The organism is Mycobacterium sp. NGS17 (genome assembly GCF_059813205.1).
Genome location: NZ_JCALED010000004.1, coordinates 115,343 through 172,195 on the forward strand (window position 1 = coordinate 115,343; position 56,853 = coordinate 172,195).

The following is a 56,853-nucleotide window of genomic DNA, read 5'->3' on the forward strand; positions in this document are numbered from 1 at the left end:
TGCAGCATCTTCGCGCCGGTGTCCTGGTGCTGGTCTTCGCCGGCGAAGGCGACCGAGAGCACCTCGCCCTTGGCGTGCTCGCCGGTCATCCAGACCGCCGGATACTTCATGGTGACCTTCGACCCGATGTTGCCGTCGATCCACTCCATGGTGGCGCCGGCCTCGGCGCGGGCCCGCTTGGTGACCAGGTTGTAGACGTTGCCCGACCAGTTCTGGATCGTCGTGTAGCGAACGCGCGCATTGGGTTTCACGATGATCTCGACCACCGCCGAGTGCAGCGAGTCCGACTTGTAGATCGGCGCGGTGCAGCCTTCGACGTAGTGCACGTAGGAGCCCTCGTCGGCGATGATCAGCGTCCGCTCGAACTGGCCCATGTTCTCGGTGTTGATCCGGAAGTAGGCCTGCAGCGGGATGTCGACGTGCACGCCCTTGGGGACGTAGATGAACGAGCCGCCGCTCCACACCGCGGTGTTCAGCGCCGAGAACTTGTTGTCCCCGGCCGGGATCACGGTGCCGAAGTACTCCTGGAAGATCTCGGGGTGTTCGCGCAGACCGGTGTCGGTGTCGAGGAAGATGACGCCCTGGGCTTCGAGGTCCTCGCGGATCTGGTGGTAGACCACCTCGGACTCGTACTGGGCCGCGACGCCGGCCACCAGGCGCTGCTTCTCGGCCTCCGGGATGCCCAGCCGGTCATAGGTGTTGCGGATGTCCTCCGGCAGGTCTTCCCAACTGGCGGCCTGCTTTTCGGTGGAGCGCACGAAGTACTTGATGTTGTCGAAGTCGATGCCGCCCAGGTTCGAGCCCCAGTTCGGCATCGGCTTGCGGTCGAAGATGCGCAGCGCCTTCAGCCGCGTCTGCAGCATCCACTCGGGCTCGTTCTTCTTCGCCGAGATGTCGCGGACGACCGCCTCGGACAGGCCGCGCTGGGCGCTGGCACCGGCGACGTCGGAGTCCGACCAACCGTAGCCGTACCGCCCCAGAGAGGCGATCGCCTCCTCCTGAGTCAGCGGCGCGGTAGCCGTCTTGCTGGCCTCGGGTGTGAGTGTCATCGAGACGCTCCTTTGATGCTCGTGGTGTCGGTCATATGGCGCCGCTCCTCCTCATCGCTACGCTCTGCATCGTCGCCGGCGCGGCGCGGGCTGGGCGCCTGAGTCAGGGGTACGTGCGTGGTGCAGGCGCAGTCGCCGTTGACGATGGTCGCCAACCGCTGGACGTGGGTCCCAAGAACCTCGGCCATGGCCTGCTGCTCGGCCTCGCACAGCTCGGGGAATTCCTCGGCCACGTGCGACACCGGGCAGTGATGCTGGCAGATCTGCACGCCGTGGATCGGCCCGCCGACTTGCGTGGTGGTGGTGACGTAGCCGGCCTTGGTCAGGGCCGTGGCGATCCGGTCGGCCGCCGCCTCGACGTCGGTGTCCGCCGCGCTGTCGGCTGCGGCAACGTCGGCCAGGATGGTGTCGATGCGCTGCCGGGCGAACGCCTGCACCGCCTCTTCACCGCCGATCTCGCGGAGCTGCCGCATGGCCGCCGCCGCCAGGTCGTCGTAGGCGTGGTCGAGCTTGGCCCGCCCGGCCGGGGTCAACCGGTAGCGCTTGGCGGGACGCCCCCGTCCCACCTGCTGCCACGCCGCGGCCGCCGTGGACTCGGCATCGCCGGCCTCGATCAGGGCGTCGAGGTGGCGTCGCACGCCGGCGGCCGCCAGACCCAGCCGGTCACCGATCTCGCCCGCGGTGATCGATCCGGACTCAAGCAGCAGGCGCACGATCGCGCGGCGGGTGTGACCATCCGGCACCGGCGCGCCGACGTCCGCCAGGCCGGGAGCGACGTCGCCCCGCCCGGTGGCCCCATCGAGGCTGGTTCGGATTTTCACAACACCAGTGTGACGCAATTCCGGGGATCGGTCTAGCAAGGGTCCCCTGTCCTGGCGTTGCGATGGTCACACTAACGGCGACGCAATGACCCGTTGCATCCGGCGGTTACGCTGCTCTGATGGCAGCCCGCCACCACACGCTGAGCTCATCGATCGCGAGTCTGCACGGCGACGAGCAAGCAGTGGGCTCGCCGCTGAACAATACCGAGCTCACCGCGCTGCGCCGCACCCGGCTCTTCGGCGCGACCGGCACGGTGGTGATGGCGATCGGCGCGCTCGGCGCCGGCGCCCGGCCCGTCGTCCAGGACCCCACGTTCGGCGTCCGGCTGCTCAACCTGCCGTCGCGGATCCAGACCGTGTCGTTGACCATGACGACCACCGGCGCGGTGATGATGGCCCTGGCCTGGTTGATGCTCGGCCGGTTCGCGCTGGGGAACCGGCGGATGTCACGCGGCGACCTGGACCGCACCCTGCTGCTGTGGGTGCTGCCGCTGTTGATCGCCCCACCGATGTACAGCAAGGACGTCTACTCCTATCTGGCGCAGAGCCAGATCTCCTTGGAAGGCCTGGACCCGTACCGGGTGGGCCCGGCCTCGGGGCTCGGCCTGTCCCACATCTTCACGCTCTCGGTGCCGACGCTGTGGCGCGAGACGCCCGCACCGTACGGCCCGCTGTTCCTGTGGATCGGGCGCGGCATCTCGGCGATCACCGGGGAGAACATCGTCGCCGCCGTGCTGTGTCACCGGCTGGTCGAGCTGCTGGGCGTGGGGCTGATCGTCTGGGCGACGCCACGGCTGGCCCGGCGCTGCGGCGTCGCGGAGGTCAGCGCGCTGTGGCTGGGCGCGGCCAATCCGCTGCTGATCATGCATCTGGTGGCCGGCGTGCACAACGAGGCGCTGATGCTGGGCCTGATGCTGGCCGGGGCCGAATTCGCGTTGCGCGGCGTCGATGCACCGCGGTTGCTGCCCGTGTCGTGGTCGCGGCCGGGCCCGGATTGGGAGCCGCTGGGGATGCTGGTCGCCGGCGCCGTGCTGATCGTGTTGTCGTCGCAGGTGAAGCTGCCGTCGCTGCTGGCGCTGGGCTTCGTCACGATGGCGCTGGCCTACCGCTGCGGCGGAACCGTGCGCGCGCTGCTGCTGACAGGCGGCGGCATGGCGGCGCTGTCGCTGGCGGTGATGGCACTGGTGGGCTGGGCCAGCGGCCTCGGATTCGGCTGGATCTACACGCTGGGCACGGCCAACGTGGTGCGCAGCTGGATGTCACCGCCGACGCTGCTGGCGCTCGGCACCGGCCAGGTGGGCATCCTGCTGGGCCTGGGTGATCACACGACCGCGGTGCTGGGCCTGACCCGTGCGATCGGCGTGCTGATCATCACCGTGATGGTGGCCTGGTTGCTGCTGGCCGTCTTCCGCGGCCGGCTGCACCCGATCGGCGGGCTGGGCGTCGCGCTGGGCATCACGGTGCTGTTGTTCCCCGTCGTGCAGCCCTGGTACCTGCTGTGGGCGATCATCCCGCTGGCCGCCTGGGCGACGCGCACCGGCTTCCGGGTGGCGGCCATCGTCATCAGCCTCGTCGTCGGGATCTTCGGCCCGACCGCCAACGGCGACCGGTTCGCGCTGTTCCAGATCATCGACGCCACCCTGGCCAGCACGGTGATCGTCGTCGCGCTCATCGGGTTGACCTACACCCGCCTGCCGTGGCGCCGCCCACCGGCCCAGGGCGCCGGGGCCGGCGGCCGACCCGGCATCGACACGGCGGCGACGCCGCCCACACCGTCGCCCCCTCAGCCGGCGCCGGCGCACGACGCCTACGCTGATTCCACGTGAGCCGCGCCGACGACGATGCAGAGCGAAGCGATGAGGAGGAGCGGCGCTCGTGAGCTCGGCCCTTCCAGAATCGCGCGAATCCCCTGACGCCGTGATGCGGCTGCGCGGGGTCACCAAGACATACGGATCCGGCGCGACGGCTGTCGAGGCCGTCTGCAACCTCGATCTCGAGGTGCACGCCGCCGAGGTGCTGGCCCTGCTCGGCCCCAACGGCGCCGGGAAGACCACGACGGTCGAGATGTGCGAGGGCTTTGTGCGCCCGGACGCCGGCACCATCGAGGTGCTCGGCCTGGACCCGATCGCCGACAATGCGCGGCTGCGGGCCCGCATCGGGGTCATGCTGCAGGGCGGCGGCGGCTACCCCGCGGCCCGCGCGGGCGAGATGCTGAACCTGGTGGCGGCCTACGCCGCCGACCCGCTGGACCCGGCGTGGCTGCTGGACACGCTGGGGCTCACCGACGCCGCCCGCACCACCTACCGGCGGCTCTCCGGCGGCCAGCAGCAGCGGCTGGCGCTGGCGTGCGCCCTGGTCGGCCGCCCCGAACTGGTGTTTCTCGACGAGCCCACCGCGGGCATGGACGCGCACGCGCGGTTGCTGGTCTGGGAGCTGATCGACGCCCTGCGCCGCGACGGCGTGACGGTGGTGCTGACCACACACCAGCTCAAGGAGGCCGAGGAGCTCGCCGACCGGCTGGTGATCATCGATCACGGCGCCACGGTGGCCTCCGGTACGCCCGCGGAGCTGATGCGCAGCGGGGCCAAGGACCAGTTGCGATTCAGCGCGCCGCCGCGCCTCGATCTGTCGTTGCTGTCGTCCGCGCTGCCGGAGGACTACAAAGCAACCGAGGTGACGCCGGGCGAGTACCTGGTCGAGGGGCACGTCGACCCCCAAGTGCTGGCGACCGTCACCGCGTGGTGCGCGCGGATCGACGTTCTGGCCACCGACATGCGCGTCGAGCAACGCAGCCTCGAGGATGTGTTCCTTGACCTCACCGGCAGGAAGTTACGGCCTTGACGGACAACGAGACTGGATCGAGTGTGTTCCCCGTGGGCACCTTCGCCCCCGACCCGCGGCCCAGCGCCGTGCCGAAAATGCTTGCGGCGCAATTCAATCTGGAACTGAAGCTGCTGCTGCGCAACGGCGAACAGCTGCTGCTGACCATGTTCATCCCGATCACGCTGCTGGTCGGGCTCACGCTGCTGCCGCTGGGCTCGTTCGGCCAGCACCGCGCGGCGACCTTCACCCCGGTCATCATGGCGCTGGCGGTGATCTCGACGGCGTTCACCGGTCAGGCGATCGCGGTCGCCTTCGATCGGCGTTACGGCGCATTGAAACGGCTTGGCGCCACGCCACTTCCGGTGTGGGGCATCATCGCGGGCAAGTCTCTTGCGGTGGTCACGGTGGTGTTCCTGCAGGCAATCCTGTTGGGGGCCATCGGTTTCGCGCTGGGCTGGCGACCCGCGCCGGCGGCCCTGGCGTTGGGCGCGGCGGTCATCGCGCTGGGCACCGCGGTCTTCGCGGCGCTGGGTTTGCTGCTCGGGGGGACGCTGCGCGCCGAGATCGTGCTCGCGGTCGCCAACCTGATGTGGTTCGTCTTCGCGGGCCTCGGCGCGCTGACCCTGGAGACCGGGATAACGCCCACGGCAGTCAAGCTGGCCGCCCGGCTGACTCCGTCCGGCGCGCTGACCGAGGCGCTCTCCCAGGCGATGACCACGTCGGTGGACTGGTTCGGAGTGATCGTTCTGGTGGCGTGGGGAGCGGTGGGCGCGCTGAGCGCGCTGCGCTGGTTCCGCTTCACCTGACGTCCGGGGTTGCCGTGGAGGGCCGCCGCGGTGACACGACACTTAAACCACGCACACGACACGCCGAGACCGGGGTGCGTGGTTTAAGTCTCGCGAGCGGCCGGGCTTACTACGGACTGTAGTTTTTGTTCGCATACCATCGGGCAATGCTTGGACGGATGCTGTTGCGCTTGGTGGACCTGCTCCCCAACCCCAGCCCGGGCGTGCAGCGCCTGATCGCCGCGCTGGTCATCCTCACCCAGGGCGGCATCGCGATCACCGGCGCGATCGTCCGCGTCACCGCCTCCGGCCTGGGCTGCCCCACGTGGCCGCAGTGCTTTCCGGGCAGCTTCGTGCCGGTGGCACACGCCGAGGTGCCGCGCATCCATCAGGCCGTCGAATTCGGCAATCGGATGGTCACCTTCGCCGTGGTGATCACGGCGGCGCTGGCCGTGCTGGCCGTGACCCGCGCGCGGCGGCGGCGCGAGGTGCTGGTCTATGCCTGGCTGATGCCGGTGTCCACGGTCGTGCAGGCGGTCATCGGCGGTATCACCGTGCGCACCGGGCTGCTGTGGTGGACGGTAGCGATCCACCTGCTGACGTCGATGACTATGGTGTGGCTGGCAGTGCTGCTGTACGTGAAAGTCGGCGAACCGGACGACGGAGAGCTGCGCGAGCGAGTGGTCAGGCCGCTGCGCGGGCTGACCGCGCTGTCCGGCCTGAACCTGGCCGCGGTGCTGGTCACCGGCACGCTGGTGACGGCCGCGGGCCCGCACGCGGGCGATCGCAGCCCCACCCGCACGGTCCCGCGGCTGAAAGTCGAGGTCGACACCCTGGTGCACTTGCACTCGTCGCTGCTGATCGCCTACCTGTCGCTACTGGTCGGACTCGGCTTCGGGCTGCTGGCGGTGCGTGCCGCCCGTCCCGTGCTGCTGCGCCTCGGGGTGCTGGTGGCATTGGTGTTCGCCCAAGCCGCGGTCGGCACCGCGCAGTACTACACCGGAGTTCCGGCCGTGCTGGTCGCCCTGCACGTGGCCGGCGCTGCGGCCTGCACGGCGGCCACCGCGGCGCTATGGGCTTCGATGCGAGAGCGGGCCCAGCCCGAGCCGCTCGCAAGCTGACTCCAACGCCAGCGCGAATCGGCGCTGGGCGAGTTCGCGGGCCGCGGTGTCCAGCCGGCGCCAGCCCAACGAAGGCGCGACGAGGTCGAGCCCGACGAGCCGTTCACCGGCCACGTCGGCACGCGCGTAGAGCAGCTCGCGCGCCGTGATGCCGGCGCGCCCGACGGCCGCGGCCAGCGCGGCGTAGCCGACGTCCCACGACTCGAAGTCCGGCTCGACCGGCCAGGCGTGCGACTGCTCGCCCCCCAGAAAGATCAGCGCCGCCTCGGGGGCCGCGTCCGGCCCGGTCGTCGGCACCCCGTCGTCCTCGAGGTCGCGTAAATACCGCTCATCGAGGTTCCAAGCCACCGCGCGGGCCGGGTTGAGCAGGTGGCGCACGCGCCGCGCCCAGGACAGGAATTCGTCGCGGCGATCCGGGCTGCCCGGGGCCGCTCGCAGTACCACCAGATCTGCGCTGGCGGTTTCCGGATCGTCCCAGGGCAGCCGGCGCGCGTACAGCCCACGCCGCCGTAGCGCGGTTACCAGACCGGCGTCGTCGGCCGTCCTGTCCGCGTCGTCGCCCGGCCCCGCCAGCACGATGCGGGGATGGAAGACGTCCGGGCGAGCGAGTTTCATGCCCGGGCATGATAAGCAGATGTACGCAATCGAAGTCAGCGAGACCGGCGGCCCCGAGGTGCTGCGCTACGTCGATGCGCCCACGCCCACGCCGGCACCGGGTGAGGTGCTGATCAAGGCGGAGGCCATCGGCGTCAACTACATCGACACCTATTTCCGCTCCGGGCAGTACCCGCGGGAGCTACCGTTCATCCTCGGCTCGGAATTGGCGGGCACCGTCGAAGCCCTGGGCGACGGCGTCGACGGGTTCGACGTCGGCGACCGCGTGGTCAGTGCGGCGGCGTCCGGAGGGTACGCCGAATACGCAACGGCCCCAGCGCATTTGACCGCCGCGCTGCCGGACGGCGTGACCGCCGAGGTGGCGGCCTCGGCCCTGCTGAAGGGGCTGACCGCGCATTATCTACTGAGGTCGGTGTATCCGGTGCAGGCGGGCGACACGGTGCTGGTGCACGCCGGAGCGGGCGGCGTCGGCCTGATCCTGACGCAGTGGGCGCACCTGCTCGGTGTGCGGGTGATCACCACGGTCTCGACCCCGGAGAAGGAGCGGCTGTCCCGCCGGGCCGGTGCCGACGAGGTGCTCCCCTACCCCGACGATCCCGCGGCGTTCGGCGACCGGATCCGCTCGCTGACCGACGGCGCCGGGGTGGCCGCGGTGTACGACGGCGTGGGGGCCAGCACCTTCGACGCCAGCCTGGCCAGCCTCGCCATCCGGGGCACCCTGGCGCTGTTCGGAGCGGCCAGCGGACCCGTTCCCCCGTTCGACCCGCAACGCCTCAACGCGGCGGGCTCGGTGTTCTTGACCCGGCCGTCGCTGGCGCATTTCGTGCGCACCGGCCAGGAGTTCAGTTGGCGGGCAGAGGAACTGTTCGCCGCGATCGCCGGCGGCGACATCACCGTCGAGGTCGGGGGGCGCTACCCGCTGGCCGAGGCGGCGCGCGCCCACCAGGATCTGCAGGGCCGCAAGACCGCGGGCTCGATCGTGCTGCTGCCCTAGGTAATTCGAGCTTGCTATGCGTGCGGGCAGAATATTCCGAGAATCTGCTGGCAATTGTCCCTGTTGATGAGACCCGGCGGCGGTGGTGGCGGCGGCGCCGGCGGGTTGTCGCCGTCCCAGATGTTCTGCGCGACATTGCCCTGCCCGAACCAGACATAGTAGTAGGTGTGGCAGATGTTGTTGTCCCAGACGACGGGGTTGGTGACGTGGTTGCCGGTCGGCGGCAACGGTTGACCGGGGCACCAACGGCACGGCCCCTGCGGGTGATCGTTGGGACAGCCGGGCCAGGCGTCCAGCGGCATCGGCCCGGGGTGAGCCTCGGCGATACCCGTGGTGATGCCCACGTCGCAGCAGGACAGTCCGGCCGAGAGCAGCGCCCCGGCGATAAACGTCCTGACGATGCGGTGATTTGCCATGCCTGAAGTGTGATCCCGTGGGCCGGCTACCGATCCCATATCCGAAACACTTCTCGAAGTCGCAGGGCGACACTTTCGGCGCCGCCGCGGTTGAGGCGAGTCGGCGACCGGCTCAGAACAGGTGCGGCAGCCCGATGGCCGAGTCGACGGCCAGCGCGCAGAACACCACGGCCAGGTAGTTGTTCGATTGCAGGAACAACCGCAACGGCTTGACCGGCTCGCCGGCGCGGACCCCGGCGTACAGCTGGTGGGCCATCGCCAGGAACCACACCCCGGCCACCACGGCGACCGCCGCATACAGCCAGCCCGTCGCCAGCGCCAGCGCCAGCGTGGCCAGCACCGTGAGCCAGGTATAGATGAGGATCTGCTTGGTCACCTGGCGCTCGGTCGCCACGGCCGGCAGCATCGGCACACCCGCCGCTTTGTAATCGTCTTTGTAGCGCATTGCCAGCGCCCAGGTGTGTGGCGGCGTCCAGAAGAAGATGATCGCGAACATCACCAGCGCGGGCCATCCAATGGTGCCGGTGACGGCCGACCAGCCGATCATCACCGGCATGCAGCCGGCCGCGCCGCCCCACACCACGTTCTGCGACGTGCGGCGCTTGAGCAGCAGCGTGTAGACGAACACATAGAACGCGATCGTCGCCAGGGCCAGCAGCCCGGACAGCAGGTTCGTCGTCCACCACAGCCAAAAGAACGAGGCCACCGTCAGCACCAGGCCGAGCACCAGGGCGTTGCGGGTGGGCACCGCGGCACGGGCCAGCGGCCGGCGGGCCGTGCGCTTCATCACCTTGTCGATGTCCGCGTCGGCCACGCAGTTGAGGGTGTTCGCGCCCCCGGCGGCCAGCATGCCACCGATCAGGGTGTTGACGATCAGCAGCGGGTTCACGGTGCCGCGCTGGGCCAGCAGCATCGCCGGGATCGCGGTGACGAGCAGCAATTCGATGACCCGCGGCTTGGTCAGCGCCAGATAGGCGAGCACCGTGCCTTGTATCCGGCTTGGCAATCGGCTCGGCGCGACGCGCCCGCGAACGCTCACGCAATAACTCCTCGGGGTCGCAGCGGCGCGCAGCATCTACTACACACGATGGTAGACCGCGTTGTGACGATGGCCCGCCCGCGGGTCCATTCCGCAGATTTTTCCCAGATTTCCGAACTGAATGTTAAACGCTTTCCACGGCCGCGTAATTTTCACATCTGCCGGCCGTGGGTACCCGATTCCTGCGCTGCAAGAGCCGGCCCTCCCGCACTAGGGTGGAATTTGATCAGCTCGATGACCCAAGGACAGAGTCTGTGACGACACTCGAAGAGATCTCCACGCTGACCCAACCGCACCTGCCCGACGACTGGTCCGAGCTTGACTCGGCCGCCGTCGACACCATTCGGGTGCTGGCCGCCGATGCGGTCCAAAAGGTCGGCAACGGCCATCCCGGGACCGCGATGAGCCTGGCGCCCCTGGCCTACACCTTGTTCCAGCGGGCGATGCGCCACGACCCCAGCGACACCTACTGGCTGGGCCGCGACCGGTTCGTCCTGTCCTGCGGGCATAGCAGCCTGACGCTGTATCTGCAGCTGTACCTGGGTGGTTTCGGGCTGGAGCTGTCCGACATCGAGTCGCTGCGCACCTGGGGATCCAAGACGCCCGGGCACCCGGAGTTCCGGCACACCAAGGGAGTTGAGATCACCACCGGCCCGCTCGGGCAGGGTCTCGCCTCGGCGGTCGGCATGGCGATGGCCGCCCGCTACGAGCGCGGCCTGTTCGATCCCGACGCCGCCCCGGGCACCAGCCCGTTCGACCATTTCATCTACGTGATCGCCTCCGACGGCGACATCGAGGAGGGCGTCACCTCGGAAGCCTCGTCGCTGGCGGCCGTGCAGCAACTGGGCAACCTCATCGTCTTCTACGACCACAACGAGATTTCGATCGAGGACGACACCAACATTGCGCTGTGTGAGGACACCGCCGCCCGGTACCGGGCCTACGGCTGGCACGTGCAGGAGATCGAGGGCGGCGAGAACGTCGTCGCGATCGAGGAGGCCATCGCCAACGCCAAGGCGGCCACCGACCGGCCGTCGTTCATCTCGCTGCGCACCATCATCGGCTATCCCGCGCCCAAGTTGATGAACACCGGCAAGGCGCACGGCGCCGCCCTGGGCGACGAGGAAGTGGCCGCCGTCAAAAAGATCCTCGGCTTCGACCCGGACAAGAAGTTCGAGGTGCGCGACGAGGTGATCGCCCACACCCGCAAGCTGGTGGATCGGGGCAAGGAAGCGCACGAGAAGTGGCAGGCGGATTTCGACGCCTGGGCGGAGGGCCAACCCGAACGTAAGGCACTGCTGGACCGGCTGACGGCCGAGGAACTGCCGGACGGCTGGGACGCCGACCTGCCGAACTGGGAGCCCGGCTCCGACCCGATCGCCACCCGCAAGGCCTCCAACGAGGTGCTCAACGCGGTGGGACCGAAACTGCCGGAGCTGTGGGGCGGTTCGGCCGACCTGGCGGGCAGCAACAACACCACCATCAAGGGCGCCGATTCCTTTGGCCCGCCGTCCATTTCGACCAAGGACTACACGGCGCACTGGTACGGTCGCACGCTGCACTTCGGGGTTCGCGAACACGCGATGGGTGCCATCCTGTCCGGCATCGTGCTGCACGGCCCGACCCGGGCGTACGGTGGCACGTTCCTGCAGTTCTCCGACTACATGCGGCCCGCGGTGCGGCTGGCCTCGCTGATGGACATCGACACCATCTACGTGTGGACCCACGACTCCATCGGGCTCGGTGAGGACGGCCCGACCCATCAGCCGATCGAGCACTTCGCGGCGCTGCGGGCCATCCCGAACCTGTCGGTGGTGCGCCCGGCGGACGCGAATGAGACGGCCTACGCCTGGCGGACTGTCCTGGCCCGCGGCAACGGCAGCGGCCCCGTCGGCCTGATGCTGACCCGCCAGAACGTGCCGATCCTGCAGGGCACCAGCGCCGACGGCGTCGCCCGGGGCGGCTACATCCTGGGTTCGGACGGCGAGGACCCCGGCCAAGACCCAGACGTGGTGCTGATCGCGACCGGCTCGGAGGTCCAGCTCGCGGTCGAGGCGCAGAAGTTGTTGGCGGACAAGGACATCGTGGCGCGGGTGGTCTCCATGCCGTGCGTCGAATGGTTCGAGTCTCAGCCCGCCGACTACCGCGACAGCGTGCTGCCGCCGACCGTGTCGGCCAGGGTGGCCGTCGAGGCCGGCGTCGCGCAGAGCTGGCACAAGCTGGTCGGCGACACCGGCAAGATCGTCTCGATCGAGCACTACGGCGAATCCGCCGACTACGAAACCTTATTCCGTGAGTTCGGCTTCACGGCCGAAGCGGTCGCGGCTGCCGCGGAAGAAGTAGTGGACAACTGAGGAAAGGGTAATTCACATGACCGCTCAGAACCCGAATCTGGCGGCGCTGTCCGCCGCGGGCGTATCCGTCTGGCTTGACGACCTGTCGCGGCAGCGGCTGCAGTCGGGCAACCTGCAAGAGCTGATCGACACCAAAAGCGTTGTCGGCGTGACCACCAACCCGTCGATCTTCCAGAAAGCGTTGGCGGAGGGCGATTCCTACGACGGCCAGATCGCCGAGCTCGCCGAGCGCGGCGCCGACGTCGACGCCACCATCCGCACGGTCACCACCGACGACGTCCGCAACGCCTGCGATGTCTTGAAGCGTGAGTGGGAGGCGTCCGACGGCGTGGACGGCCGGGTGTCCATCGAGGTCGACCCGCGCCTGGCGGCCGAGACGGAGAAGACCGTGGCTCAGGCCGTCGAGCTGTGGAAGATCGTCGACCGCCCGAACCTGTTCATCAAGATCCCGGCCACCAAGGCCGGCATCCCGGCCATCACCGCCGTTCTGGCCGAGGGGATTTCGGTTAACGTGACCCTCATCTTCTCCGTCGAGCGGCACCGCCAGGTGATGGACGCCTACCTGGCCGGCCTGGAGAAGGCCCGCGAGGCCGGCCACGACCTGTCCAAGATCCACTCCGTCGCTTCGTTCTTCGTGTCGAGGGTGGACACCGAGGTCGACAAGCGACTGGAGAAGATCGGCTCGGAGGACGCGAAGGCGCTGGCGGGCCAGGCCGGTGTGGCCAACGCCCGACTGGCGTACGCGGCCTACCAGGAGGTGTTCGAGGGCGGCGATCGCTTCGAGGCGCTCAAGGGCGACGGGGCCCGGGTTCAGCGTCCGCTGTGGGCGTCGACGGGCGTCAAGAATCCCGACTACTCCGACACCCTCTACGTCACCGAGCTGGTGGCGCCGAACACGGTGAACACCATGCCGGAGAAGACGATTGACGCGGTCGCCGAGCACGGCGAAATCAAGGGTGACACGGTCACCGGCACCGCCGACGCCGCCCAGGAGGTGTTCGACAAGCTTTCGGAGGTCGGCATCGACCTCACCGACGTGTTCAAGGTGCTGGAGAACGAGGGCGTGGAGAAGTTCGTGGATTCCTGGACCGAGCTGCTGGACGAGACGCAGAAGCAGCTGGATTCCACCTCCAAATGAGCCCAGCCCGCACCGCGCGACAATGGCATAACCCGTTACGGGACAGGCGAGATAAGCGGCTGCCGCGCATCGCGGGGCCCTGCGGGATGGTGATCTTCGGCGTGACCGGCGACCTGGCCCGCAAGAAGGTCATGCCGGCGATTTACGACTTGGCCAACCGTGGCCTGCTGCCGCCCAGCTTCTCCCTGGTGGGCTTCGCCCGCCGGGATTGGAGCACCCAGGATTTCGGCAAGGTGGTGCACGAGGCCGTCAAGGAACACTGCCGCACGCCCTTCCGGCAGGAGAACTGGGATCGGCTGGCCGAGGGATTCCGTTTCGTGCCAGGCGCTTTCGACGACGACGAGGCGTTCGGCCGGCTGGCCGAGACCTTGGACAAGCTGGACGCCGAGCGCGGCACCGGCGGCAACCATGCCTTCTATCTGGCCATCCCACCCAAGTCCTTCCCGGTGGTGTGCGAGCAGTTGCACAAGTCGGGTTTGGCGCGCCCGCAGGGCGAGCGGTGGAGCCGGGTGGTCATCGAGAAACCGTTCGGCCACGACCTGGAAAGCGCACAGGCGCTGAACAAGTCTGTCAACGCGGTCTTTCCCGAGGAGTCGGTTTTCCGGATCGACCACTACCTGGGTAAGGAGACCGTCCGCAACATCTTGGCGCTGCGGTTCGCCAATCAGTTGTTCGACCCGATCTGGAACGCGCACTACGTCGACCACGTGCAGATCACCATGGCCGAGGACATCGGTCTGGGCGGCCGGGCCGGCTACTACGACGGCATCGGCGCGGCGCGCGACGTGATCCAGAACCATCTGATGCAGCTGCTGGCGCTCACCGCGATGGAGGAGCCGGTCAGCTTCAGCCCGTCGGCGCTGCAGGCCGAGAAGATCAAGGTGCTCTCGGCCACCCACCTCGCCGAGCCCCTCGACGAGACCACCAGCCGCGGCCAGTACGCCGCGGGCTGGCAGGGCGGCGAGAAGGTCGTCGGGCTGCTCGACGAGGAGGGATTCGCCAAAGACTCGACCACCGAGACGTTCGCCGCCATCACGCTCGAGGTGGACACCCGCCGCTGGGCCGGCGTCCCCTTCTACCTGCGCACCGGAAAACGTCTGGGCCGCAGGGTCACCGAAATCGCGCTGATCTTCAAGCGTGCGCCGCATCTGCCATTCGATGCGACCATGACCGACGAGCTGGGCACCAACGCCATGGTGATCCGCGTGCAGCCCGACGAAGGTGTCACGCTGCGCTTCGGGTCCAAGGTCCCGGGCACCGCGATGGAAGTCCGCGACGTCAACATGGACTTCTCCTACGGCTCGGCGTTCGCCGAGGAATCGCCGGAAGCCTACGAACAGCTGATCCTTGACGTGCTGCTGGGCGAGCCGTCCCTGTTTCCGGTCAACGAAGAGGTCGAATTGGCTTGGGAAATACTCGATCCCGTCCTCAACAATTGGGCGGCCAGTGGTAAACCCGAACCGTATGAATCGGGCACCTGGGGCCCGGACTCCGCCTTCGAGATGCTGCGCCGCACCGGCCGCGAATGGCGGCGGCCCTGATGATCCGCGTCACGACGATGCAGTGGGGGCACCCCCAGCCGCGCAGCGGCGAGGGGGACGCAGCGATGAGGTGGGGGCACCTCCCGCGTGCGGGGGAGAGTGGCGCAATTTGATCATCGATATGGAAGACACCACCACCACGGCGGTCAACAAGAAGCTCGACGAATTGCGTGAAAAGGTCGGCGCCGTCGCGATGGGCCGGGTGCTGACCTTGATCATCGCGCCGGACAGCGACGAGATCTTGGAGGCGTCGCTGGCAGCCGCCAACGACGCCAGCCATGAGCACCCCAGCCGGATCATCGTGACGATGAGGGGCAATCCGTATGCGGACAAACCGCGCCTGGACGCGCAGCTGCGCGCCGGTGGCGACACCGGCGCCAGCGAAGTCGTGGTGCTTTCGCTGTCCGGGCCACTGTCCGGCCACGCCGCCAGCGTGGTCACCCCCTTCCTGCTGCCTGACATCCCGGTGGTGGTCTGGTGGCCCGACGTCGCGCCGGCGGTCCCCGCGCAAGATCCGTTGGGGCGGTTGGCCATTCGACGCATCACCGACGCGACCAACGGGGTTGACCCGCTGGCGGCCATCAAGAGCCGGCTGCCCGGATACACCGCGGGCGACACCGACCTCGCCTGGGCCCGCATCACCTATTGGCGCGCGCTGCTCACCTCGGCCGTGGACCTGACGCCGCACGAGCCGATCGAGTCGGCGCTGGTGTCGGGCCTGGCAACCGAGCCCGCCCTGGACGTCCTGGCGGGGTGGCTGGCCAGCCGGATCGACGGCCCGGTGCGCCGGGCAGTCGGCGAGCTCAAGATCGAGCTGGTGCGCAAGAGCGAGACCATCGTCTTGAGCCGGCCGCAGGAAGGAAGGACGGCCACGTTGAGCCGGACGGCCCGGCCCGACGCCCTACTCCCCCTGGCGCGCAGGGAAACCGGTGAGTGCCTCGCCGAAGACCTGCGTCGCCTGGATCCCGACGAGATATACCAATCAGCACTCGAAGGCATTGAGAAAGTGCAGTACGCGTGAGCACCAGCATCGAAATTTTCCCGGACAGCCAGACCATGGTCGACGCCGCCGCCGCGCGCCTGACCGATACCATCGCGAACGCCGTGGCGGCGCGGGGGCGAGCGCTCATCGTGCTCACCGGCGGCGGCAACGGCATCGGACTGCTGCAGTCGTTGGTGGGACGAGAGATCGACTGGGCGTCCGTGCACCTGTTCTGGGGCGACGAACGCTACGTCCCCGAGGACGACGACGAGCGCAACGACAAGCAGGCCCGGGCCGCGCTGCTCTCCCACGTCGACATCCCGTCCAGCCAGGTGCATCCGATGCCGGCCAGCGATGGGGAATTCGGCAATGACCTCGCCGCGGCGGCGCTGGCCTACGAGCAGCTGCTGGCGGCCAACGCCGCGCCCGGCGAGCCGGTTCCGAACTTCGACGTGCACCTGCTGGGGATGGGCCCCGAGGGGCACATCAACTCGCTGTTCCCCGACACCCCGGCCGTGCTCGAAACCACCCGCATGGTGGTCTCGGTCGATGACTCCCCCAAACCGCCGCCGCAGCGAATCACCTTGACGCTGCCCGCCGTTGCCCATTCCCGCGAAGTCTGGCTGATGGTCTCCGGCGGCGGCAAGGCCGACGCGGTGGCCGCCGCGATCGGCGGGGCCGCACCAGTGTCGGTGCCGGCGGCCGGCGCGGTCGGTCAGGACACCACGCTGTGGCTGCTCGACGAGGCCGCCGCGGCCAAGCTGCCCCGCTAGACGCCGGCGCCGCGCGTCACGCTGGCGTGACGTTCGGCGTTGGAGGTCACGCTGGCGTGACGCTCGTGGCGCATAATGACCCACATGGCAGACAGAACCGTGCGCGGGGGGCAAGAGCGAAGCCGGATCAAAACGCTCACCCAGGCCGCGCTGAACGCCGACAAGACCGTGGAGCAGGTCGAGGACGTCCTCGACGGTTTGAGCACCACGATGAAGGAGCTCAGCAGTTCCCTGTCCAGCCTGAACGCCACCGTGGAACGGCTGGAAACCGGCCTGGATCACCTGGACGGCACCATGGCCAGCCTCGACGACCTGGCCAAGCGGTTGATCGCGCTGGTCGAACCGGTGGAGGCCATCGTCGCGCGGGTCGACGACATGGTGCGGGTGGGCGAGACCATGATTTCTCCGCTGGCGATCACCGAGCACGCGGTACGCGGCTTCGTGGACAGGCTGCGCAACCGGAGCGTGCAGTAGCCGAACAAATAAGGATTTTCGATGGCCACGTTGCTGCTGCACCACTCCGCCTTCGCCGCCCATCGGACCGCCCCCGGCCACCCGGAACGGCCGGACCGCTACCGTGCGGTGGAGGCTGCGCTGAGCCGGCCGCAGTTCGACGCCCTGGTGCGCGAGGAGGCCGAGCCCGCCGACCTCGCGACGACGCGCTACGTGCACTCCAATCGCTACGTCGACGCACTGGAAGCCGCGCGACCCGACGACGGGTACGTCTACCTCGACGGCGGCGACACCATGATGGAGCCCTCGTCGTGGGAGACGGCGCTGCGCGGCGTGGGCGCCACGCTGCAGGCCGTGGACAGGGTGCTGGCCGGCGACGCGCAGAACGCGTTCGTCGCCAGCCGCCCGCCGGGCCACCATGCCGAGACCGAGCGCGCCATGGGCTTCTGCCTGTTCAACAACATCAGCATCGGCGCGCGTCATGCACAGCTCAAGCATGGGCTGGCGCGGGTCGCGATCGTCGATTTCGACGTTCATCACGGCAACGGCACGCAGCAGATCTTCTACTCCGACCCGAGTGTGCTCTATGCGTCCACGCATCAGATGCCGCTGTTCCCCGGGACGGGTGCGGTGCGGGAAACCGGCGTCGGCAACATCTTCAATTCGCCGCTGGCGCCGGGTGATGGCGGAGCCGAACTGCGCGCGGCGTTTCAGGATCGAATCCTGCCTGCGCTGCAGGCGTTTTCGCCCGAGCTGATCATCGTGTCGGCCGGCTTTGACGCCCACGCACGTGACCCGCTCGGCTCACTGACCATGACGGCCGCCGACTTCGCCTGGGTCACAAGGGAATTGATGGCATCAGCCGAAACTCTGTGCGACGGCCGGTTGGTGGCGGTGCTCGAAGGCGGCTATGACCTGCAAGGCCTCACCGATTCGGTCACCGCGCACGTCGGCGAGCTGCTGAAGGGCTGAGGTAGCTCGCGAAGGCCCGCAACGTCGACGCTCAGCGCGGGAAGTAGCGGCTGTCGTTGTCGACCGAATCGAAGATGTCCAAGGCGTGCTGAAACGGCCCGGACGTAATCCGTTGATCGGTCGCATACGAGTGGTCGAGCTGGAACACGACGCACAGCAGCAGACCCAGCAGAACCGCAACGGTCCCCGACACGATCACGTGACCGACCGTGCTGCCGATCCGCAGCAGACCCGTAAACGCAACCAGCACAACCGCTCCGAAGATGAGGCCCGCCCACATCAGGGCGGGTATCCGGGGCTTGGTGCCCACGATCCGCTCGTTACGGTCGGACGCCAGCTCGCTGAGCTGGTTGAGAAATTGCTGATTGATCGGCTTGGCCGCGACGTTGGGCTGCTGGCGGCCGACGGTGCGATACATCCGGGTGATCGCGGCGCGCGCGCCGTCGTTGCGCTGTTTGTTCCACTCCGGGCCGGCCACCGCGCCGGCGTACTTGCGCAACAGCTGCTGAACTTCGGTGCGCTCGGGTTCGGGCATCGCGACGGTTTGCCGATACATCGTCGTCAGCGCCGACGCCTCGCCGGAAACGACGACCTGCGTCGACGAGAAGTGTTCCCAGGTGGCCACCACGGTGAAGCCCAGCAGGGCACCGTAGATGAATCCGACGACGGTGAGGAACGAGGCGATCGGCGGATTCGGCTGCTGCCCGTACCGCCGCGTCGGCAGGATGCGATTTCCCAGCCAGACGGTGCCAACCGCGATGGCAATCGCGACCGCGACAACCGAAACCAGAAGTAGCCACAGGGGTAGTCCGGATCCGCTCACTGGTCTCCTTGGTCGGCGTCGCGTCGATCCAGGGTATTCGTGAGCGGCCCGGCCCGGTGACCGAATCGCGGGTAATCAGCCGCTGTTTCGCAGCGCGCTGGCCAGCCCGTTCATCGTCAGCAAGATGCCGCGCTGCACCAACTCGTCGTCATCGCCGGACCGGTAGCGGCGAAGCAGCTCCACCTGCAGGTGATTGAGCGGCTCGAGGTACGGGAAGCGGTTGAACACCGAGCGTGCCAGCGCCGGGTTGTCGGCGAGCAGGTTGTCCTGGCGGGTGATGAGCTTGTGCATGGCGATGGTTCGCCGGTGCTCGTCGGCGATCTTGTCAAAGACGCGGTGCCGCAATTCCTCGTCGTCCACCAGTTCGGCGTAGCGCGCCGCCAGCCCGAGGTCGCTCTTGGCCAGCACCTGGGCCAGGTTCGACAGCACACTGCGGAAAAACGGCCAGCGCTGGTACAAGTCGTGCAGGATGTCCACCCGCTCGCTCTCGCCTTCCGGGCCCGCCGCGATCCACTGCTCGAACGCCGACCCGGTGCCGTACCAGCCGGGCAACATCACGCGCGACTGGCTCCAGGCGAGCACCCACGGGATCGCGCGCAGGTCCGAGATGGACTCGGTGGGTTTGCGCGAGGTGGGCCGGCTGCCGATGTTCAGCGACCCAATCTCGCTGACCGGCGTGGACGCCATGAAGTAGTCGACGAAACCCGGTGTCTCGTGCACCAATTCGGCATAGGCGCGCTGCGCGAGCCCGGCCACCTCGTCGAGCACCGCATACGCCGGTTCCGCGGCATCACCCAATCCCTCCACGTCCAGCAGCGTGGACTCCAGAGTGGCCGCCAGCAGAGTCTCCAGATTGCGTTGCGCCGCTTGCGGTTCGGCATATTTCGCGGCGATCACCTCGCCCTGTTCGGTGAGCCGCAGCGAACCGTTCACCGCCCCGGGGGGCTGGGCCAGGATGGCTTCGTAACTCGGCCCGCCACCGCGGCCGACGGTGCCGCCGCGACCGTGAAAGAGGCGCAACCGGATTCCGGTCTTGCGCGCCACCTCCACCAGGGCCAGCTCGGCTCGGTACACCGCCCAGCTGGAGGCCAGATACCCGCCGTCCTTGTTGGAGTCGGAATAGCCCAGCATCACTTCCTGGCTGTCGTCGCGCGCGGCCACCAGCGCGCGATAGATCGGGAGCTCGAGCATCTCGTGCAGGATCGTGGCGCCGTTGCGCAGATCGTCGATCGTCTCGAAGAGCGGCGAGATGCCCACCGGGCAGTACGGCGCGTCCCCGGAGGTGTCGATCAGGCCGGCCTCCTTGAGCAGGATCGCGGCCTCCAGGACGTCGGAGACCGACCGGCACATGGAGATCACGTAGTTCGGCACGGCGGACGGCCCGTAGCGCGCGATCGCGTGGGCGGCCGCGCGGACCACGCCCAGCTCTTTGCCGGCCAGCTCGGACAGTCCCCCGCAAGCGGGCGGTACCCCCACCCCGCGGTCGCCGACCAGCGGACGGCGGGTGGCCAGCTCCGCGGCCAACAGCTCGACCCGGTCGCCTTCGGACAGCGAACCGTAGTCGGGATGCACCCCAGCCCAGGCCAGCAGCTCCGCGACCACCTCCTCGTGCACGTCGGAGTTTTGCCGCATGTCCAGGCCGCACAGATGAAAACCGAAGACCCGCACGCCTTCTCGCAGCAACGCCAGGCGATCGTCGGCCAGCAGGGCGCTCCCGTGCGCGCGCAGCGACGCATCGATGGTGTCCAGATCGGCCTGCAACTCCCCCGGGGCGGCGTAAGGCGGCAACCCCAGGTCCAGCCCGTGCTGCGGTCGCCGGTCCAGGATCTCGGCGCCCGTCGCGGTGAGCCGGGCGCGGATCACCCGCACCGCGCGCCGGTAGGGCTCATCGGCGCGGGCTTTCTCCTCGCAGCCCTGCGCCAGCTCGCTCAATGCGGGGGTGACCGCCACCAGGCGCGCCGACATCGACAGCTCCTGTTCCAGGGCGGTCAGCTCGGCCAGGTAGTGCGCCAGCGCGGTGAACGCGGCGTTGCCGGTGGCCTGGCGCACCACGTCGGCCGTCACGTTCGGATTGCCGTCGCGGTCACCGCCGATCCAGGACCCGGGCTGCACGATCGGCTGGTTCAGTAGGTCGGGGCCGGGCCAGCGGGCCCGCAGCGCGTCGCGCACCTGCGCGTTGACCTGCGGGACCACGCGGAAGAACGCGGCGGCGTAATAGCGCAGCCCCACCTCGATCTCGTCGGTGATCTGCAGCCGCGACAACCGGATCAGCGCGGTCTGCCACAGCGTCAGGACTTGGCGGCGCAGCTCGAGTTCGATGTTGCGGCCCTCGTCGGTCTCCGTGTGGCCCTCGGCCCGCAGCCGCATCAGTTCGGTGATCCGGTGCTGGGTGACGAAGACGGTGCGCCGGCGGGTCTCGGTGGGGTGCGCGGTGATGACCGGGGCCACCACCGCGCCCTTCAGTGCACCGGCGACCGTGGCCGAATCCAGTTGCGCCCGATCGAGTTTGGCGTAGGTGGCGGCCAGGCTGCTGTCCTGCGGCGCTTCGCCGGCGGCGACGTGGATCGCCCGGCGGCGCTCGCGGTGGATGTCCTCGGCGACGTTGGCGAGCAACGCAAAGTGGCTGAACGCCCGGACGACCGGGATCGCCTGGTGGATGTCGATGCGAAAGAACATCCGCGCCAGCTCGGCGCGGTCGATCTCGGAGCGGCGCACCCGGAACGATTCCACCCGGGCCCGCTCGACGAGCTCGAACACCTCGTCCCCGTTCTGCTCGCGGACCGTGTCGCCCAGGATGGCGCCCAGCAACCTGATGTCGGCCCGCATGGGCTCCGTCGCCTCACGGCCCACCGGGGTGCGCTGCACTGCGCCGATCGGTTCCAGCGTGCCCTCGGATGCGTCAACCATGTGACCAAGTATCGATGCGGACGTCGGCGTCCGCCCGTCGGGGATCACCCGCAGCCGCGAATCACCATGGCGCCCAGCAGCTCAGATCACGGTGATTCGGCAGGAATGACCGGCCGATCGGCCGTGTTGGTTGCGGACATGTCCACCGGAATCATTCTCATGGCCCGTCCCGATGCCCCCAACCTGGTCGACGACGTCATCGCCCAAGCCCAACGAGCCCACGAGCTCGGGGTCGGGCAAGTGTGGCTGCCGCAGCAGCAGAATTACGACGCCATCGCGCTCGCCGCGCTCGTCGGGGCCGCCGTGCCGGGGCTGGGCGTGGGCACCTCGGTGGTGCCGATCAACCCTCGTCACCCGCTGATCGTCGCGTCGTTGGCGCAAACGGCGCAGGCCGCCGCGCACGGCACCTTCAGCCTGGGGCTGGGACTGGGCGCCCGCCAGGTGGAGCGCCCGGCCTTCGGCACCGACTTCCCCAACACCATCACCCGACTGCGCGAGCACCTGACGATCCTGGCCTCGGTGTTCAGCGCCGGCGGTGTCGACTTTCACGGCAGCGAGCTGCACGCCAGCCCGAGCTGGCCGGTGCAGGTGCCCGGCGGCACCCCGATTCCGGTGTACGTGGCGGCGATGGGCCCCAAGGCGTTGCGGGTCACCGGCGAGTTGGCCGACGGGACGCTGCCCTACCTGGCCGGGCCCCGCACGCTCGAAGAATTCATTGTCCCGGAAATCACCAGGGCGGCGGCCGAGGCGGGCCGGCCGGCGCCGCGCGTCATCGCCGCGGTGCCCGTGCTGCTGTCCGACGACATCGAGGGCGCTCGCAGCGCCGCCGCACAGCAACTGAACTTTTATGAGGCCATCCCGTCATACCGCAATGTGATCGCCCGCGAAGGTCTCACCAGCGTCGTCGACCTCGCCGCGGTCGGGCCCGAGGAGTCTGTGGCGCGCCAGTTGCGCCGCTACCGTGACGCCGGAGCCACCGATATCGTGCTCAGCCCGCTGGACCGGTCCGCCTCGGCAGACCGCGAAGCCCTGTGGAGGCTCGCCGCCGCGCTGTGACCGTGCGGGATCGGCGCAGTCAGCGGTACTTGATCATCAGCTCCATGCCGACGATGCACACCAGCCAGATGGCGGTGATGAAATACGTCAGCCGGTCCAGGTTCTTTTCCACCACCGTGGAGCCGGACAGGCTGGACTGCACGCCGCCACCGAACAGCGTGGACAGGCCGCCACCCTTGGCGCGGTGCAGCAGCACCAACAGCACCACCAGGATGCTGGTGACGACCAGGGTGATCTGCAAAGCCAACTGCATGACGGCCAGCCTACCGGGGCGGAGTCGTTCTCAGGGCACCCCCCTATGGAAGAGGCCCACCGGCGGCGATCGCCGCCAGCGTCGCGAACTGCTCGCCGTCCAGGGACGCGCCCCCGACCAGACCGCCGTCGATGTCGTCGCGGCCGATCAGTTCGCCGATGTTCTTGGCGTTCACGGATCCGCCGTAAAGCACCCGCACGCCGTCGGCGATCTCTGGCGACGCGAGGGACGCCAACTGCTTGCGGATCGCCGCGCACACCTCCTGGGCGTCGGCGGCGCTGGCCACCCGCCCGGTGCCGATGGCCCACACCGGTTCGTAGGCGATGACGACCTTGCCGATCTGCTCAGCGGACAGCCCGGCCAGCGAGCCGCGCAGCTGCTCCTCGCAGTGGCCGACGTGATCTCCCGCCTCGCGAACCTCGAGGTGTTCGCCGATGCACACGATCGGGGTCAATTCGTGCTTGAGCGCCGCGGCGGCCTTGGCGGCCACCACCGCGTCGTCCTCGTGGTGGTAGGTCCGCCGCTCCGAGTGCCCGACGACGACGAACGTGCAACCCAGCTTGGCCAGGAATGCGCCGCTGACGTCGCCGGTGTAGGCGCCCGAGTCGTGCTGGGACAGGTCCTGCCCGCCGTAGGTCAACCGCAGCTTGTCGCCGTCGACCAGGGTCTGCACGCTGCGCAGATCCGTGAACGGCGGCAGGACCGTGACGTCGACCTTGTCGTAATACTTGTCCGGCAGCGCGAAGGCGATCTTCTGCACCAGCGCGATCGCCTCGAAGTGGTTGAGGTTCATCTTCCAGTTGCCGGCGATCAGTGGCTTGCGGCTCACGCGTCTCCTTCGCTTGGCTGGGGCCGGCTCAGCACCTCGATGCCCGGCAGCGTCTTGCCCTCAAGGTATTCCAGCGACGCGCCACCCCCGGTGGAGATGTGGGAGAAATCGCCCTCCGGGATGCGCAGGGCGCGCACCGCGGCCGCGGAGTCGCCACCGCCGACCACGCTGAACGCGCCCTTGCCGGTCGCCTCCGCGATGGCCTCGGCGACACCCTTCGTGCCGGCGGCGAAGGCGGGAAACTCGAACACGCCCATCGGGCCGTTCCAGAACAGGGTCCTGGCGTTGCACAACAGCGCCGTAAACCGTTTGACCGAATCCGGCCCGATGTCCAGGCCGATCATGTCGTCCGGGATCGCGTCGGCCGACACGGTTTGCGGCGGTGAGTCGGCCGCGAACTTCTCCGCCACCACGATGTCCCTGGGCAGGCGCAGCACGTCGACGTAGGTGTCGAGGAGGTTCCGGCAGGTCTCCACCATGTCTTCTTCCAGCAGCGACTTGCCCACCGAAAACCCTTGCGCGGCAAGGAAGGTGAAGCACATACCGCCGCCGATGACGATGCTGTCGGCCTTGGTCGCCAGCGACTCGATGACGCCGAGCTTGTCGGAGACCTTGGACCCGCCGAGCACCACGGCGTAGGGCCGCTCCGTCGAGCTCGTCAACTGCTCCAGCACTTGGATCTCCTGGGCCACCAGCGTGCCGGCGTAGTGCGGCAGCAGGGTGGCTATGTCGTACACGGAGGCCTGCTTGCGGTGCACCACGCCGAAGCCGTCGGAGACGAAAGCGCCTGTCGGCCCGACCAATTCGGCCAGCTGTCGGGCCAGTGCCAGCCGTTCGCCGTCGTCCTTGCTGGTTTCCCGGGCGTCGAAGCGGATGTTCTCCAGCAGCAGGATGTCGCCGTCGGTCAGCCCCTCGGCGCGCGCCAGCGCGTCGGTGCCCACGACATCGCCGGCCAGCTGCACGTGCCGGCCGAGCTGCTCACCGAGCGCCGCGGCAACGGGTGCCAGTGACAGCTTCGGGTCGGCTCCACCCTTGGGCCGCCCCAGATGCGCGGTGACCACCACCTTGGCGCCGGCGTCGACCAACGCCCTCAGTGTCGGCACCGAGGCGGTGATGCGGCCGGCATCGGTGATCTTGCCGTCATCGAGTGGCACGTTCAGATCGGAGCGCACCAGCACGCCGCGCCCCGAAACCCCTTCGGCGAGCAGGTCTTTCAGATCGTGGACGGCCACGGTTTACAGCGACTTGCCGACCAGGGCGACCAGGTCGACGAGGCGGTTGGAGTAGCCCCATTCGTTGTCGTACCAGGACACCACCTTGGCCTGGTCGTCGATCACCTTGGTCAGGCCGGAGTCGAAGATCGAGCTGTGCGGGTCGGTGACGATGTCGCTGGACACGATCGGCGCGTCGTAGTACTTCAGGATGCCCTTCATGGGCCCCTCGGCGGCGGCCTTCATCGCGGCGTTGATCTCGTCGGCGGTGGCCGACTTGCGCAGCTCGGCGGTGAGGTCGGTGACCGAGCCGGTGGGGATCGGCACCCGCAGCGCGTACCCGTCCAGCTTGCCCTTCAGCTCCGGTAGCACCAGGCCGATGGCCTTGGCGGCGCCGGTGGAGGTCGGCACGATGTTCAGCGCGGCGGCACGCGCCCGGCGCAGGTCCTTGTGCGGGCCGTCCTGCAGGTTCTGGTCCTGGGTGTAGGCGTGGATGGTGGTCATCAGCCCCTTGACGATGCCGAACTCGTCGTTGAGGACCTTGGCGATCGGGCCGAGGCAGTTCGTGGTGCACGAAGCGTTGGAGATGATGTTCTGGCTGCCGTCGTACTTGTCGTCGTTGACGCCCAGCACGATGGTGATGTCCTCATCGGTGGCCGGCGCGGAGATGATCACCTTCTTGGCGCCCGCGTCCAGGTGGCCCTTGGCCTTGGCGGCGTTGGTGAAGATGCCGGTGGACTCGACGACGACGTCGACGCCCAGGTCGCCCCAGGGCAGCGCCGCCGGGCCTTCCTTGACCTCGAGCGCCTTGATCTTCTTGCTGCCGACGACGATGGTGTCGTCACCCTCGAGGCCGACGTCGTGGGGCAGGCGGCCCAGGATGGAGTCGAATTTCAGCAGGTGCGCCAGGCTGGCGTTGTCGGTGAGGTCGTTGACCGCGACCACCTCGATGTCAGCGGTGCCTTGCTCCTGTTGAGCCAATAAGGCCCGGTAGAAGTTCCGCCCGATTCGACCGAAGCCGTTGATACCTACTCGGACCGTCACTTGATTTCTCCCTGTCTTTCCTGAGTCGTCTTCGCTGTGCCTTCAGCATGTCCGCTGCGCAATGCCTCTGGTCAGCCTAGATCAGTAGCAACAACGCTCCTTGGGCCGGTAACAGTCCTGGGTCGTCGCCCTGCGCCGCCCGACCCGCGACGCGCTGTCGACGAGCGGCAAAACCCCAGTTGCCGGCCCCGGCCATCGGCGACTTCCCCGCAGCAATGCCACACTTGCGGCTGAGGTTTTGATAATTTGCCGCAATGGCATCGGCTTTTGTACCGATGAGAACGTTCGGTCAGGACCTGATGAGGGCGCCGGCGTGGGGTGCTGCCCGCTGGCAGCGAGTCCTTTCGGCGGCCATCGCCTCGTTCATTCTCTGGCCCCAATCGTCGGTAGACGCCGGCATCGGGCTAGATCAGTCGTGGGAAGCCGGCCTGGCCTTGGCCCGGATGCACCATCTCGCTTGGGGCCCCCAAATCGTGTACACGTACGGACCCCTTGGGTTTCTGCAGAGCACGGCCTACTACTCGTTCGATCAGTCGCTGCTCGCCTCCATCTACCAGCCACTCGTGCTCGCCGCCCTGTTCCTCGGCATCACAGCAGCGCTCCGCCAGCGCCACGCGCCGATGACGTCGCTCTTGGGCGCGTTCTTCACGACCGGCGTGACCGCCGTCCTCTACATCGAGTTCTGGCTGAATCCGGGACTGAAGTATCCAGAATTGCTCGTTCTCGCGGCATTCGTATGGGCGGCCGTGCCAATGCTGCAGCATGGCCCTACGCGTTCGACGGTGTTCACCACCTGCTGCGCGCTCGGCGCTGTGGCAGGGCTTCAGCTGCTCGTGAAGGTCAACACCGGCATCGCCATCGTGGCCATCGCGCTGGCCGCTTCGCTGTTACTCGGGTGGAAGGAGATCGGCCGCCACTGCGCAACGCTGGCCGCGTTCGCGATGTCCACCCTCGTCTGGTGGGTGCTCGCCGGCCAACGGCCGCAGGACCTGCCGACCTGGCTGAGGTATGGGGCGGCCATAGTGTCGGGCTACAGCGACGGGATGGCGCTGCCTCTCAGCGCATTCACCATCATCGCTGTTGTGATGAGCCTCGCGTGGATAGCGGCGCTGTGGGTGATGTACGCCCGCGCGCGAGCCGAGATTTCCCGCAGTTTCGTGGTGCTCGTGACGCTGGTGACGTTGATCACCGACCGCAGCGCCGTCGGGCGCCCAGCGCATCTTTTCCTCCTGCTTGGCCTGATCGTCGTCGGGATAGCGATCACCCCTCTCTCCAAAATTGCTCGCCGCGTCTTCGTAGTCCTCGCGGTAGCGGTAGTCGTCGTAGCGCTCGGCGCAGAACGCGCCGTCCTGTCCGCGACAGGGGATCACACTCATGACCGGATCGTCGCCGCAGTCCAAGCGCCCGGGCAAGCGGTCGACCGGCTGCTCACGCTCGCCACTCCGGGCAAGTTCGGCAAGCGCATCGACCAGGCCAAAGCACGCCAGCGGGCCCTCTATGCCGTGCCGGAACGGTTCGTCAAAACCATCGGGTCGGAAACGGTCCACATTGACCCAGACGAGGCCTCGGCCGCGTGGGCTTATGGCATGGCATGGCGCCCAGCACCCATATTCCAGGCCCACCAGGCCTACATGCCCAGCCTCGACGACCTGAACAGCCAAACAATGGCCGCCGGACCCCGGTTCGTCTTGTCCTGGCGATCGCCGACGTCCCCCGCAACCGGCACCATTGACGGCCGTCTCGGGGTGCAGCAATCTCCCCGATATTCACGCGCGTTGCTGTGCGACTACACGGTGAAAGACATCGAGAACCGCTGGGCACTCTTCGCCCACACGGGCTCGCGCTGTGCGCCACCCGCTCCCTTGTCCCAGGTGTCCATCCGCGGGAAGGAGGCGGTCACTATTCCTGCGCCGAGCGGACCGGACATGGCTGTGCTGGTGGGGATCGATCTGGCGCCGACAGTCATCGACCGGCTCTTCCAAGGAACCGTTGCTCCCCTGACCGTTCCCACCGTCGTGCTCGATGGGGCCGCCTACCGCCTCATCGCCGCCAACGCCGCCGAACCTTTTCTCGTCAATGTCCCTGCGTCGGTGGACAACACGAATTTGCAGATCCACGCACATACCCTCGGTATCGGCCGTGCTCCAGCGCTGGGTCAGGCTGACGTTGTTGCGCGACTGCGTTTTTACGAGATGCGCGTCCAACCCTAAGCGGCGATTGCGCCCAAGCAGTTCGGTGCGGAAAATGGCCGCGAAAGCTTAGTCCTGCGCATTGGCTGAGCGGCCTTCCGCTTTGCGGCAAAAGCCGCCGACAGCTGCTCGGGCCATTTACAATTCCCACGCATGAAGCGCCTCGCATTCACCGCTTCCGCGATACTGCTTGCGGGGTGCGGAAATGCCACGCACACCACGGCCTCGACCGCGATCACCAGCAGCCCGGCGAAGCCCGCCATCACTCAATCGGTGATTCGCACACCGCCGACATCGCCGGCCACCAAGACCGTTATCGGCGCTAATGGCACAAATTGGGCAGTCATCGACAATGACGGCACATACCTTGTCTGGGTCGATATCCCGGTGGGCAAGTATCACAACGCTGGTGGGACCGAGTGTTATTGGGCGCGGCTGCGCAGCCCTGATACGAGCGACGTTATCGATAGCAACAAGACCAGAAATCCGCAGGAAGTCACGATTCGGGCGAGTGACACCGCCTTCTTGACGCGGAATTGCGGGACCTGGCAGATGATTTCGCCCTTCTGAAGCCGAACGGCGACTTGTAGCCCATCACCGGGTGAGACGCGGCCGCCTCAGGGCCTGCAGCGCCGCCTCGGCGGCGTAGTACCCGCACAAGCCGTGAATGCCCGCCCCCGGCGGCGTGGATTGCGAACACAGGTAGACGCCCGGCACACCGGTCGCATACGGGTTCACGGAGATGCGCGGCCGCAGGATGACCTGCAGCCCGTCGTTGGCGCCGCCGATGATGTCGCCGCCGATGAAGTTGGGGTTGTAGGCCTCTAGATCCGCGGTGCCCTTGCTGACGGTTGCCACGACGCGGTCGCGGAATCCCGGGGCGAAGCGCTCGATCTGGTCGACGACGGCGGCGGTGGCGTCGCCGGTGTAGCCGAACGGCACGTGCGCATAGGCCCAGATCGGGTTGATGCCGCCGGCCGACCGGGAGGGGTCGGCCAGGTATTGCTGCCCGACGAGCACAAAGGGCCGCCGCACCATCTTGCCTTGCGCGCGTTGGCGTTCGGTGTCTGCGACCTCGGCGAACGTACCGCCCAGATGGACGGTGCCGGCGCGACCACAGTCGGGATTTTTCCACGGGATGTGGCCCTCGACGGCGAAGTCGACCTTGAACGCCGAGGAGCCCTGGCGGTAGCGCTCATAAGAGCGTTTTACGCGCCCCGGCATGGCGTCCCCATAGATTTTCAGCGCCGCGGCCGGAGTCAGGTCGAGCATGACGATGTCGGCGTCGGGGATGTCATTGCGGCGGGTCACCGTCACTCCGGTGGTCACGGCGCCGCCGTGCTCCTGGAGGGCGACGGTGAGCGCCTTGGTGATCGAACCCGATCCCCCCTCGGCGACCGGCCACCCGTATCGGTGGCCGCTGGCCAGAATCATCAGCCCGAGCGACGCGGTGAGGGGGCGGTCCAGGCGCGTATAGACGTGCGCGGCCGATCCGCCGAACAGCGCGCGCACCTGTTCGGTACGAAACCACCGGGCCATCGCGGTGGCCGGCAGCACCGCGCGCGGCCCGAAGGCGGCGAGGCGAACCGGGTGACGCGGAAGGTTGAGCACGGGGCGCAGCAGGTCTTCGGCCAGGGCGTCGAATCCGGCCGCAAGGTCCCCGACCGCACGGCGCCACCGGGCGGCGTCGGGTCCCATGCCTGCCGTCGTCGCGTCGAGCGACTGGTACAGCACCCCGGCGGTCCCGTCGTCGAGTGGGTGGGCGCAATCGATCTCCGGCCACTTCCACGCGAGCCCATAGCGCTGCAGGTCCAGCTGTTTCCAGAACGGTGAACCGATGCCCAGCGGATGAAACGCCGAGCAGTGGTCGTGGATGACGCCGGGCACCGTCAGCTCACCGGATCGCGCTCCGCCGCCGACGGTCTCGCGCGCCTCCAGCACGTGCACGTCGACGCCGTCGCGGGCCAGCCGGATCGCCGCGGCCAGACCGTTGGGTCCGGCACCGACGACCACCGCGGTCGTCACGACTCTCCGTGAAGGATCGGTTGCGTGGTGAGGTGAACCGGAAATTCGTCACCCGGCTCGGGCCACGGCTGACGCGACGCCATGTCCTCGATGGTCACGTAGCCCGCCTCGATCAATCCGGTCTCAGCGTCGAGGATGCGGTACCACTGCTTTTGGATATGGATCGGCTGACCCTCGAGGACGATCACGCGAAGGTCGCCGTCGGCGAAGTTGCAGCGCCGCTGTACCGCCTCGAGCAGCTGCTCGTTGTGCAAATGGCCTTCACCGAAGTTCCACCCGACCAGGGGCCCGGCCACCACCTCGCCCTCGCGCACCTTGTAGTCGGCCTCGTTGCCGATCGCCCGCGGCAACAGGCCATTGAGTGCCCGGCCGTGAATATGCATCGCGCGGAACGCCGCCACCTTGTCCGCCATGACCTCGGCGGTCTCCGGGCCGTAGAGCCGGGCCAGCTGATTGACCACGAGCGCGGAGCTTTTGACGACGTCGGCGTCGACCTTCTCCTCGGCACCCGCCCGGAAGCACCACAGGCTGGTGGCCCAGTTGCCCGCGTAGTAGCGCATGGCCGGCAGGAACGAAATCTTTTCGGGGAACATGTTTCCCGCGATCACGATGGCCACCAGGACCAGCACGAGCGCCAGCAGCAGCGGCGAGGAAAGATTGGTGGCACGAATCCCGCCGTAGTGCCCGAACAGGTAGAACAGCGAGAAGATAAAGAACACGTTCCACTCCAACGGCACTCCCATCGGGAGGTTGGAGATGATGTTGAGGTGGAAGACCACCATGAATCCGATCAGGAACCAGCGCCACGGTTGATCGCCGGCGACGAACACCAGAACCGTGGGAACGATGAATTCCGCTGTCGTGCCGCCGACATGAGCCATCAGCTTCGGCAACCAGGTGGGCCGTAGGTCGTTGACGTGGTCGCGGTAGAGCAGGTGCTTGATCGAGGTGAACAGCTTGGGCCGCAGCAGCGCGTTGTTGCTCGTCATCACCGCAACCACGTACGGGAAATGGTGGTTGAGCTTGGAAGTCGCTGCGCCCCACCACAAGCAGAGCATGATGATCTTGAAGGCCGCGATCTGATCGGTGTACGGGAAAAAGAAGACCAACAGCTTCAGCCAATAATGTTCGCCGCGGGCGGCCAAGAAGATCGTTTTGTCGCGCAGTCCCAACAGCGCCAGGGCGACGATCGTCGGGATGACCCGGACGGGGTCGATCAGGCCGACGTCGCCGGCGGCGGTCACCGGCCCGCCGTGACCGGGCGCCAGCAGCGCCCACACCCCGCCGATCAGAACGATCGCATACAGCGCGACGTCGACGACGGTGCGGTTGTCGCCACGGGTGAACGGAACCTTGCCGGGCCAGGCCGGTAGGCGAATCGTGTTGGGCCGCAACCAGTAAAGGATGCCTCCGATCGGTGGCATGAACCGCCCGGTCAGCGGCCCGGATCCGCAGCCGAGGCCCACGACCTCGAACAGCAGCGTGAAGACGACGACCTTCTGGTAGACGATGGGTTGCGTCCACCAGTCGCCGATGTGGCCCAGGCCGCCGAGCCCGGGCGTAACCGAGATGACCGCGGCCGGCACGACGATGTACAGGGCTATCTTGAGCAGGTACAGCAGATACACCGCGTACGGTGTCCCGAAGCCGTGCTCCGCCCAATGCCGCGTCACCACTTGCAGTCGGGTGGCCCGGGGCAAGGTCGGCCAGGTCGTGTGGTCGACGTCCGGAAGTTCCGGTGACATGAATCCCATGGGCGGCCTCGTTCCTGTCTAGAAACCAGCTGGCCCATCGAATGTATCGGCACCACCGTGCGGGCGGGCCGCGCATGCCCGGGGTGCCCCGGCGGACCACCGGTCGCGCCTCGGCCGGTGTCGGGCGGACGAATCGCCGGCGAAGCTTGTCGATCAGGACGTCCAGGGTGTCCCGATCCTGGTCGGCGATGCGCACGGGACGCCGTCACGACACCGGCCGACCCCGGCCGACGCCACGGCTCCGGATCTGCGAAGTCGCAAACACCATGACGGCGGCCGCGTGGAGGTCGCTACCATCGATTCGGCTCGGCGAAGCGGCCCCGCGCGAGCGTCAAGGGAGGAACGTGACCGACAACGGCAAACCCGACGGCGGGGACATCGGCAAATTCGACCCCGGCTTGACCCAGCGACTGATGGCGGTCATGCGCCCGGTCCTGAAGACCTACTTCCGGTCCGAGGTGCACGGCCTGGACACGTTCCCGCCCGGCGGGGCGCTGGTGGTCGGCAACCATTCCGGCGGCATGTTCCCCATGGACGTCCCGATCTTCAGCGTCCACTTCTACGACAAACTCGGCTACGACCGCCCGGTCTACACGCTGAGCCACGACATCCTCATGACCGGGCCCACCGGAGACCTTTTCCGGCGCACCGGATACATCCGCGCCAACCGGGAGAACGCGGCGCAGGCATTGCGATCCGGGGGCGTGGTGATCGTGTTTCCCGGCGGTGACTACGACGCCTACCGGCCGACCCTGTCGGAGAACGTCATCGACTTCAACGGCCGCAAGGGATACATCCGCACGGCGATCGAGGCCGGCGTCCCGATCGTGCCAGCGGTGTCGATCGGCGGGCAGGAGACCCAGCTCTATCTGACCCGGGGCACCTGGTTGGCCGAGCGGCTGGGCATCAAACGCTTGCTGCGCAGCGCGATTCTGCCGTTGTCGTTCGGCTTCCCCTTCGGCCTGAGCGCGGTGATCCCGCCGAACCTGCCGCTGCCCACCAAGATCGTGACTCAGGTGCTGAAGCCCATCGACATCGCCAAGCAGTTCGGCGACGACCCCGACGTCGACGAAGTCGACGAGTACGTGCGGTCGGTGATGCAGGAGGCCCTGAGCGAGTTGGCCGCCAAGCGTCGCTTCCCGATCCTGGGCTGAGCGATGCCGAATCCGTTGAGTGAGACCCTCGGGCTGATCACCACGCTGCGCCGCGCCCGCATGATCGCGCCGATGCGACCCGACCGCTACCTCAAGATGGCCGCGGCCATGCGCCGCGAGGGCATGGGCATGACGGTTGGATTCGCCGGTGCGGCGCAGCGCTGCCCCGACCGTGCCGGGCTGATCGACGAACTCGGCACGCTGACCTGGCGGGAGCTCGACGAACGGATCAACGCCTTCGGCGCCGCGCTGCAGCACCTGCCCGGCGGGCAGCCGAAGGTCGTGGGCATCATGTGCCGCAACCACCGCGGCTTCGTCGAGGCGGTGGTGGCCGTCAACCGGATCGGCTCCGACGTCGTGCTGCTCAACACCTCGTTCGCCGGGCCCGCGCTGGCCGAGGTGGTCAACCGCGAGGGCGTGGACGCCGTGGTGTACGACGAGGAGTTCGCCCCGACGGTGGACCGCGCGCTGGCCGACAAGCCAGACGCCAGCCGCATCGTGGCGTGGACGGACGGGCACCACGATCTCACCGTCGAGAAGATGATCGCCGATCACGCCGGGCAACAGCCGCGGCGCTCCGGCCGCAAGGGCAGGATGATCCTGCTCACCTCCGGTACCACCGGAACACCCAAGGGCGCCAACCAAACCGGCGGCAACGCCGGAATCGGCACGCTCAAGGCGATTCTGGATCGCACGCCGTGGCGGGCCGAGGAGAACATCGTGATCGTCGCGCCCATGTTCCACGCCTGGGGTTTCTCCCAGCTGATCTTCGCCGCGTCCATGGCCTGCACCGTGATCACCCGGCGCAAGTTCGACCCCGAGGCCACGCTGGATCTCATCGACCGCCACCAGGCCACCGGGCTTGCCGTGGTCCCGGTGATGTTCGACCGCATCATGGAATTGCCCGCCGAGGTGCGACGCCGCTATAGCGGCCGGTCCCTGAGATTCGCCGCGGCATCGGGATCGCGGATGCGACCCGACGTGGTCATCGCGTTCATGGACGCGTTCGGCGACGTGATCTACAACAACTACAACGCCACCGAGGCGGGCATGATCGCCACCGCCACCCCGGCCGACCTGCGGGCCGCACCCGATACCGCGGGCCGGCCCGCGGGGGGAACCGAAATCCGGATCCTGGACCCGGATTTCAACGAGCTGCCCATCGGGGAGGTCGGCAGCATCTACGTGCGCAACAACACCCAGTTCGACGGTTATACCTCGGGTAGTACCAAGGACTTTCACGCCGGCTTCATGTCATCGGGCGACGTGGGTTATCTGGACGAGGCGGGTCGCCTGTTCGTCGTCGGCCGCGACGACGAGATGATCGTGTCCGGCGGCGAGAACGTGTACCCCATCGAGGTGGAGAAGACCCTGGCGGCACACCCCGACGTGGCGGAGGCATCGGTGATCGGCGTGGACGACGAACAGTACGGGCAGCGGCTGGCGGCGTTCGTGGTGCTGGAGCCCGGCGCCACGCTCCAAGCGGCCGCCGCTCCCGAGGCGCTCAAAGCGCACGTGCGGGAGAACCTCGCCAACTACAAAATCCCTCGCGACATCACCGTGCTGGACGAGCTGCCCCGCAGCAGCACCGGCAAGATCCTGCGCGCCGACTTGCAAGCGCGGGTCAACGGCTGATGCGGCTGACTCGGGCCCTTCGCAAACCCCGGCCACTCGCGCGGGCCTTGGTCGAGTTGGCCAACGCCGCCAACGGATTACGCCCGCTGGCCCGCAAGGGCTACAGCACCGTGCTGGTCTTCTGGTTCGGCTGGCCGGCCTCCGAGGTGCCCGGCGTGTACTTCTCCGCCTCGCTGCTCGACGCGCTGCGGCGGGCGCGGCGCGGCGACTTCGCGGGGCGGCGCGGCAAGGCCGCCGCGGCCGTGACGGTGGCGTCCTGGGCCATCCTGGCCGTGATCAAGTATCGCGGCATCACCACGCCCGGCCCGGTGCTGGAGGCGGGGCTGCGCGACCAACTGGGCGACGACTACGAAGACGCGCTGAGCAAGCTGCCCCAGACGGAACCGAGGCGCAGCGGACGGCGCACCCTGCCGCTGGGAAACACCATCGCGCGCCGCCGCTACGTCGAGAAGACCAACGTGGTGTCCTACGGTCCGCACGGGCGTGCGAATCTCGCCGACATCTGGCGCCGCCACGATCTGCCGCGCGACGGTAAGGCGCCGGTGCTGCTGCAGGTGCCAGGCGGCGCCTGGGTGATCGGGATGCGCCGCCCCCAGGCCTATCCGCTGATGAGCCACCTGGCCGCCCGCGGCTGGGTGTGCGTGTCGATCGGCTACCGGGTGTCGCCGCGGCACACCTGGCCCGACCACATCGTCGACGTCAAACGAGCGCTGGCCTGGGTCAAGGAGAACATCTCCCGCTATGGCGGGGATCCGAATTTCGTAGCGATCACCGGCGGATCCGCAGGCGGCCACTTGTGTTCGCTCGCGGCGCTGACGCCCAACGACCCGAAATTCCAGCCCGGTTTCGAGGACGCCGACACCTCGGTGGTCGCCGCGGTGCCGGTGTACGGGCGCTACGACTGGTTCTCCACCGAGGGCGAAGGCCGTCGCGAATTCGTGGACCTACTCCAAAAGTTCGTTGTCAAAAAGAAATTCGCCACGCACCGCGACGTCTACGTCGACGCCTCGCCGATCCGGCGGCTGCGCGCCGACGCGCCGCCCTTCTTCGTCCTGCACGGCCACGACGATTCGCTCATCCCGGTCGGCGAGGCCGAAGATTTCGTCAAGGAACTGCGCGGGGTGTCCAAGAACCCGGTCGCATACGCCGAATTACCGCACGCCCAACACGCTTTCGACATCTTCAGTTCCCCGCGGGCGCATCGGTCCGCGGAGGCCGTGGCTCGATTCCTGTCGTGGGTGTACGCGACGAATCCGCCCGAGCGCGACTAGCGGCGACCCGATCCTACTTAGCTTCTGTAACCCCTTGTGTCACTTTGGTTTCGGTGGCCACAGAGCGGCCGATTTTGTCGGTGGGTGCGGTTAGTTTGACGGTGTGAGTTCAAGTGGCCAGCAGGATGTCGAGGCGGTATTCGACGCGCTCGATGCCGCCTGGGATCGAGCCTGCGCGCTGAACCTCGACGCGCTCGACCCGCAGCAACAGCTGGCGGTATTACAGCGCTGCGAAAAGCAGCGCCGGCGCATCCCGGCCGTCGAGCATCCACTGATCAATTCCCTTGCCCGCCAAGCCCCCTCCCTCGAACTCGGCGGCACAGTGGTCCAAGCCATCGCCGAGGCCACACTGATCAGCCGCACCGAAGCCTCCCGGCGCATCAAAGAGGCACGCGACCTAGGCCCGCGCCACGGCCTGACCGGCGAACCGATCCCACCCGCCCTGGCCGCCACCGCGGCCGCCCAACGCGACGGCACGCTGGGCGCCGGTCAGGTCGCGGTGATCCGCAAGTTCTACCACCAGCTCCCCGGCTGGGTGGACCTCACAACCCGCGAGCAGGCTGAGGCGCGGTTGGCCAAGGAGGGCAGCCGGTTTCGCCCCGAACAACTGGCCGGGCTGGCCAACGCGCTCGCCGACTGCCTCAATCCCGATGGCACCTTCACCGACGAGGACCGGGCGCGTCAGCGCGGCCTGACGCTGGGTAACCAACAGGCCGACGGCATGTCGGCGCTGCGCGGCTGGCTCACGCCCGAAGCGCGCGTCACGCTGGAAGCCGTCTTGGCCAAACTCGCCGCCCCCGGCATGTGCAACCCCCTCGACGACAGGCCCTGTGTGGATGACGCACCCACCCAGGACGCCATCGAGCACGATCCGCGGTCAGCGGGCCAGCGAAACCACGACGCACTCAACACCGCCCTGCGGGCTCTGCTCGCCTCCGGAGAACTGGGTCGGCACAACGGGTTACCGGCATCCATCGTGGTCACCACGACGCTGGCCGAGCTGGAATCCGCCGCCGGGCGCGGCCTGACCGGCGCGGGCACCATCCTGCCGATGAGCGACGTCATCCGTCTGGCCCGCCACGCCCATCACTATCTGGCGATCTTCGACAAAGGCAAGGCGCTGGCGCTCTATCACACCAAGCGCCTGGCCTCACCCGGCCAGCGAATTGTCTTGTACGCCAAGGACCGTGGTTGTAGCGCCCCGGGCTGCACCGTGCGCGGCTATTACTGCGAAGTTCACCACATCACCGACTACGCCAAGTGCCACACCACCGACGTCAACAACCTCACCTTCGCCTGCGGACCCCACCACCGCCTGCTACGCGCCGGCGGCTGGACCACCCGCAAGAACGCCCGGGGTCATAACGAATGGATCCCGCCACCGCGCCTGGACACAGGCCGCCCCCGCACCAATATCTTCCACCACCCGGAAAGATTGCTCCGCGGCGAGGACGACGACGAACCCGATTGACGCCTAGCCATTCTCCCGCGCGGCGGCCTTCTCGAGGTCGGTCAGCGCCGGCTCGATGCGATCGGCCATATCGTCGATGTCGTTGGCCACCTCGGGCGTCGTCACGAAACCGAAGTCCAGGTAGTCGGTGTAGGAGAAGCAGGTGATGTTCAGCGCAACGTCCATCACCGGCGGCCCGAGCGGCACCAGCGAATCGAGTTTGGCGCCGGCCATATACAGCGGGAACGGCGGGCCGGGGACGTTTGAGACGACCAGGTTGATGGGAGCCAGGTTTCGCGACAGCCCGCTGGCCGTGTAGGCCCGGGCGGCCAGCCCCAACAATCCGGGCGGGGTGGTCTCGGTCAGTCCCATGATCTGGTGCGCCGACAACGCCTTGGCCATCAGCTTGGCGCTCTGGGTGCTTTCGTGGATGGCCCGCAGCCGCTCCCCCGGGTCGTCGACATCGGTGGCCAACGAGACGGTCATCGAGCTGACCTTGTTGCCGACGTCGTCCTTGTCGTCGTCGGTGCGTGTCGAGACCGGGATCTGGGCGATGAGCGGTTTGGCCGGCAGCTCACCGCGCTTCTGTAGGTAGTCGCGCACGGCGCCTGCCACCAGTGCCAGCACGACGTCGTTGAGCTTGACGCCGTAGGCGTCCTTGATGACTTTGGCGCGGGCCAGCTCGACGCGGCAGCCGGTGATGCGCCGGTGCGGCGAGACCGGTGCATTGAAGCGGGTTTTGGGCGCCTCGAAATATCGCGGCGGCCTGCTGCGCACACCCAGGGTCGCGACCTGCTGGCGCACGGTCTGCTCCATCAGCCGCGCGATGCGGAACGGCGTCTTCACGCCGACGTTGATGAGCGCTCCGACGGCGCGCCGCTCCAATCCCGGCAGTTTGAAACCCACCAGCGATCCGACCGTTTCCTGTTGCGGCGCACGCGGTTCCGGCGTGACATCCAACAGAATCTCACCCAGACCGGCGCCCGAGACCCCGTCGACGATCGCGTGGTGCATCTTGGTCAGCGTGGCGATCCGGCCGCCCTCGACGCCCTCGATCACCCACATCTCCCACAGCGGCCGGGAGCGGTCCAGCTTGTAGGACATCAACCGACCCACGAGCTCCTCGACCTCGCGACGACCGCCCGGCGCGGGAACGCCGATGCGGCGGACGTGGAAGTCCACGTCCAGGTCTTCGTCTTCGACGAACCAGGGCCGGTCCAGGCCCAGCGGCGCGCCGGTGACCCGCCACCGCAATTGAGGCACCTCGGGCAGGCGCTCGATCAGCAATTGACGCAGGCGCTGAAAGCTGTACTCAGAGCACTCCCTCGGGTCGCAAATCGCCAACGCCCCCACGTGCATGTGCCAGCCCGCGGTTTCTGCCGACCAAAAAGCCGCATCGACACTCGAAAGCCGTTTCATCACCCGACCGTAGCCCCCCGAAGCCCGTCCTCACCAGCAAATGCCCAACAATGACGCGATCAGGCGTCCTCAAGCAAATCCGGCGTGACGGCCGACTCGGTGTCGGGAATACCCTCGACCTTCGCCTTACGATCGGCCATCGACAACAGCCGCCGAATACGGCCCGCCACAGCATCTTTCGTCATCGGCGGGTCGGCGAGCCGGCCGAGCTCTTCCAGCGATGCCTGCCGGTGCTCGACGCGCAGCTTCCCGGCCGAGGCCAGATGGTCTGGAACGGTGTCGCCCAGGATCTCCAGCGCCCGCTCCACCCGCGCCGCCGCCGCCACGGCCGCCCGCGCCGATCGGCGCAGGTTGGCGTCGTCGAAGTTGGCTAGCCGGTTGGCGGTGGCCCGAACCTCGCGCCGCATCCGGCGCTCCTCCCACACCAGCCGGGTGTCCTGGGCGCCCATCCGGGTCAGCAGCGCCCCGATCGCCTCACCGTCGCGCACCACCACCCGGTCGGCGCCACGCACCTCGCGGGCCTTCGCGCTGACGCCGAGCCGCCGCGCGGCGCCCACCAGTGCCAGCGCCGCCTCCGGGCCGGGGCAGCTGACTTCCAGCGCCGACGAACGTCCCGGCTCGGTCAGGGAACCATGCGCCAGGAAGGCTCCCCGCCATGCGGCTTCGGCATCGCCGACGCTGCCGCCCACCACCTGCGCCGGCAGGCCGCGAACCGGGCGGCCGCGATTGTCGAGCAGGCCGGTCTGGCGGGCGAGTGCCTCACCGTCATTGGCCACCCGCAAGACGTATCGGGTGCTCTTGCGAATCCCGCTGGCCGACAACACATGCACGACGGCGTTGTATCCGTAGAGTTCGAAGATGTCTTTGCGCAACCGTCGCGCGACGTTGCCCAGGTCTACCTCGGCCTCGACCACGACGCGACCGCCGACGATGTGCAGCCCGCCGGCGAACCTCAGCAGAGAGGTGACTTCCGCCCGGCGGGCGCTGACCGATTTCACGATGAGGCGGCTCAGTTCGTCCTTGACTTCGGTCGTCATCGCCACGCGTCGTCACCCCTTGGTCCACTGCCGGCCGGCCCGCCCCCGGCTTGTGGGCTTGCACCGTCCACCCGAATATCCGCGGTGGCCGTGACCGGAGACGCTCCCGGCGCTTTACGGGCCGCCCGGACCCCGTCCAGGGCCGCCGCGAGCTTGCCTGGATCATGTAAAGGTGTACCAGGTCTGGCCACGTCGGCGAAGTGGACCTCGGCCGAAAGCAGTGTGGCGGTGCGGCGCAGTTGCTCGCGTTCGCGCTCACTGGGCACCCGTTCGGCGTCGATGATGATGTCGTGCACGCTGAATTCCGGTGCGTGCTGGGCGAGCACGTGCAGATGACGCTCGACGGAGAAGCCGGCCGTCTCCCCGGGCTCGGCCACCAAATTGAGCACCAGGGCCCGCCGCGCGGTGGTCGCCCGTAACGCCGCCGCCAGCCCGGGCACCAGCACGTGCGGGATCACGCTGGTGAACCACGAGCCCGGGCCCAGCACCACCAGATCGGCGGCCATGATGGCGTCGACGGCCTGCCGTGTCGCCGGCGGGTTGTCGGGCAGCAGCCGCACGCGGCGCACTTTGCCCGGGGTGGTCGCGATCGCCACCTGGCCGCGGATCAGCCGGAACATCCGCGGGTCGCTTTCCAGGCCCGAAACGTCGGCCTCGATCTGCAGCGCGATCGGGCACATCGGCAACACCCGCCCCTTGACGCCGAGGATGCGCCCCAGCTCGTCGAGCGCGGCCACCGGATCGGCCAGCACCTCGGACAGGCCGGCCAGCAACAGGTTGCCGATCGGATGCCCAGCCAGGGCGCCGGTGCCGCCGAACCGGTGCTGCAGAATCGTCGCCCACAGCCGTCCGTGGGGGCTGTCAGATGCCAAGGCGGCCAACGCCATTCGCAGATCGCCCGGGGGCACGACGTCCAGTTCGCTGCGCAGCCGGCCGGAGGAACCACCATCGTCGGCGACGGTGACGACCGCGGTGACATGGGGAGTCAGCCGGCGGGCCGCCGACAGCGTGGCGTACAGGCCGTGTCCGCCGCCCATCGCGACGATGCCCCGGTTCATCGGCTCGGTCATTCGCGGCCCAGATCCCGGTGCAGCACCCGCACCGACAGTTGGGCTTCCCCCTTCTGGGCGTTCAGCAACTGCATCAAAGCCTCGGCGATCGCGACGCTGCGATGCTTGCCGCCGGTACAGCCGATGGCGACCGTCATATAGCGCTTGCCCTCCCGGCGGTAGCCGTCGACGACCAGAGATAGCAATCGATGGTAGGCGTCGAGGAACTCGGCCGCGCCGGGCTGGCTCAACACGTAATCGCGCACCGCCGGGTCCTGGCCGGTGCGTGGCCGCAATTCGTCGACCCAGTGCGGGTTGGGCAGGAACCGCACGTCCATCACCATGTCGGCGTCCATCGGCAGGCCGTACTTGAAGCCGAAGGACTCCACCGTGACGCTGGTGCTCGCGCTGGCGGCACCGCCGAATGCCCGCTCGATGGTCTCGCGCAAGCCGCGTACCGAGAGCGTCGAGGTGTCGATGATCAGGTCGGCGGTGGCGCGAACCGATGCCAGCATCCGGCGCTCGGCGGCGATCCCCTCGGCCAGGGTCTGATCGCCCTGCAGCGGGTGGCTGCGACGATTCTGTTCGTAGCGGCGCACCAACATGTCGTCGGATGCTTCCATGAACACGACGCGCGGGGCGATGTTTCGGGTGGCGAGCTCGGTGCGCACCGAGTCCAGATCGCCGGTGAAGCCACGCGATCGCACGTCCATCACCACCGCCAGCTGCGTGATCCGCGAGCCGGCGGCCAGACCGAAATCGACCATCCGGGTGATCAGCTGCGGGGGCAGGTTATCGGCCACATACCAGCCGAGGTCTTCGAGCACCTTGGCTGCCGTACCTCGACCCGCCCCGGACAATCCGGTCACCAGAACGACATCGATACCGGGCGGGGCGTCCACCGAGTGGCCGCCCGCGAACTCGCCCGGGCCCGTCATTGCGCCGCCTCGGACTGATCGGGTCGCAGCGCCTCCAGGACGGCCGTGGCGGTTGCCACACCGATGCCGGGAACGGCGGTGATCTGGTCGACGGTGGCCTCCTTGAGGCGGGCTATCGATCCGAAATGGCTTACCAACGCCTTACGGCGATGTTCTCCCAATCCTGGCACCGAATCGAGCACCGACGCCGTCATTCGCTTGGATCGCTTGCTGCGATGGTAGGTGATCGCGAACCGGTGCGCCTCGTCCCGGACGCGCTGCAGCAGATACAGCCCCTCGCTGTTGCGCGGCATGATGACCGGGTCGGGCTCCGAGGGCACCCACACCTCTTCCAGCCGCTTGGCCAGGCCGATCACCGCGACGTCGGTGATGCCGAGTTCCTCGAGCACCGCGCTGGCCGCGTTGACCTGTGGCGCACCGCCGTCGACGACATACAGATTCGGCGGGTAGGCGAAGCGGCGAGACTTTCCTTCCGGCGAAAGCATATTCGGGTCGTTTTGTTCACTCAGGTGCCGCGCGAAGCGCCGGCGGGTCACCTCGGCGATCGAGGCGACGTCGTCGGAGCGCCCCTGCCCGGCGGCTTCCCGGATGCCGAAGTGCCGGTAGTCCGATTTGCGCGGCAGACCGTCCTCGAACACCACCAGCGAGCCCACCACGTCGGTGCCCTGCACATGGCTGATGTCCACACATTCGATGCGCAGCGGCGCGTCGGACAAGCCGAGGGCCTCCTGGATGTTCTGCAGCGCAGCGGATCTGGCGGTGAAATCGCCCGCCCGCCTCAGCTTGTGTTGTTGCAGCGCATCTTTGGCGTTGCGCTGCACCGTTTCGGCCAGCGCTCGTTTGTCGCCGCGCTGCGGCACCCGCAGCGCCACCCGGGATCCGCGCAAACCGGACAGCCAGCTCGTCAGCTCGTCGGCGTTGGACGGCAGGCAGGGCACCAGCACCTCGCGCGGCACCGGGTTCGCCGATTCGTCTGCGGCACCGCCCAATTCGGCCTGCTCGCCGTAGAACTGGGTGAGGAACTGCTCGACCAGCTGCTCCTCACCGGAATCGCCGGGGTCGGCGGACTTTTCGACGATCCAGCCGCGCTGACCGCGGACCCGGCCGCCGCGGACGTGGAACACCTGCACCGCGGCCTCGAGCTCGTCGTCGGCGAACGCCACCACGTCGGCGTCGGTGCCGTCGCCCAGCACGACGGCCTGCTTTTCCATCGCCCTCTTCACCGCGCCCAGGTCGTCGCGCAGCCGGGCGGCCCGCTCGAAATCCAGCTGCTCGGCCGCGGCGTTCATCTGTTGTTCCAGCTCCCGCGCGAACCGGTCGGTCTTGCCGGACAGGAAGTCGCAGAAATCGTCCACGATCTGGCGGTGCTGCTCCGCGCTGACCCTGCCGATGCACGGCGCCGAGCACTTGTCGATGTAGCCGAGCAGGCAAGGTCGGTCGATCTGCTTGTGCCGCTTGAACACTCCCGCGGAGCAGGTGCGAGCCGGAAACACCCGGGTGAGCAGATCCAGCGTTTCCCGGATGGCCCACGCGTGCGAGTACGGTCCGAAATATCGCACCCCTTTGCGGCGGGGGCCGCGATAGACCATCAGCCGCGGGAATTCCTCGTTGAGGGTCACCGCCAGCACCGGATAGGTCTTGTCGTCGCGATAGCGGACGTTGAAACGTGGGTCGAACTCTTTGATCCAGTTGTATTCGAGCTGCAGCGCCTCGACTTCGGTGTTGACCACCGTCCACTCGACCTTGGCCGCGGTGGTCACCATCTGCCGGGTTCGCGGGTGCAGGCTGGAGATGTCGGCGAAGTATGACGTCAGCCGGCTGCGCAGGCTCTTGGCTTTGCCGACGTAGATGACTCGCCCGTGCGGATCCCGGAATCGGTAGACGCCGGGCTCGACCGGGATGGACCCGGGCGCGGGGCGGTAGGTGGCGGGATCGGGCACAGATCCAGGCTAATAGCCGCCGGTGCGGTGCCCAGAAAGGCGGGGAGCGTGCGGCGCCGGTCTACTGTGGTGCGTACCGGTCGCCACGATGTCTGGGGGGATTACCGTCGATTCCTCGCTAGCCTGGTTGCTGCAGCCCGTCGACGTCGACACCTTCCTCGACGAGATCTGGGCAATAAGGCACCACCACATCAAGCGATGCCTTCCGGGCTACTTCGACCCGTTGCTGCCCGGCCCTTCGGCGGTCGGCGAGCTCCTCGAACGGGTGCAGCCGGAACCGTCTGCCGTGCGGCTCGTCAAGGGCGGCGAGGACAGGGATCCGGCGACCTACCGCCGCGCCGACGGCGGCTTGGACCCGGTTCTGGTACGCGACGGCCTGGCCGACGGCTACACCATCGTCTTCAACGGGCTCGAGCGGTACTCGCGCACGATCGCGTCGTTGTCGCACTCCATCGAGGTCGAGCTGAACTTCCCGACGCGAGTCAACGCCTATGTCACGCCACCGGAATCGACCGGCTTTGTCCCGCACTACGACCCACACGACGTGCTGGTCCTGCAGATCGAGGGATCCAAGACGTGGCATGTGTCCGACACCGCCGCCGTGCCGCCGCACGAGATCCAGCGGCGCAAGGGGGTGGGGGCGGGCGGGCTCGCGTCGTCGACCGACATGCGCATGCAACCGGGCGACGTGCTGTATTTGCCGCGCGGCCAGGTGCATTCGGCCGAGACGCACTCCGAGCCGTCGGTCCATCTGACGATCGGTCTTCATGCGCCCACCGTCCTCACGCTCATCACCCACGCGTTGTACGCGCTGAGTTTGCGTGACCCACGCGTGCACGCGCGCCTGTCGCCGCGACACCTGAATGACGCAACCGCCCGTGCCGGCCTGGGCGGCATCGTGCGGGACAGCCTGCGAGCCGTCGACAATGCCGAGATCCTCAACGAAAGCCTCGACGCGCTGGCCGACGTCTTGGTCCGGCGCGGCCGATGCCCACCGGTCGGGCGGGTCAGCGACACAGTCGGTATCGACGGGCAAACGCTGGTCGCAAAGTATGAACCGCTCTATGCGCGGGTGGCGCGCGTCGATGACCGCGTCGTGCTGCAGTTCGCTCAGCTGTCAGTGGGCGCCGGCGCCGACCATGAAGCGGCGATGCTGTTCTTGGCCGGCAGTAGCGGGCCGTTCCGGGTCGGGGACCTACCCGGGCTGACCGCGGCGCAGCAGGCGGGGCTGGCGCGGACGCTGATCCTGAACGGCTTCCTGGTCCGGCTGACCGATGACTGACAATTTGCTTAGCATCTCCGGTGAAATCCACCATTTATATCCGTATTTGCGGATAATTTCAGCGTAAGATTTGGTAATTGCGGATCGCTATCCGCGCGGTCACAGTGTTCAGCCGGCTCGTCGCATCAGGTGGACGCGCCGGTTGATCCGCGGGGTACTGGCGATGGCGAGCCGCCGCACAGACCGCCACGCCGCATCGCCGATAACGCTGAAAAGCACTGGGAGGCCCGGATGAAGCGGCTCGCTGACGGTTCGTCGGGAGGAGCTCAACATGGCAACACGGGCGCACGTCGGTGATGCCACGTGACCATGCCGATCTGGGCCGCCTTCCCACCCGAAGTGCATTCGGCGGCGCTGTCCAGCGGCCCGGGGCCTGGATCGCTGCTCGCGGCAGAACAGGCGTGGCAGGCCTTGAGCGCCGAATACGACACGGCGGCCGCCGAACTCAGCGACTTGCTGGCCGAGGTGCAGGCGGGGACGTGGCAGGGTCCGACTGCGGAGAAATTCGTGGCCGCGCACGTGCCGTACCTGGCATGGCTCTTGCAGAACAGCGCCGACAGCTCGGCGGCCGCCTTGGAAGCCGACACCGTTGCCGCGGCCTATACCGCCGCGTTGTCGGCCATGCCGACACTGGAGGAGCTGGAGGCCAACCACGCCGCTTTCGCGCAGTTGGTTGCGACGAATTTTCTTGGCGTGAACACGATTCCGATCGCGCTCAACGAAATGGACTATCTGCGGATGTGGCTGCAGGCGGCCACCACCATGGCGATCTATGAAGCGGTGTCCGAAACCGCGCAAACGTGGGTCCCGCCGACCGCCCCGCCCCCGCCGATCCAGCTGGCGAACCCGCCCAACCAAGATGCGGGCGGGGGCGCAGATCAGCTGAGCTGGTGGGTCACCCGGGTGCAAGAAGTCGCCCAAGAACTCGACGGGGACCTGAGCCAATCTGGATCCAACCCGTCCACCGTGCTCAACACTCTGATGGGCGACCCGCTGCTCGCAGCCAAGGTCCCGCACTGGGCGGGCGAGGCGCTCTACACGTTCCTTCCCCAGGTGCCGAATTTGATGCAACTCTCTTTCGGTCTGATCGCCCCCTCCATCCCCGTCGCGGGTGCCGCGGGTTTGACGGGGTTGGCCGGGCTGGCGGGCGTGCCACAACCGGCCCCCACCCTGCCGGGTGCGGTGGCCGCGCCCGCGCCGGCTCCCTCCCACACCGGAGCGCCCGCCGCGATGGCCCCCGGCCTCGGCGCGCCGGCTTCGACCCCGCCGACCGCCCCGATGCATGCGCCCACCCCGGCGACGGCTTCGGCGTCCGCCGCGGCGCCGGCGCCGCCCGCCCCCGGGGTCCCGGCCGTCAGCTACCCCTACGTGGTCGGCCCTCCGGGCCTCGGGGCCGGCACGAACATGAGTGTCGGGACGCGCGCCGGGCAGAAGTCGCCCGAGCCCGACGCCGTCGCGGCGCCGGCCGTCGCGGCCGCCCGGGAGGCCCGGCGCCGCCGGCGCACCAGGCCGGGCCTGATCGACCCCGGTCACCGCTACGAATATCTCGACGACGGGTCCGGGGCACAATTCGCCGACCGTTCGGCGACGGCTTCGGATCGGGGCGCGGGGCGCATGGGGTTCGCCGGCACCGTAAGCGAGGCCGGCGCCACTCCGGTGGGTTTGACCACGCTTGCCGGCGCGTCATTGGATGACAACCCGAGGCTGCCGCTGTTGCCGAGCAGCTGGAGCCCCGACACCGACGAAGGAACGGCAGGTAGTTAGAAGCCCCGCCGGCGTGGACGGCTTTGAATTCCGCCCACCGAGCTTGTGGCTCGACGTTAAAATGAGGCCCCGAGCGAGGAGTCCGATAGATGGTGGAGCGCTGGCTAATCGACGTGGCCGCCACCATCGGTGGTCTGGCGCTGGCGTCGACGGCGGGGGCCGGCATCGCATCGGCCGACCCTGATTACGCTCCGATGATCAACGCCACCTGTAGTTACGACCAGGCGATGCGGGCCGTGCACGCGGAAAATCCCAGCGCCGCTGAGTACCTCGAGCAGTCGCCGCCGAATCAGCAGTTCTTGCAGCAGTACCTGGCCTCGTCGCCCGACCAGCGGCTGGACCTGCTGCATGCGATCGAGCACAGTCGAGGGGCCGCGCAGGCCATGCCGGTGCTGCGGCAAATGTTGACCGATTGCGTTCGGTACTGAGCGGCTTCCCCCGCCGTAGCCCGCCCCGGTTTCTAGGCGGTACGCCCGCTGATCTGCGCGAGGCGTTTCGACGTCCAGTCCGCCATGGGGAACCCGGGCTTGTCGTCACAGGCCGACAGCAACAGGACCACTCGCGGCAGGGCCGCCAGCCCGTAGTGACAGATCCAGCCCGGCTGGGTCATGGTCCACACCACGGCGGCGTGCGAGGAGGTGTCGACGTCGCTGAGGTGCATCGACGCCGACTGTCCGTCTCGGCTCACCCCGACCGCTTCGTGGCGGCACTGGGCGATGGCGATGAAACCGTCGACCACCACGTGTTGAACGTCCAGCGGGTCGCCGTAGAGGTCGACCGACTCGCCGTAGGTTGCCGGACCGGCGAACTGGTAGGCGGACTCGGCGTGCTCGGACGCGCCGGGCGGCCGTAGGGGCGAGTTCTCGAACAGCACCGCCGCCTCGCAATCCGCGGGCTGGGCCATGGTGAAGTAGTTGTCGCCCAACGGAATCGCGGTCGCCGGCCCGAAAGGCGTGTCGTCCCCGGTCTGGAGCAGCAGGTCTTGCGCCCGGGCCATCGGGTGTTTCACGGGCGCAGACGGCGCTTCCTTCGACGGACCGGACGCCCCGACCGCCCGTCCCCCCACCACTACGTTGCACCCACTGAGCGCCAGCATGGCGACGACGGCGAGCGCGGCCGCCGGTGCCTGAAGTGCCATCGGCCGATGGTACAGCGCTCAGTGCGTCTTCAGGTCCGGTCGATAGCGCACCACCAGCGAACGCACCGTATCCATGGCGGCGACGGCGCGGCCCTTGTCGACGGCCTGGATGGCCATCACCGGTATGTACTCGTCGTCGGGTAAGTCGATCCGCGCCCACCGGTGGCCCACCGGGAACGACACGCCGGCGACATCCGGCCATTCGATCAGCTTGTCCCCCAACAGGTTTCGCACAGAAACACCGGCCGGTCCCACTCGCAGCCGCGGCCGCGCGAACAACAGCACGACGCCGGCGATGACCAGGCCCAGCGCCGCGATCGCCACCTGATCGGAGGTCTGAAAGACCACCCCGGTGGAGCCAACCTTGAGCAGCAGGCCCACCACGATGTGCGCAGCGGCGATGAGGAACGCCGCCCCGTAAGCGAATAACGGGGTGCGGTGGGGACGCAACACCGCGTCCCAGGTCTCGCGGTCCGGCGGCGACGTCACGACCGAGCGCGCAACTCACGCAGGGTGAGGGCGGCGGACAGGGCCGCCCCGGCCGCCTGGGCCCCCTTGTCCTCGGCCGACGCCGGAAGCCCGGCCCGATCCAGCGCCTGCTGCTCGTTGTCGGTGGTCAGCACGCCGTTGGCGACCGGTGTCGAGGCGTCCAGCGAGACCCGGGTCAGTCCCTGGGTTACCGCATCGCAGACATATTCGAAATGCGGTGTCTGCCCGCGGATCACGACGCCCAGCGCGACGACGGCATCGTGGTTGCGGGCGAGTTCCTGTGCCACCACCGGAATTTCGATCGCGCCGAGCACGCGGACCACCGTGGGGTCGTCGACACCCGAGTCGGCGGCGACTTTGCGTGCGCCGTCGAGCAGCGCATCGCAGATCTCGCTGTGCCAGGTGCTTGCCACGATGCCGAGCCGCACACCAGCGGCGTCAAGCGCCGGCATCTCCGGCACGCCCGCGCCACCACTCACAAAGCACCGCCGAATTCACCTGGCAGGTGAACGGATTCGTGAAAGTCGTCCAGTCCGGCCAGATCGTGGCCCATCTTGTCCCGCTTCGTCATCAGGTAACGGATGTTCTCCGCGTTGGCGCGCACCGGTAGCGGCACGCGCTCGATGATGTGCAGGCCGTACCCGTCCAGCCCGACCCGCTTGGCCGGGTTGTTGGTCAGCAGCCGCATCGAGCGCACCCCGAGGTCGACCAGTATCTGCGCACCGATACCGTAATCCCTTGCATCAGCAGGCAATCCGAGCTTGAGGTTGGCGTCGACGGTGTCTTCACCGGCATCCTGCAATTGGTAGGCCTGCAGCTTGTGCATCAGCCCGATGCCGCGGCCCTCGTGGCCGCGCATGTACAGCACGATGCCGCGTCCCTCGCGAGCGACCATCGCCATCGCCGCGTCCAGCTGGGGCCCGCAATCGCAGCGGCGTGAACCGAACACGTCACCGGTCAGGCATTCGGAGTGCACGCGCACCAGCACGTCGTCACCCTCGGAGTTGGGCCCGGCGATGTCGCCGCGCACCAGCGCGACGTGCTCTACCTCTTCGTAGATGCTGGCGTAGCCGATGGCGCGAAATTCCCCGTGCCGCGTCGGAATCCGGGCCTCGGCGATCCGCGCGATGTGCTTCTCGTGCTTGCGTCGCCACTCGATCAGGTCGGCGATGGTGATCATCGCGAGGTCGTGTTCGTCGGCGAACACCCGCAGTTCGTCGGTCTGCGCCATCGCGCCCTCGTCCTTTTGGCTGACGATCTCGCAGATGGCGCCAGCGGGCTGCAGTCCGGCCAGCCGGGCGAGGTCGACGGCCGCCTCGGTGTGACCGGGGCGGCGCAAGACGCCACCGTCCTTGGCGCGCAACGGAACCACGTGACCGGGCCGGGTGAAGTCGTCGGCGACGCTGGCGGGATCGGCCAGCAGGCGCATCGTGGTTGCCCGGTCCGAGGCGGAAATCCCGGTGCCCACGCCGCGTCGTGCGTCGACCGTGACGGTGTAGGCGGTGCCGTGCTTGTCCTGGTTGACCGCGTACATCGGCAACAGACCCAGCCGGTCGCAGATCGCACCGTCCAGCGGCACACACAGGTATCCCGAGGTGTAGCGCACCATGAAGGCCACCATCTCCGGGGTCGCCTTTTCGGCGGCGAAGATCAGATCGCCCTCGTTCTCGCGGTCCTCGTCGTCGATGACGATGACGGCCTTGCCGGCCGCAATGTCGGCAACCGCCCTCTCGACGGAGTCCAACCTCGTCATCTTTTGCTACCTCGCCGTTCCCGCTGTCCGGCGGGAACACTGTCGAAACGGCTCACACGAGAAGCCCACGTGTTGCATTCAGTATGAACCACGGGGACGCCCCCGTTATTGCCGCGGCTCGAACAGCGGGACGTCCGCGGAAGGCGTTGCGCAGCCGAGTGGGTTGGCAGCGCCGGACGTCGCGACTAGCGGTCCGATTGCATCAACCGCTCGACGTACTTGGCGATTAGCGGCGAACAAACGCTGTGCTTGACCTGCAAAGACCAGGCCACATGTCGGCGCTGTGGTGTGAAATATGTTTGATCGAGCTACCTGCCTCGATGCACCTAACTGAGAGGTAAATCACACCATGCCCACCACACCGACTCCAAGGCCCAACGTCCCACTGCCCGCTGGCGCCCTTTCCGCCGACATATGGGAGTACGGCGAGCGCGTCGTCCTCGGTCCGCCCCACAGTGTCCCCATGCGCTCGGATGTGGTCGTGCGAGCCTCCGCAATCCAGCGGGCGGATGGCACGGTTGCACCGCGCCCCGAGCCGCCGGCGGTTCGCGTGGATCTTGATAGCGATGTGGAGTTCACCGCCGAGCAGGCGCGCCAGTTGGCTGCGGCTCTGCTGGATGCAGCCGACCAGGCCGATGAGTGGGCCGGGCGATGAGCACCGACGAACCGAACATCTGGCAGAAGGCGCCCGTCTGGGCGCGTCTCATTGTCGTGCTGGGTGCGCTGGCCGTCGTCGCGCTGCTGCCGTCAGCCGGTCAAGGGTTGGTGATTAACGTCGTGACGGTCGGCTTCGTCATCGCGGTGATGTGGGCGGTGATCCGAAGTGTCGCGAAACCTCGCCAGCGGCGTGGAACCGATCCGCCTACATCCGCGTCTGAGTAATTGAACGGGCCGCCCCTACTCTCCAAGGGGCGGCCCGTTTCATGCGCGACGATGCATGTCAAAGATCGATGATTTTCTGGAAGGCTTGTCCTCGTGGAAATTAACGAAAAAACTTGGTCGAACACTCAACCGCTAGCAGACGTTGAGGGACGGGTAGCTCCGAAGGCGGTCGTCGTCGCACTGAACTCAATCATCGGCGACGCGGACACGGCGGCAAGCTGGTCACAGGTGTCTTACCCCACAGCATCCACAACGGTGTGGCAATGCTGGATTGTCACCGAGAGCGCAATTGGCCATATCAGGGTTGAGTACCAACACGAGCTATATGACCAAGAGGCCGAGCGCCAGGAAGAGCTCACCCCATCAAACTGGTCCGCGTGGGTCCGGCCACTAGCTGACATCCTCAGGCTTGAATACGGGGCCTTCTATGCGGCTACAGGCAAACCGACCACGTTTGAGCCCGCCATCCCCATCAAGGTCATCTTCACCAACGGTGAAATCACCATTCCGGAGGGCAACTCTATTCCAGTCGAGCACCGCGCCGCGGCGGACAAGATCTTCAGCAAGCTTCGGGCTGGCCTAAAATTCTGAAGCGCCGCTGATCTACCCTACGACGGCGCCGGCAGACCGCCCTGGTAGCTGTGGAATCGCGAGTTCCGTTCCCATTGTTGGAGCATGATCAGCTCGCCATTGTCTTTGATCGTGTTGCCCGAGGTGATGATTCGGTTGTCCTGGTGGATGGTTGTCGGGCCGCCCACAGCGTCCTTGATGCCGAACGAACCGCCAGCCGGACCCGCGCCTGCGGACACCATCGGGCCGGGATGAGGGATCAGTCCGGCGAGCTCAGACAACAGGCCACCGCCGCCGCCACCCGAGCTCATGCCGGGGGCTCCCATCGGACCGCCGCCCATGCTGTTCATTAATCCCATGCCGTAGTTGAGTAGGCCGCCGCCGAGTTTGACGGCACCGAAGTCCAGCGGGGATTTCCCGCCGAACACGGAACCATCCAACCCGAACATCTGCAGAACACCATTAACCAAGCCCTGGCCGAGCTGCTGACCCTGAGACTCAAACGGACTACCGCCGCTCTGACCGCCAGGCCCCGTCGACGTCACATACAGCGGGTCATGCTCAGCGCCGGTAGGGATTTGAGCGCCCGCCAGCGACGACGCCTTGAAGTTGCCCATGGACAGGTGCGCGTGCTGAGTGAACTCGGGATCTTCGGCACCCGCAGCGCCGGCCCCGAGTGCGAATGAGCCATGGGAGCCACCTGATTCGGCATGAATACCACCGGGCAGCGTTGCCGCTGTGTGGCCGGCATTGCCGCCACCGTGGTCATACCAACCGATATTGAAGTCGTTCGGACCGCCAAGACCTGGCTCGAAGCCATGAGAGAACAACCACTGGCCCTCATTCACGGTGCTGAAACTGGCTACGGGGTCGAGCCCGAGCGCGACGTTGGCCAGCTTGGCCACCATGCCCGAGCAGTCATTGCGCAGTGCCTGGCTATACGGGGTTCCCTCAAGGGATTTCGCGAACGCGAACAGATTCGCCACCCTGCCGCCAGCCGCATGGAGGTCCGCGCGGCTACTGACGCTGGGTGTGCTAAGGCTGCTGCCGCCGATCCTGGTACCGCCGCCACCACTGCCGCTGCTGTGTGAAGGCGCGGGCGCCGGCTCAGGCGTGGGTGTCGACGACGATGACGATCCGCCCGAATACCAGTCCTTGTAAAAGTTGCCCGGCCCCGAAGCCGCCGGAACCGGAGGAGCCACCCCATTCGGAGCCCGCACCGCCCCAGGAGGTATAGGGCCGATAAAGTTTTGCGGGTAGGGCTCAATGCCGCCGCCAGAGAAGCTGATGCTGCCATCCGACAACCTCGTCGCCCCCGGTGGCAGCGGGTCATCCGAGCCCTTGCCCCGCTCTGGGTCATACCCGAAGAGGTTGCCGAAGAACTTTCGAGATTGCTTGGCCCCGAGGTGTTCTCCGAGCCAGTTCCCCATGTCTTCGGGCTTGGGCAGATCCTCAAACCATCTACCAAACGAGCTGCTGTCGTGGATCTTCTGGTCGATCCTGTCGATGATCGGCTCCGCAAGCTGCAGCCCCGCGACGACCGCTCCGATCTCCCCGGCCCACAGCGTCGCTTGTGAGGCCGCCGCACCGATCTTCCCCGGCAGGCCCTCAAACGTCGACGAGATACTCCCGACGCTGCCCAACGCGTCCTTGAGCTTGTCGTCCAAGCCCTTGATGTGCGGATCAGCGCCCTCCAACGGCTGCTGCCAACCAGAAATGTCCAATCCCACCGTCTTGGCAAGGTCACCCAGCCCGTCGAACGCGTGCTTGGTGCTGTCCAGAGCTGTCGGAATGTCCCTGAACGCGCCCCTCAGCGAGTCCCTAGCGGTCTTACCGACGCTGTCGAACGTGTCCTTCGCCTTCGCGCCGGAACGATCCAGCTCATCATCGACGCTCTTGCCGATGCCCTTAACCGCGCCCCCGAATTTGTCCTTCGCGTCCTTACCGGCCTTCTCCATCGCGGCAGAGATGCCATCCGTGTGGGGCACCACGGCTACCCACAAATCAGCGGCGTGAAAATCCGCCATCAGGCACCGCCCTTCGAGGTCATTTCCTTAACCAGCGCCAGGTGGGAACGGCGCTTCGGCGCGTTCACCTTCTGCAGCTGATCAAGCAAATTGGCCAGAACCTTGCTCGCCGCCGGCCACTGGTTCGTTGCACGGGGGTTATCCATCAACGCGGCAAGCTGGAACGCCATAGCGGCAAGCCCAGGCCTAGCTTCCGCAGCAAACCCCGCCTCAATGCGCACAGCTTGCTCCACCATCCCAGGGCCTTGACCAGCACCCTCGTCTGCCGGCGCCCCGTTCCCGCGCTTTGCTGCACGATAACGGGAGTTTGCTGTACGGCATTGTTCGCAGCGACAACCGTTGTTATAGCGGCTCAAAGTCCCATGCTCGGCCATAATCTTATCCATCTCCGCTGGTAGAACACGTGGGCGTGTGCAATAGCGTCCGCGCGTGTTCGTTGGCAATTAAATTCGTGTGCGCGAAAATCTCCGAGGCGCCCCCTAGGGTGGCCGGATGGTCGGAGGGCGATTTGCCCACCCCCTCGCCATTTGCGCAGGTCAGAGACTCGCAGTAAGCCAGCAGACATTCTGGCAATGCTGGTGAGCAATTTTGCTCACCTGGTGCGTGAGGCTGCCGGTCTGATTCCCGGCCGTGTCTAATAGCGGTCACCATGCTGCCCGCGCCCATCTGCCGCGCCGAGGTGTCGATGGTCTGCGCGGCTTCGCCAGAGGCGACCTCACACCTAACACCTGGTTGCAACGGGCATGACCTATGGCCCAATTGGCGCTCTCCATCACCAAGTGGGGGTGGGTAGCAACTGGGCGCTTGTGATGTAACTCAGGCGAGAGCGGAGTTCTACCGACCGCGTTGTAGTCGATGGGTGCGCCATCGAACACGCAATGCCCTAACGGGTACAGCCAGCACGGTGCGTTGACCGCGCGGGCTTGCGCCACGAAGTCAGCACGCCTCGTGCGGTAGCGAGAGGTATCCCGCTTATCGCGCTGTCGAATCGTCAATGGTGATCCTCGGTCTCGCGGTGGGGTTTCGGTGGCCCGGCGCTGGTCGCAGCTCGGGCAATTAAAGGAGCGCCGTCCTGGCTGAGCCATCACTGATGCCCGGGCATGGAGCCCTTCTGGCAGTGGTTGACGCCAGGCCACCGAAGATCATCTACTTGACGCGTTCGACGTAGCCGCTGTCTTCCCATTCCTGGGCAACGCTTTCGGGCACACTCACGGAGTCGCCCTTGACGTACCGCTGGTCGTCGTGAACAACCGACCACCTATCAATGACTTTCACCGTCACCTGCTTCTCAGGCGCCGGTGCACCGTCGATCACCACGTTCTCGGCCTTTCCTCGTTTGATTACCCTGGCGGCCATTACGAGGTCGGCAATCCGGAGACGAGGTTGATAGCGGTCGGCCGCGGGGTGGCCAGCGCAATACGGGTTTCCGCGATGTACTGATAAATGTTCGACGACGCCTGGCTATATGGGTCGAAAAACGTTGTGAGAGCTTCGCGGACGTACAGCACGGCTGCACCTGACTGCACCGATAGCACTGCGGCTGTACCTGCGGCCTGCTGGGTGGTCTGCGTGCACGGCACACCGAAGATGGTTTCCTCTTCGTTGGTGCCGCTGATAGCGCCAGCGCCCTGCAGGAGATCCAACTGGTAGCGGTGGTTGTCGTCCTTCAACCGGCGAATGGCACCCAGCGTGCTCGGATGGATGAAGACTCTATCCGGGACGAAGTAGTCGTTCCTCAAGGCGACAAAAGCGCGGCTCAGCGTGTCGAGCGGGCTCTCGCTATTGGCCGAATCGAGTGCAGTGGTCAGGGTTCCCGACACGTTGTTAATGCCGGCGAATCCATTAGCGCCCGTGGTGCCGTTCAGCAACAAGTTGCTTTCAGCGTTGTAGACGCTGCGAGCCAGCTCGGTAACCAGCATCTGCGCGAACGCATCACCGGCATCCTGAACCAGCTCGTGGGTGGCGAGGAACCTGCCAGCCACCTTGGCTGGGCGCACGTACGTCTCGGTCACGGTGGGCGAGATGTCGGGCTTCGTTGCACCCTCGGCCGTGTAAGCAGCCTCAGCCGCATTCGCGGTGTGCTTGAAGTACGCGATACCCGGGCCGTCCATCGCCGCGGCCGGGAAGAAGTTCGCGACTCGGGTCAGCTCGTAGGGCAGGCCCCAAAAGCCGCCAGGTCCGGGCTGCTGGATCGGCGGGAGCGCGTTGTTCAAGCCACCTTCAGTCAGCGCGGCCTTGGTCCGCATACCGTCCATGAATCCGTGCTCGAGGCCCTTGGAGCCGACATGCACTTTGAACGGCATCCGCTGCTGAGCAGCTTGTTTCAGCGCCGCGATCTGCTCGCGGTCCATCGAGTAGACGGAGGTCGGCTGGATACGGTTTTCCATTCCAGGGCCGAAGCCCTTGAACGCGATGCCGTTGTCGCGGTCGCCGTACCCATTGGTCGGTCCGCCGTATGGAATGGGGTCAGCCGAGCCGGCCCACTTCAAAGCCGCCTGGTGGGTGTTCTTTTTGGTCAATAGCCTTTCACCTTCATCGGTGAGTGACTTCATGCGGCAATATGCCGCGTCGCTGATGCTTTTGCTCTCGACAAGCGGTATGAGTTCCGCTGAGATTTCATCGAGCCTCTGTTGCTGGGCCTGAGTCCACATTTTTCTTCCCTAATTGGTCTAAGAAGTTTTTGATGTCTTCACGCCAGTTGGGGTTGCGGATTGACTCACGTTCACCGACGAGCTCGCAGAAATATTGCCACTGCTTGCCGTTAAGTTCCGCCTTGCCGTTGAGCCGTTTCAACTTGGCTTCAATCTCGGCGATGCGTTTCGCGTCGTCCATCGCGACACCCCGTGGGCGTGATGTGATTTCGGCCGGGGAGAGTTCCGTGGGCCGTACCGCAGGGAAGTTATTCACCGTGTCCGCCGGGGCGCTAACCGTGGGCGGGGGGTTTTCACCGTGCTGCTCAGTCACTGAGTTTACCACCTTCGTTGTAATTTCCGTTGAGTTCCATGTATTCGTTTAGTGCGGTTCGCCATTCCGCTGCGACACGTGCACCCTCGGGGCCACGTTTGGCTAGCAGAATGGCCCCTGTGAG

Annotated in this window: 53 protein-coding genes (2 of these 53 only partly in view); 25 read left to right on the forward strand and 28 right to left on the reverse strand. The window is 67.4% G+C overall.

Features of this window, described 5'->3' with window-relative positions; translation table 11 throughout:
• Together sufB and AC5Y7E_RS10565 are read right to left on the reverse strand one after the other, a co-directional pair.
• A protein-coding gene (gene sufB, locus AC5Y7E_RS10560; RefSeq protein ID WP_499919762.1) for a Fe-S cluster assembly protein SufB crosses the window boundary here: on the reverse strand, window positions 1–1,049 show its 5' portion. 400 nt of this gene lie to the left of the window's left edge; 1,049 of the gene's 1,449 nt are visible here — the first part of the coding sequence; it begins with the start codon at window positions 1,047–1,049; its stop codon lies beyond the left edge, outside the window.
• Window positions 1,046–1,909, reverse strand: a complete 864-nt coding sequence (locus tag AC5Y7E_RS10565; protein ID WP_499919761.1) for a helix-turn-helix transcriptional regulator — start codon at window positions 1,907–1,909, stop codon at window positions 1,046–1,048. Before AC5Y7E_RS10565 ends, sufB begins: the two co-directional genes overlap by 4 nt.
• An 80-nt stretch (window positions 1,910–1,989) precedes the next feature.
• Between AC5Y7E_RS10565 and mptB the strand changes: the two genes are divergently transcribed.
• From mptB to AC5Y7E_RS10585, 4 genes are all read left to right on the forward strand, one after another.
• Window positions 1,990–3,696: a polyprenol phosphomannose-dependent alpha 1,6 mannosyltransferase MptB gene (gene mptB, locus AC5Y7E_RS10570; RefSeq protein ID WP_499948869.1), complete on the forward strand. Its 1,707-nt coding sequence runs from the start codon at window positions 1,990–1,992 to the stop codon at window positions 3,694–3,696.
• A 94-nt stretch (window positions 3,697–3,790) separates the two neighbouring features.
• Complete coding sequence (locus AC5Y7E_RS10575; protein ID WP_499949186.1) at window positions 3,791–4,711, forward strand: ABC transporter ATP-binding protein; 921 nt, start codon at window positions 3,791–3,793, stop codon at window positions 4,709–4,711.
• A 77-nt stretch (window positions 4,712–4,788) separates the two neighbouring features.
• Window positions 4,789–5,499, forward strand: a complete 711-nt coding sequence (locus AC5Y7E_RS10580; RefSeq protein WP_499919844.1) for an ABC transporter permease — start codon at window positions 4,789–4,791, stop codon at window positions 5,497–5,499.
• A gap of 146 nt (window positions 5,500–5,645) precedes the next feature.
• The gene (locus AC5Y7E_RS10585; protein ID WP_499919758.1) at window positions 5,646–6,599 is read left to right on the forward strand and encodes a COX15/CtaA family protein; all 954 of its coding nucleotides are present in this window, start codon (window positions 5,646–5,648) and stop codon (window positions 6,597–6,599) included.
• Here AC5Y7E_RS10585 and AC5Y7E_RS10590 read toward each other — a convergent pair.
• Entirely contained in the window at window positions 6,549–7,214 is a 666-nt protein-coding gene (locus AC5Y7E_RS10590; RefSeq protein WP_499919757.1) for a DcsG N-terminal domain-containing protein, read from the reverse strand. The genes AC5Y7E_RS10585 and AC5Y7E_RS10590 overlap by 51 nt on opposite strands.
• A 19-nt stretch (window positions 7,215–7,233) precedes the next feature.
• On the opposite strand from AC5Y7E_RS10590, the gene AC5Y7E_RS10595 reads away from it, so the two are divergent.
• Entirely contained in the window at window positions 7,234–8,208 is a 975-nt protein-coding gene (locus tag AC5Y7E_RS10595) for a quinone oxidoreductase family protein (RefSeq protein ID WP_499919756.1), read from the forward strand.
• A gap of 14 nt (window positions 8,209–8,222) precedes the next feature.
• Here AC5Y7E_RS10595 and AC5Y7E_RS10600 read toward each other — a convergent pair whose 3' ends face one another.
• The gene (locus AC5Y7E_RS10600) at window positions 8,223–8,624 is read right to left on the reverse strand and encodes a hypothetical protein (protein ID WP_499919755.1); all 402 of its coding nucleotides are present in this window, start codon (window positions 8,622–8,624) and stop codon (window positions 8,223–8,225) included.
• Between the two features lie 112 nt (window positions 8,625–8,736).
• The gene (locus tag AC5Y7E_RS10605; protein WP_499919754.1) at window positions 8,737–9,663 is read right to left on the reverse strand and encodes a heme o synthase; all 927 of its coding nucleotides are present in this window, start codon (window positions 9,661–9,663) and stop codon (window positions 8,737–8,739) included.
• 254 nt (window positions 9,664–9,917) lie between these two features.
• Here AC5Y7E_RS10605 and tkt point away from each other — a divergent pair, with 254 nt between their 5' ends.
• The 7 genes from tkt to AC5Y7E_RS10640 all read left to right on the forward strand — a co-directional run bounded on the left by tkt (window position 9,918) and on the right by AC5Y7E_RS10640 (window position 17,876).
• Window positions 9,918–12,017 (forward strand): transketolase, encoded by a 2,100-nt coding sequence (tkt, locus tag AC5Y7E_RS10610; RefSeq protein WP_499919753.1) that lies wholly within the window; start codon window positions 9,918–9,920, stop codon window positions 12,015–12,017.
• A 16-nt stretch (window positions 12,018–12,033) separates the two neighbouring features.
• Window positions 12,034–13,155: a transaldolase gene (gene tal / locus AC5Y7E_RS10615; protein WP_499919752.1), complete on the forward strand. Its 1,122-nt coding sequence runs from the start codon at window positions 12,034–12,036 to the stop codon at window positions 13,153–13,155.
• On the forward strand, window positions 13,152–14,696 hold the full coding sequence (gene zwf / locus AC5Y7E_RS10620; protein WP_499919751.1) for a glucose-6-phosphate dehydrogenase: 1,545 nt from the start codon (window positions 13,152–13,154) through the stop codon (window positions 14,694–14,696). The genes tal and zwf overlap by 4 nt, the downstream gene beginning before the upstream one ends.
• Window positions 14,697–14,805: 109 nt before the next feature.
• Window positions 14,806–15,717 carry a glucose-6-phosphate dehydrogenase assembly protein OpcA gene (opcA, locus tag AC5Y7E_RS10625; RefSeq protein ID WP_499919843.1) on the forward strand — a complete coding sequence of 304 codons (912 nt, stop codon included), beginning with the start codon at window positions 14,806–14,808 and terminating at the stop codon, window positions 15,715–15,717.
• Window positions 15,714–16,451 carry a 6-phosphogluconolactonase gene (gene pgl / locus AC5Y7E_RS10630; RefSeq protein ID WP_499948871.1) on the forward strand — a complete coding sequence of 246 codons (738 nt, stop codon included), beginning with the start codon at window positions 15,714–15,716 and terminating at the stop codon, window positions 16,449–16,451. The genes opcA and pgl overlap by 4 nt, the downstream gene beginning before the upstream one ends.
• Window positions 16,452–16,526: 75 nt before the next feature.
• Entirely contained in the window at window positions 16,527–16,925 is a 399-nt protein-coding gene (locus AC5Y7E_RS10635; RefSeq protein ID WP_499919749.1) for an ATPase, read from the forward strand.
• 21 nt (window positions 16,926–16,946) lie between these two features.
• Window positions 16,947–17,876, forward strand: a complete 930-nt coding sequence (locus tag AC5Y7E_RS10640; RefSeq protein ID WP_499919748.1) for a histone deacetylase family protein — start codon at window positions 16,947–16,949, stop codon at window positions 17,874–17,876.
• Between the two features lie 31 nt (window positions 17,877–17,907).
• On the opposite strand, the gene AC5Y7E_RS10645 is transcribed toward AC5Y7E_RS10640, so the two are convergent.
• On the reverse strand, window positions 17,908–18,699 hold the full coding sequence (locus tag AC5Y7E_RS10645) for a bestrophin-like domain (protein WP_499919747.1): 792 nt from the start codon (window positions 18,697–18,699) through the stop codon (window positions 17,908–17,910).
• A 75-nt stretch (window positions 18,700–18,774) separates the two neighbouring features.
• Window positions 18,775–21,606: a phosphoenolpyruvate carboxylase gene (gene ppc, locus AC5Y7E_RS10650; RefSeq protein WP_499919746.1), complete on the reverse strand. Its 2,832-nt coding sequence runs from the start codon at window positions 21,604–21,606 to the stop codon at window positions 18,775–18,777.
• A 138-nt stretch (window positions 21,607–21,744) separates the two neighbouring features.
• Between ppc and AC5Y7E_RS10655 the strand changes: the two genes are divergently transcribed.
• Window positions 21,745–22,662 carry an LLM class F420-dependent oxidoreductase gene (locus AC5Y7E_RS10655; protein WP_499919842.1) on the forward strand — a complete coding sequence of 306 codons (918 nt, stop codon included), beginning with the start codon at window positions 21,745–21,747 and terminating at the stop codon, window positions 22,660–22,662.
• 19 nt (window positions 22,663–22,681) lie between these two features.
• Here AC5Y7E_RS10655 and secG read toward each other — a convergent pair whose 3' ends face one another.
• The 4 genes from secG to gap are packed head-to-tail and all read right to left on the reverse strand — an operon-like array spanning window position 22,682 to window position 25,999.
• Window positions 22,682–22,915, reverse strand: a complete 234-nt coding sequence (gene secG, locus AC5Y7E_RS10660; RefSeq protein ID WP_064879356.1) for a preprotein translocase subunit SecG — start codon at window positions 22,913–22,915, stop codon at window positions 22,682–22,684.
• Window positions 22,916–22,958: 43 nt separating this feature from the next.
• Window positions 22,959–23,744, reverse strand: a complete 786-nt coding sequence (gene tpiA / locus AC5Y7E_RS10665; RefSeq protein WP_499919745.1) for a triose-phosphate isomerase — start codon at window positions 23,742–23,744, stop codon at window positions 22,959–22,961.
• Window positions 23,741–24,976, reverse strand: coding sequence for a phosphoglycerate kinase (locus AC5Y7E_RS10670; protein WP_499919744.1), 1,236 nt, complete (start codon window positions 24,974–24,976; stop codon window positions 23,741–23,743). Before AC5Y7E_RS10670 ends, tpiA begins: the two co-directional genes overlap by 4 nt.
• Window positions 24,977–24,979: 3 nt before the next feature.
• Window positions 24,980–25,999, reverse strand: a complete 1,020-nt coding sequence (gap, locus tag AC5Y7E_RS10675) for a type I glyceraldehyde-3-phosphate dehydrogenase (RefSeq protein WP_499919743.1) — start codon at window positions 25,997–25,999, stop codon at window positions 24,980–24,982.
• 254 nt (window positions 26,000–26,253) lie between these two features.
• On the opposite strand from gap, the gene AC5Y7E_RS10680 reads away from it, so the two are divergent.
• A complete protein-coding gene (locus AC5Y7E_RS10680; protein WP_499919742.1) occupies window positions 26,254–28,209 on the forward strand; it encodes a hypothetical protein in 1,956 nt (651 codons plus the stop codon).
• A 132-nt stretch (window positions 28,210–28,341) separates the two neighbouring features.
• A complete protein-coding gene (locus AC5Y7E_RS10685) occupies window positions 28,342–28,758 on the forward strand; it encodes an Rv1352/Rv1906c domain-containing protein (RefSeq protein ID WP_499919741.1) in 417 nt (138 codons plus the stop codon).
• Between the two features lie 24 nt (window positions 28,759–28,782).
• On the opposite strand, the gene AC5Y7E_RS10690 is transcribed toward AC5Y7E_RS10685, so the two are convergent.
• Together AC5Y7E_RS10690 and AC5Y7E_RS10695 are read right to left on the reverse strand one after the other, a co-directional pair.
• A complete protein-coding gene (locus AC5Y7E_RS10690) occupies window positions 28,783–30,213 on the reverse strand; it encodes a phytoene desaturase family protein (RefSeq protein ID WP_499919740.1) in 1,431 nt (476 codons plus the stop codon).
• The gene (locus AC5Y7E_RS10695) at window positions 30,210–31,967 is read right to left on the reverse strand and encodes a DUF3556 domain-containing protein (RefSeq protein WP_499919739.1); all 1,758 of its coding nucleotides are present in this window, start codon (window positions 31,965–31,967) and stop codon (window positions 30,210–30,212) included. The genes AC5Y7E_RS10690 and AC5Y7E_RS10695 overlap by 4 nt, the downstream gene beginning before the upstream one ends.
• Before the next feature lie 413 nt (window positions 31,968–32,380).
• On the opposite strand from AC5Y7E_RS10695, the gene AC5Y7E_RS10700 reads away from it, so the two are divergent.
• The 4 genes from AC5Y7E_RS10700 (at window position 32,381) to AC5Y7E_RS10715 (ending at window position 37,498) form a co-directional block, all read left to right on the forward strand.
• The gene (locus AC5Y7E_RS10700) at window positions 32,381–33,121 is read left to right on the forward strand and encodes a lysophospholipid acyltransferase family protein (RefSeq protein ID WP_499919841.1); all 741 of its coding nucleotides are present in this window, start codon (window positions 32,381–32,383) and stop codon (window positions 33,119–33,121) included.
• A gap of 3 nt (window positions 33,122–33,124) precedes the next feature.
• Complete coding sequence (fadD12, locus tag AC5Y7E_RS10705) at window positions 33,125–34,756, forward strand: acyl-CoA ligase FadD12 (protein WP_499919738.1); 1,632 nt, start codon at window positions 33,125–33,127, stop codon at window positions 34,754–34,756.
• Complete coding sequence (locus tag AC5Y7E_RS10710) at window positions 34,756–36,027, forward strand: alpha/beta hydrolase (protein WP_499919737.1); 1,272 nt, start codon at window positions 34,756–34,758, stop codon at window positions 36,025–36,027. The genes fadD12 and AC5Y7E_RS10710 overlap by 1 nt, the downstream gene beginning before the upstream one ends.
• 103 nt (window positions 36,028–36,130) lie before the next feature.
• On the forward strand, window positions 36,131–37,498 hold the full coding sequence (locus tag AC5Y7E_RS10715) for an HNH endonuclease signature motif containing protein (RefSeq protein ID WP_499919736.1): 1,368 nt from the start codon (window positions 36,131–36,133) through the stop codon (window positions 37,496–37,498).
• Window positions 37,499–37,501: 3 nt separating this feature from the next.
• Here the strand turns inward: AC5Y7E_RS10715 and AC5Y7E_RS10720 are convergent, their stop codons facing one another.
• Genes AC5Y7E_RS10720 through uvrC form a run of 5 tightly spaced genes read right to left on the reverse strand, consistent with a single transcriptional unit; the run spans window position 37,502 to window position 43,860 of the window.
• On the reverse strand, window positions 37,502–38,896 hold the full coding sequence (locus AC5Y7E_RS10720; protein ID WP_499919735.1) for a WS/DGAT/MGAT family O-acyltransferase: 1,395 nt from the start codon (window positions 38,894–38,896) through the stop codon (window positions 37,502–37,504).
• Between the two features lie 59 nt (window positions 38,897–38,955).
• Window positions 38,956–39,933 carry a DNA-binding protein WhiA gene (whiA, locus tag AC5Y7E_RS10725; RefSeq protein WP_040631623.1) on the reverse strand — a complete coding sequence of 326 codons (978 nt, stop codon included), beginning with the start codon at window positions 39,931–39,933 and terminating at the stop codon, window positions 38,956–38,958.
• The gene (gene yvcK / locus AC5Y7E_RS10730; RefSeq protein WP_499919840.1) at window positions 39,930–40,991 is read right to left on the reverse strand and encodes a uridine diphosphate-N-acetylglucosamine-binding protein YvcK; all 1,062 of its coding nucleotides are present in this window, start codon (window positions 40,989–40,991) and stop codon (window positions 39,930–39,932) included. The genes whiA and yvcK overlap by 4 nt, the downstream gene beginning before the upstream one ends.
• Before the next feature lie 8 nt (window positions 40,992–40,999).
• Window positions 41,000–41,920 (reverse strand): RNase adapter RapZ, encoded by a 921-nt coding sequence (gene rapZ, locus AC5Y7E_RS10735; RefSeq protein WP_499919734.1) that lies wholly within the window; start codon window positions 41,918–41,920, stop codon window positions 41,000–41,002.
• The gene (gene uvrC, locus AC5Y7E_RS10740; protein WP_499919733.1) at window positions 41,917–43,860 is read right to left on the reverse strand and encodes an excinuclease ABC subunit UvrC; all 1,944 of its coding nucleotides are present in this window, start codon (window positions 43,858–43,860) and stop codon (window positions 41,917–41,919) included. Before uvrC ends, rapZ begins: the two co-directional genes overlap by 4 nt.
• Before the next feature lie 100 nt (window positions 43,861–43,960).
• Between uvrC and AC5Y7E_RS10745 the strand changes: the two genes are divergently transcribed.
• The 3 genes from AC5Y7E_RS10745 (at window position 43,961) to AC5Y7E_RS10755 (ending at window position 47,334) form a co-directional block, all read left to right on the forward strand.
• Window positions 43,961–45,142: a cupin domain-containing protein gene (locus AC5Y7E_RS10745; RefSeq protein ID WP_499919839.1), complete on the forward strand. Its 1,182-nt coding sequence runs from the start codon at window positions 43,961–43,963 to the stop codon at window positions 45,140–45,142.
• Between the two features lie 303 nt (window positions 45,143–45,445).
• Entirely contained in the window at window positions 45,446–46,906 is a 1,461-nt protein-coding gene (locus AC5Y7E_RS10750; protein ID WP_499919732.1) for a PPE family protein, read from the forward strand.
• An 89-nt stretch (window positions 46,907–46,995) separates the two neighbouring features.
• Complete coding sequence (locus tag AC5Y7E_RS10755) at window positions 46,996–47,334, forward strand: hemophore-related protein (RefSeq protein WP_499919731.1); 339 nt, start codon at window positions 46,996–46,998, stop codon at window positions 47,332–47,334.
• A 32-nt stretch (window positions 47,335–47,366) separates the two neighbouring features.
• On the opposite strand, the gene AC5Y7E_RS10760 is transcribed toward AC5Y7E_RS10755, so the two are convergent.
• Genes AC5Y7E_RS10760 through AC5Y7E_RS10775 form a run of 4 tightly spaced genes read right to left on the reverse strand, consistent with a single transcriptional unit; the run spans window position 47,367 to window position 50,286 of the window.
• Window positions 47,367–48,044 carry a hypothetical protein gene (locus tag AC5Y7E_RS10760; RefSeq protein ID WP_499919730.1) on the reverse strand — a complete coding sequence of 226 codons (678 nt, stop codon included), beginning with the start codon at window positions 48,042–48,044 and terminating at the stop codon, window positions 47,367–47,369.
• A gap of 18 nt (window positions 48,045–48,062) precedes the next feature.
• Complete coding sequence (locus tag AC5Y7E_RS10765; RefSeq protein ID WP_499919729.1) at window positions 48,063–48,533, reverse strand: PH domain-containing protein; 471 nt, start codon at window positions 48,531–48,533, stop codon at window positions 48,063–48,065.
• Window positions 48,530–49,012: a 6,7-dimethyl-8-ribityllumazine synthase gene (gene ribH, locus AC5Y7E_RS10770; protein ID WP_499919728.1), complete on the reverse strand. Its 483-nt coding sequence runs from the start codon at window positions 49,010–49,012 to the stop codon at window positions 48,530–48,532. Before ribH ends, AC5Y7E_RS10765 begins: the two co-directional genes overlap by 4 nt.
• Entirely contained in the window at window positions 49,009–50,286 is a 1,278-nt protein-coding gene (locus tag AC5Y7E_RS10775) for a bifunctional 3,4-dihydroxy-2-butanone-4-phosphate synthase/GTP cyclohydrolase II (protein ID WP_499919727.1), read from the reverse strand. Before AC5Y7E_RS10775 ends, ribH begins: the two co-directional genes overlap by 4 nt.
• A 349-nt stretch (window positions 50,287–50,635) precedes the next feature.
• Here AC5Y7E_RS10775 and AC5Y7E_RS10780 point away from each other — a divergent pair, with 349 nt between their 5' ends.
• From AC5Y7E_RS10780 to AC5Y7E_RS10790, 3 genes are all read left to right on the forward strand, one after another.
• The gene (locus AC5Y7E_RS10780; RefSeq protein ID WP_499948872.1) at window positions 50,636–50,941 is read left to right on the forward strand and encodes a DUF6907 domain-containing protein; all 306 of its coding nucleotides are present in this window, start codon (window positions 50,636–50,638) and stop codon (window positions 50,939–50,941) included.
• Window positions 50,938–51,168, forward strand: coding sequence for a hypothetical protein (locus AC5Y7E_RS10785; RefSeq protein ID WP_499948873.1), 231 nt, complete (start codon window positions 50,938–50,940; stop codon window positions 51,166–51,168). Before AC5Y7E_RS10780 ends, AC5Y7E_RS10785 begins: the two co-directional genes overlap by 4 nt.
• Before the next feature lie 93 nt (window positions 51,169–51,261).
• Window positions 51,262–51,759, forward strand: a complete 498-nt coding sequence (locus AC5Y7E_RS10790; protein ID WP_499948875.1) for a hypothetical protein — start codon at window positions 51,262–51,264, stop codon at window positions 51,757–51,759.
• A gap of 17 nt (window positions 51,760–51,776) precedes the next feature.
• Here AC5Y7E_RS10790 and AC5Y7E_RS10795 read toward each other — a convergent pair whose 3' ends face one another.
• The 6 genes from AC5Y7E_RS10795 to AC5Y7E_RS10820 all read right to left on the reverse strand — a co-directional run.
• Complete coding sequence (locus AC5Y7E_RS10795) at window positions 51,777–53,765, reverse strand: hypothetical protein (RefSeq protein ID WP_499948876.1); 1,989 nt, start codon at window positions 53,763–53,765, stop codon at window positions 51,777–51,779.
• Entirely contained in the window at window positions 53,765–53,935 is a 171-nt protein-coding gene (locus tag AC5Y7E_RS10800; protein WP_499948877.1) for a hypothetical protein, read from the reverse strand. The genes AC5Y7E_RS10795 and AC5Y7E_RS10800 overlap by 1 nt, the downstream gene beginning before the upstream one ends.
• Before the next feature lie 976 nt (window positions 53,936–54,911).
• Complete coding sequence (locus AC5Y7E_RS10805) at window positions 54,912–55,082, reverse strand: hypothetical protein (protein WP_499948878.1); 171 nt, start codon at window positions 55,080–55,082, stop codon at window positions 54,912–54,914.
• 38 nt (window positions 55,083–55,120) lie between these two features.
• Entirely contained in the window at window positions 55,121–56,416 is a 1,296-nt protein-coding gene (locus AC5Y7E_RS10810; RefSeq protein WP_499948880.1) for a phage major capsid protein, read from the reverse strand.
• Window positions 56,382–56,729 carry a hypothetical protein gene (locus tag AC5Y7E_RS10815; RefSeq protein ID WP_499948883.1) on the reverse strand — a complete coding sequence of 116 codons (348 nt, stop codon included), beginning with the start codon at window positions 56,727–56,729 and terminating at the stop codon, window positions 56,382–56,384. Before AC5Y7E_RS10815 ends, AC5Y7E_RS10810 begins: the two co-directional genes overlap by 35 nt.
• Window positions 56,722–56,853: the end of a hypothetical protein gene (locus tag AC5Y7E_RS10820; RefSeq protein ID WP_499948884.1), read on the reverse strand. The gene runs 210 nt beyond the window's last position; only the last 132 of its 342 coding nucleotides appear in the window; its start codon lies off the right edge, out of view — the gene reads right to left on this strand; it ends in the stop codon at window positions 56,722–56,724. The genes AC5Y7E_RS10815 and AC5Y7E_RS10820 overlap by 8 nt, the downstream gene beginning before the upstream one ends.

Excerpts from the sequence above, each read along its gene's own strand:
- tal (WP_499919752.1), top strand. The coding sequence starts at position 12,034 with ATGACCGCTCAGAACCCGAATCTGGCGGCGCTGTCCGCCGCGGGCGTA.
- secG (WP_064879356.1), bottom strand. The coding sequence starts at position 22,915 with ATGCAGTTGGCTTTGCAGATCACCCTGGTCGTCACCAGCATCCTGGTG.
- zwf (WP_499919751.1), top strand. The coding sequence starts at position 13,152 with ATGAGCCCAGCCCGCACCGCGCGACAATGGCATAACCCGTTACGGGAC.
- AC5Y7E_RS10585 (WP_499919758.1), top strand. The coding sequence starts at position 5,646 with ATGCTTGGACGGATGCTGTTGCGCTTGGTGGACCTGCTCCCCAACCCC.
- AC5Y7E_RS10640 (WP_499919748.1), top strand. The coding sequence starts at position 16,947 with ATGGCCACGTTGCTGCTGCACCACTCCGCCTTCGCCGCCCATCGGACC.
- AC5Y7E_RS10810 (WP_499948880.1), bottom strand. The coding sequence starts at position 56,416 with ATGTGGACTCAGGCCCAGCAACAGAGGCTCGATGAAATCTCAGCGGAA.
- AC5Y7E_RS10780 (WP_499948872.1), top strand. The coding sequence starts at position 50,636 with ATGCCCACCACACCGACTCCAAGGCCCAACGTCCCACTGCCCGCTGGC.
- AC5Y7E_RS10775 (WP_499919727.1), bottom strand. The coding sequence starts at position 50,286 with ATGACGAGGTTGGACTCCGTCGAGAGGGCGGTTGCCGACATTGCGGCC.
- AC5Y7E_RS10695 (WP_499919739.1), bottom strand. The coding sequence starts at position 31,967 with ATGGGATTCATGTCACCGGAACTTCCGGACGTCGACCACACGACCTGG.
- AC5Y7E_RS10580 (WP_499919844.1), top strand. The coding sequence starts at position 4,789 with ATGCTTGCGGCGCAATTCAATCTGGAACTGAAGCTGCTGCTGCGCAAC.
- AC5Y7E_RS10760 (WP_499919730.1), bottom strand. The coding sequence starts at position 48,044 with ATGGCACTTCAGGCACCGGCGGCCGCGCTCGCCGTCGTCGCCATGCTG.
- AC5Y7E_RS10635 (WP_499919749.1), top strand. The coding sequence starts at position 16,527 with ATGACCCACATGGCAGACAGAACCGTGCGCGGGGGGCAAGAGCGAAGC.
- AC5Y7E_RS10655 (WP_499919842.1), top strand. The coding sequence starts at position 21,745 with ATGTCCACCGGAATCATTCTCATGGCCCGTCCCGATGCCCCCAACCTG.
- AC5Y7E_RS10700 (WP_499919841.1), top strand. The coding sequence starts at position 32,381 with ATGGCGGTCATGCGCCCGGTCCTGAAGACCTACTTCCGGTCCGAGGTG.
- AC5Y7E_RS10595 (WP_499919756.1), top strand. The coding sequence starts at position 7,234 with ATGTACGCAATCGAAGTCAGCGAGACCGGCGGCCCCGAGGTGCTGCGC.
- AC5Y7E_RS10800 (WP_499948877.1), bottom strand. The coding sequence starts at position 53,935 with ATGGCGTTCCAGCTTGCCGCGTTGATGGATAACCCCCGTGCAACGAAC.
- AC5Y7E_RS10720 (WP_499919735.1), bottom strand. The coding sequence starts at position 38,896 with ATGAAACGGCTTTCGAGTGTCGATGCGGCTTTTTGGTCGGCAGAAACC.
- fadD12 (WP_499919738.1), top strand. The coding sequence starts at position 33,125 with ATGCCGAATCCGTTGAGTGAGACCCTCGGGCTGATCACCACGCTGCGC.
- AC5Y7E_RS10685 (WP_499919741.1), top strand. The coding sequence starts at position 28,342 with ATGAAGCGCCTCGCATTCACCGCTTCCGCGATACTGCTTGCGGGGTGC.
- mptB (WP_499948869.1), top strand. The coding sequence starts at position 1,990 with ATGGCAGCCCGCCACCACACGCTGAGCTCATCGATCGCGAGTCTGCAC.
- whiA (WP_040631623.1), bottom strand. The coding sequence starts at position 39,933 with ATGACGACCGAAGTCAAGGACGAACTGAGCCGCCTCATCGTGAAATCG.
- AC5Y7E_RS10590 (WP_499919757.1), bottom strand. The coding sequence starts at position 7,214 with ATGAAACTCGCTCGCCCGGACGTCTTCCATCCCCGCATCGTGCTGGCG.
- AC5Y7E_RS10680 (WP_499919742.1), top strand. The coding sequence starts at position 26,254 with ATGGCATCGGCTTTTGTACCGATGAGAACGTTCGGTCAGGACCTGATG.
- AC5Y7E_RS10600 (WP_499919755.1), bottom strand. The coding sequence starts at position 8,624 with ATGGCAAATCACCGCATCGTCAGGACGTTTATCGCCGGGGCGCTGCTC.
- yvcK (WP_499919840.1), bottom strand. The coding sequence starts at position 40,991 with ATGAACCGGGGCATCGTCGCGATGGGCGGCGGACACGGCCTGTACGCC.
- AC5Y7E_RS10755 (WP_499919731.1), top strand. The coding sequence starts at position 46,996 with ATGGTGGAGCGCTGGCTAATCGACGTGGCCGCCACCATCGGTGGTCTG.
- rapZ (WP_499919734.1), bottom strand. The coding sequence starts at position 41,920 with ATGACGGGCCCGGGCGAGTTCGCGGGCGGCCACTCGGTGGACGCCCCG.
- AC5Y7E_RS10710 (WP_499919737.1), top strand. The coding sequence starts at position 34,756 with ATGCGGCTGACTCGGGCCCTTCGCAAACCCCGGCCACTCGCGCGGGCC.
- AC5Y7E_RS10795 (WP_499948876.1), bottom strand. The coding sequence starts at position 53,765 with ATGGCGGATTTTCACGCCGCTGATTTGTGGGTAGCCGTGGTGCCCCAC.
- AC5Y7E_RS10575 (WP_499949186.1), top strand. The coding sequence starts at position 3,791 with ATGCGGCTGCGCGGGGTCACCAAGACATACGGATCCGGCGCGACGGCT.
- AC5Y7E_RS10785 (WP_499948873.1), top strand. The coding sequence starts at position 50,938 with ATGAGCACCGACGAACCGAACATCTGGCAGAAGGCGCCCGTCTGGGCG.
- ppc (WP_499919746.1), bottom strand. The coding sequence starts at position 21,606 with ATGGTTGACGCATCCGAGGGCACGCTGGAACCGATCGGCGCAGTGCAG.